Origin of the sequence: Exiguobacterium sp. SH5S13 (genome assembly GCF_004337085.1) — a bacterium.
Classification (GTDB): Bacteria; Bacillota; Bacilli; order Exiguobacteriales; family Exiguobacteriaceae; genus Exiguobacterium; species Exiguobacterium aurantiacum_A.
On sequence record NZ_SJUS01000005.1, the window covers coordinates 1 to 57,671 of the forward strand.

The 57,671-nt window shown below is 48.6% G+C and carries 52 protein-coding genes, 1 rRNA gene, 1 pseudogene, 1 CRISPR repeat array and 2 riboswitches (1 of these 57 running past the window's edge); of the genes and pseudogenes, 19 read left to right on the forward strand and 35 right to left on the reverse strand.

Features of this window, described 5'->3' with window-relative positions:
• Positions 1–111: ribosomal RNA gene (locus EVJ30_RS04335) — 16S ribosomal RNA — on the reverse strand; the annotation flags it as partial.
• Positions 112–445: 334 nt separating this feature from the next.
• On the opposite strand from EVJ30_RS04335, the pseudogene EVJ30_RS04340 reads away from it, so the two are divergent.
• A pseudogene (locus tag EVJ30_RS04340) lies at positions 446–1,279 on the forward strand (VanW family protein).
• A 19-nt stretch (positions 1,280–1,298) separates the two neighbouring features.
• Here the strand turns inward: EVJ30_RS04340 and EVJ30_RS04345 are convergent.
• The 6 genes from EVJ30_RS04345 to EVJ30_RS04370 all read right to left on the reverse strand — a co-directional run bounded on the left by EVJ30_RS04345 (position 1,299) and on the right by EVJ30_RS04370 (position 9,647).
• A complete protein-coding gene (locus EVJ30_RS04345) occupies positions 1,299–2,660 on the reverse strand; it encodes an NCS2 family permease (protein WP_131458890.1) in 1,362 nt (453 codons plus the stop codon).
• A gap of 88 nt (positions 2,661–2,748) precedes the next feature.
• A riboswitch (purine riboswitch) is annotated at positions 2,749–2,850 on the reverse strand.
• A 132-nt stretch (positions 2,851–2,982) separates the two neighbouring features.
• The gene (gene guaA / locus EVJ30_RS04350; protein WP_070329119.1) at positions 2,983–4,506 is read right to left on the reverse strand and encodes a glutamine-hydrolyzing GMP synthase; all 1,524 of its coding nucleotides are present in this window, start codon (positions 4,504–4,506) and stop codon (positions 2,983–2,985) included.
• Positions 4,507–4,617: 111 nt separating this feature from the next.
• Positions 4,618–4,718: riboswitch (purine riboswitch) on the reverse strand.
• A 41-nt stretch (positions 4,719–4,759) separates the two neighbouring features.
• The gene (locus EVJ30_RS04355) at positions 4,760–6,856 is read right to left on the reverse strand and encodes a transglutaminase domain-containing protein (protein WP_131468132.1); all 2,097 of its coding nucleotides are present in this window, start codon (positions 6,854–6,856) and stop codon (positions 4,760–4,762) included.
• Positions 6,853–7,920, reverse strand: a complete 1,068-nt coding sequence (locus EVJ30_RS04360; RefSeq protein ID WP_131458892.1) for a DUF58 domain-containing protein — start codon at positions 7,918–7,920, stop codon at positions 6,853–6,855. Before EVJ30_RS04360 ends, EVJ30_RS04355 begins: the two co-directional genes overlap by 4 nt.
• Complete coding sequence (locus EVJ30_RS04365) at positions 7,917–8,870, reverse strand: AAA family ATPase (RefSeq protein WP_070329107.1); 954 nt, start codon at positions 8,868–8,870, stop codon at positions 7,917–7,919. The genes EVJ30_RS04360 and EVJ30_RS04365 overlap by 4 nt, the downstream gene beginning before the upstream one ends.
• Positions 8,871–9,041: 171 nt before the next feature.
• Positions 9,042–9,647, reverse strand: a complete 606-nt coding sequence (locus tag EVJ30_RS04370) for a flavin reductase family protein (protein WP_131458893.1) — start codon at positions 9,645–9,647, stop codon at positions 9,042–9,044.
• 234 nt (positions 9,648–9,881) lie between these two features.
• Here EVJ30_RS04370 and EVJ30_RS04375 point away from each other — a divergent pair, with 234 nt between their 5' ends.
• Together EVJ30_RS04375 and EVJ30_RS04380 are read left to right on the forward strand one after the other, a co-directional pair.
• Positions 9,882–11,720 (forward strand): ATP-binding protein, encoded by a 1,839-nt coding sequence (locus EVJ30_RS04375; RefSeq protein WP_236634179.1) that lies wholly within the window; start codon positions 9,882–9,884, stop codon positions 11,718–11,720.
• 205 nt (positions 11,721–11,925) lie between these two features.
• On the forward strand, positions 11,926–12,246 hold the full coding sequence (locus EVJ30_RS04380; RefSeq protein ID WP_131458895.1) for a hypothetical protein: 321 nt from the start codon (positions 11,926–11,928) through the stop codon (positions 12,244–12,246).
• A 59-nt stretch (positions 12,247–12,305) separates the two neighbouring features.
• On the opposite strand, the gene EVJ30_RS04385 is transcribed toward EVJ30_RS04380, so the two are convergent.
• Positions 12,306–13,568 (reverse strand): helix-turn-helix domain-containing protein, encoded by a 1,263-nt coding sequence (locus EVJ30_RS04385; protein WP_131468136.1) that lies wholly within the window; start codon positions 13,566–13,568, stop codon positions 12,306–12,308.
• Between the two features lie 268 nt (positions 13,569–13,836).
• Here EVJ30_RS04385 and EVJ30_RS04390 point away from each other — a divergent pair, with 268 nt between their 5' ends.
• The 3 genes from EVJ30_RS04390 (at position 13,837) to EVJ30_RS04400 (ending at position 16,303) form a co-directional block, all read left to right on the forward strand.
• The gene (locus EVJ30_RS04390) at positions 13,837–14,514 is read left to right on the forward strand and encodes a hypothetical protein (RefSeq protein ID WP_131468138.1); all 678 of its coding nucleotides are present in this window, start codon (positions 13,837–13,839) and stop codon (positions 14,512–14,514) included.
• A 64-nt stretch (positions 14,515–14,578) separates the two neighbouring features.
• Complete coding sequence (locus EVJ30_RS04395) at positions 14,579–14,779, forward strand: hypothetical protein (protein WP_035386619.1); 201 nt, start codon at positions 14,579–14,581, stop codon at positions 14,777–14,779.
• A gap of 195 nt (positions 14,780–14,974) precedes the next feature.
• Positions 14,975–16,303 (forward strand): N-acetylmuramoyl-L-alanine amidase family protein, encoded by a 1,329-nt coding sequence (locus EVJ30_RS04400; RefSeq protein WP_236635982.1) that lies wholly within the window; start codon positions 14,975–14,977, stop codon positions 16,301–16,303.
• A 35-nt stretch (positions 16,304–16,338) separates the two neighbouring features.
• On the opposite strand, the gene EVJ30_RS04405 is transcribed toward EVJ30_RS04400, so the two are convergent.
• Together EVJ30_RS04405 and EVJ30_RS04410 are read right to left on the reverse strand one after the other, a co-directional pair.
• The gene (locus EVJ30_RS04405; protein ID WP_236634150.1) at positions 16,339–16,869 is read right to left on the reverse strand and encodes a GNAT family N-acetyltransferase; all 531 of its coding nucleotides are present in this window, start codon (positions 16,867–16,869) and stop codon (positions 16,339–16,341) included.
• Positions 16,870–16,885: 16 nt separating this feature from the next.
• Positions 16,886–17,737, reverse strand: coding sequence for a CPBP family intramembrane glutamic endopeptidase (locus EVJ30_RS04410; RefSeq protein ID WP_131458900.1), 852 nt, complete (start codon positions 17,735–17,737; stop codon positions 16,886–16,888).
• Positions 17,738–17,899: 162 nt separating this feature from the next.
• Here EVJ30_RS04410 and EVJ30_RS04415 point away from each other — a divergent pair, with 162 nt between their 5' ends.
• Positions 17,900–20,254 carry a bifunctional diguanylate cyclase/phosphodiesterase gene (locus EVJ30_RS04415; RefSeq protein ID WP_236635544.1) on the forward strand — a complete coding sequence of 785 codons (2,355 nt, stop codon included), beginning with the start codon at positions 17,900–17,902 and terminating at the stop codon, positions 20,252–20,254.
• Positions 20,255–20,407: 153 nt separating this feature from the next.
• Positions 20,408–20,743 carry a hypothetical protein gene (locus tag EVJ30_RS04420; RefSeq protein ID WP_131458901.1) on the forward strand — a complete coding sequence of 112 codons (336 nt, stop codon included), beginning with the start codon at positions 20,408–20,410 and terminating at the stop codon, positions 20,741–20,743.
• A 15-nt stretch (positions 20,744–20,758) separates the two neighbouring features.
• Here the strand turns inward: EVJ30_RS04420 and EVJ30_RS04425 are convergent, their stop codons facing one another.
• The 5 genes from EVJ30_RS04425 to EVJ30_RS04445 are packed head-to-tail and all read right to left on the reverse strand — an operon-like array spanning position 20,759 to position 23,038.
• The gene (locus EVJ30_RS04425) at positions 20,759–21,229 is read right to left on the reverse strand and encodes a hypothetical protein (protein ID WP_131458902.1); all 471 of its coding nucleotides are present in this window, start codon (positions 21,227–21,229) and stop codon (positions 20,759–20,761) included.
• Positions 21,222–21,731, reverse strand: coding sequence for a hypothetical protein (locus EVJ30_RS04430; protein ID WP_131458903.1), 510 nt, complete (start codon positions 21,729–21,731; stop codon positions 21,222–21,224). The genes EVJ30_RS04425 and EVJ30_RS04430 overlap by 8 nt, the downstream gene beginning before the upstream one ends.
• Positions 21,731–22,174 carry a hypothetical protein gene (locus EVJ30_RS04435; RefSeq protein WP_131458904.1) on the reverse strand — a complete coding sequence of 148 codons (444 nt, stop codon included), beginning with the start codon at positions 22,172–22,174 and terminating at the stop codon, positions 21,731–21,733. Before EVJ30_RS04435 ends, EVJ30_RS04430 begins: the two co-directional genes overlap by 1 nt.
• Before the next feature lie 4 nt (positions 22,175–22,178).
• Positions 22,179–22,607, reverse strand: coding sequence for a hypothetical protein (locus EVJ30_RS04440; RefSeq protein WP_131458905.1), 429 nt, complete (start codon positions 22,605–22,607; stop codon positions 22,179–22,181).
• Positions 22,607–23,038 (reverse strand): hypothetical protein, encoded by a 432-nt coding sequence (locus EVJ30_RS04445; RefSeq protein ID WP_131468142.1) that lies wholly within the window; start codon positions 23,036–23,038, stop codon positions 22,607–22,609. The genes EVJ30_RS04440 and EVJ30_RS04445 overlap by 1 nt, the downstream gene beginning before the upstream one ends.
• A 194-nt stretch (positions 23,039–23,232) precedes the next feature.
• Between EVJ30_RS04445 and EVJ30_RS04450 the strand changes: the two genes are divergently transcribed.
• From EVJ30_RS04450 to EVJ30_RS04475, 6 genes are all read left to right on the forward strand, one after another.
• Positions 23,233–23,943: a GntR family transcriptional regulator gene (locus EVJ30_RS04450; protein WP_131458907.1), complete on the forward strand. Its 711-nt coding sequence runs from the start codon at positions 23,233–23,235 to the stop codon at positions 23,941–23,943.
• A gap of 152 nt (positions 23,944–24,095) precedes the next feature.
• On the forward strand, positions 24,096–24,443 hold the full coding sequence (locus EVJ30_RS04455) for a PTS lactose/cellobiose transporter subunit IIA (RefSeq protein WP_070329089.1): 348 nt from the start codon (positions 24,096–24,098) through the stop codon (positions 24,441–24,443).
• Positions 24,440–24,748: a PTS sugar transporter subunit IIB gene (locus EVJ30_RS04460; protein WP_131458908.1), complete on the forward strand. Its 309-nt coding sequence runs from the start codon at positions 24,440–24,442 to the stop codon at positions 24,746–24,748. The genes EVJ30_RS04455 and EVJ30_RS04460 overlap by 4 nt, the downstream gene beginning before the upstream one ends.
• Positions 24,749–24,763: 15 nt before the next feature.
• A complete protein-coding gene (locus EVJ30_RS04465; RefSeq protein ID WP_131458909.1) occupies positions 24,764–26,170 on the forward strand; it encodes a glycoside hydrolase family 1 protein in 1,407 nt (468 codons plus the stop codon).
• 12 nt (positions 26,171–26,182) lie between these two features.
• The gene (locus EVJ30_RS04470) at positions 26,183–27,511 is read left to right on the forward strand and encodes a PTS sugar transporter subunit IIC (RefSeq protein ID WP_131458910.1); all 1,329 of its coding nucleotides are present in this window, start codon (positions 26,183–26,185) and stop codon (positions 27,509–27,511) included.
• Between the two features lie 76 nt (positions 27,512–27,587).
• The gene (locus EVJ30_RS04475; protein WP_131458933.1) at positions 27,588–27,770 is read left to right on the forward strand and encodes a hypothetical protein; all 183 of its coding nucleotides are present in this window, start codon (positions 27,588–27,590) and stop codon (positions 27,768–27,770) included.
• A 79-nt stretch (positions 27,771–27,849) separates the two neighbouring features.
• On the opposite strand, the gene EVJ30_RS04480 is transcribed toward EVJ30_RS04475, so the two are convergent.
• The 8 genes from EVJ30_RS04480 to EVJ30_RS04515 form a co-directional block, all read right to left on the reverse strand.
• Complete coding sequence (locus tag EVJ30_RS04480; RefSeq protein WP_131468144.1) at positions 27,850–28,305, reverse strand: WapI family immunity protein; 456 nt, start codon at positions 28,303–28,305, stop codon at positions 27,850–27,852.
• Entirely contained in the window at positions 28,305–28,808 is a 504-nt protein-coding gene (locus EVJ30_RS04485) for a hypothetical protein (protein ID WP_131468146.1), read from the reverse strand. Before EVJ30_RS04485 ends, EVJ30_RS04480 begins: the two co-directional genes overlap by 1 nt.
• Before the next feature lie 98 nt (positions 28,809–28,906).
• Positions 28,907–30,259: a GH1 family beta-glucosidase gene (locus EVJ30_RS04490; RefSeq protein ID WP_131468148.1), complete on the reverse strand. Its 1,353-nt coding sequence runs from the start codon at positions 30,257–30,259 to the stop codon at positions 28,907–28,909.
• Positions 30,260–30,283: 24 nt separating this feature from the next.
• Entirely contained in the window at positions 30,284–31,210 is a 927-nt protein-coding gene (locus tag EVJ30_RS04495; RefSeq protein WP_201739061.1) for a carbohydrate ABC transporter permease, read from the reverse strand.
• A gap of 3 nt (positions 31,211–31,213) precedes the next feature.
• Positions 31,214–32,113, reverse strand: coding sequence for a carbohydrate ABC transporter permease (locus tag EVJ30_RS04500; RefSeq protein WP_131458938.1), 900 nt, complete (start codon positions 32,111–32,113; stop codon positions 31,214–31,216).
• Positions 32,114–32,175: 62 nt separating this feature from the next.
• Positions 32,176–33,489 carry an ABC transporter substrate-binding protein gene (locus EVJ30_RS04505; protein WP_236634147.1) on the reverse strand — a complete coding sequence of 438 codons (1,314 nt, stop codon included), beginning with the start codon at positions 33,487–33,489 and terminating at the stop codon, positions 32,176–32,178.
• 197 nt (positions 33,490–33,686) lie between these two features.
• Positions 33,687–34,700, reverse strand: a complete 1,014-nt coding sequence (locus tag EVJ30_RS04510; RefSeq protein ID WP_131458942.1) for a LacI family DNA-binding transcriptional regulator — start codon at positions 34,698–34,700, stop codon at positions 33,687–33,689.
• A 146-nt stretch (positions 34,701–34,846) separates the two neighbouring features.
• Entirely contained in the window at positions 34,847–35,719 is an 873-nt protein-coding gene (locus EVJ30_RS04515; protein WP_070329078.1) for a TetR/AcrR family transcriptional regulator, read from the reverse strand.
• 154 nt (positions 35,720–35,873) lie between these two features.
• On the opposite strand from EVJ30_RS04515, the gene EVJ30_RS04520 reads away from it, so the two are divergent.
• On the forward strand, positions 35,874–37,373 hold the full coding sequence (locus tag EVJ30_RS04520; protein ID WP_131468150.1) for a DHA2 family efflux MFS transporter permease subunit: 1,500 nt from the start codon (positions 35,874–35,876) through the stop codon (positions 37,371–37,373).
• A 185-nt stretch (positions 37,374–37,558) separates the two neighbouring features.
• Positions 37,559–41,754: direct repeats of the CRISPR family, unit length 32 nt; unit sequence ATTTCAATCCACGCACTCACATGGAGTGCGAT.
• A gap of 180 nt (positions 41,755–41,934) precedes the next feature.
• On the opposite strand, the gene cas2 is transcribed toward EVJ30_RS04520, so the two are convergent.
• The 9 genes from cas2 to EVJ30_RS04565 all read right to left on the reverse strand — a co-directional run bounded on the left by cas2 (position 41,935) and on the right by EVJ30_RS04565 (position 50,953).
• Positions 41,935–42,225, reverse strand: coding sequence for a CRISPR-associated endonuclease Cas2 (cas2, locus tag EVJ30_RS04525; RefSeq protein WP_131468152.1), 291 nt, complete (start codon positions 42,223–42,225; stop codon positions 41,935–41,937).
• A gap of 9 nt (positions 42,226–42,234) precedes the next feature.
• Positions 42,235–43,266 carry a type I-C CRISPR-associated endonuclease Cas1c gene (gene cas1c / locus EVJ30_RS04530; protein ID WP_131468154.1) on the reverse strand — a complete coding sequence of 344 codons (1,032 nt, stop codon included), beginning with the start codon at positions 43,264–43,266 and terminating at the stop codon, positions 42,235–42,237.
• The gene (cas4, locus tag EVJ30_RS04535) at positions 43,263–43,922 is read right to left on the reverse strand and encodes a CRISPR-associated protein Cas4 (protein ID WP_071398949.1); all 660 of its coding nucleotides are present in this window, start codon (positions 43,920–43,922) and stop codon (positions 43,263–43,265) included. The genes cas1c and cas4 overlap by 4 nt, the downstream gene beginning before the upstream one ends.
• Positions 43,912–44,766, reverse strand: coding sequence for a type I-C CRISPR-associated protein Cas7/Csd2 (gene cas7c, locus EVJ30_RS04540; protein WP_071398950.1), 855 nt, complete (start codon positions 44,764–44,766; stop codon positions 43,912–43,914). Before cas7c ends, cas4 begins: the two co-directional genes overlap by 11 nt.
• The gene (cas8c, locus tag EVJ30_RS04545) at positions 44,763–46,637 is read right to left on the reverse strand and encodes a type I-C CRISPR-associated protein Cas8c/Csd1 (protein ID WP_131468156.1); all 1,875 of its coding nucleotides are present in this window, start codon (positions 46,635–46,637) and stop codon (positions 44,763–44,765) included. Before cas8c ends, cas7c begins: the two co-directional genes overlap by 4 nt.
• A gap of 12 nt (positions 46,638–46,649) precedes the next feature.
• Positions 46,650–47,348 carry a type I-C CRISPR-associated protein Cas5c gene (cas5c, locus tag EVJ30_RS04550; protein ID WP_070329072.1) on the reverse strand — a complete coding sequence of 233 codons (699 nt, stop codon included), beginning with the start codon at positions 47,346–47,348 and terminating at the stop codon, positions 46,650–46,652.
• Positions 47,349–47,363: 15 nt separating this feature from the next.
• Complete coding sequence (cas3, locus tag EVJ30_RS04555) at positions 47,364–49,706, reverse strand: CRISPR-associated helicase Cas3' (RefSeq protein ID WP_131468158.1); 2,343 nt, start codon at positions 49,704–49,706, stop codon at positions 47,364–47,366.
• A gap of 138 nt (positions 49,707–49,844) precedes the next feature.
• On the reverse strand, positions 49,845–50,489 hold the full coding sequence (locus EVJ30_RS04560) for a plasmid pRiA4b ORF-3 family protein (RefSeq protein WP_131458946.1): 645 nt from the start codon (positions 50,487–50,489) through the stop codon (positions 49,845–49,847).
• Between the two features lie 14 nt (positions 50,490–50,503).
• Positions 50,504–50,953 carry a hypothetical protein gene (locus tag EVJ30_RS04565; RefSeq protein WP_131468160.1) on the reverse strand — a complete coding sequence of 150 codons (450 nt, stop codon included), beginning with the start codon at positions 50,951–50,953 and terminating at the stop codon, positions 50,504–50,506.
• Between the two features lie 133 nt (positions 50,954–51,086).
• On the opposite strand from EVJ30_RS04565, the gene EVJ30_RS04570 reads away from it, so the two are divergent.
• Together EVJ30_RS04570 and EVJ30_RS04575 are read left to right on the forward strand one after the other, a co-directional pair.
• Positions 51,087–51,704 (forward strand): glucosaminidase domain-containing protein, encoded by a 618-nt coding sequence (locus EVJ30_RS04570; protein WP_131458949.1) that lies wholly within the window; start codon positions 51,087–51,089, stop codon positions 51,702–51,704.
• A gap of 213 nt (positions 51,705–51,917) precedes the next feature.
• A complete protein-coding gene (locus EVJ30_RS04575; protein ID WP_131468162.1) occupies positions 51,918–52,538 on the forward strand; it encodes an SAM-dependent methyltransferase in 621 nt (206 codons plus the stop codon).
• Between the two features lie 28 nt (positions 52,539–52,566).
• Here EVJ30_RS04575 and EVJ30_RS04580 read toward each other — a convergent pair whose 3' ends face one another.
• Both EVJ30_RS04580 and EVJ30_RS04585 read right to left on the reverse strand, forming a co-directional pair.
• A complete protein-coding gene (locus EVJ30_RS04580; protein WP_161566983.1) occupies positions 52,567–53,640 on the reverse strand; it encodes a HAMP domain-containing sensor histidine kinase in 1,074 nt (357 codons plus the stop codon).
• Positions 53,637–54,329 (reverse strand): response regulator transcription factor, encoded by a 693-nt coding sequence (locus tag EVJ30_RS04585; RefSeq protein ID WP_131468166.1) that lies wholly within the window; start codon positions 54,327–54,329, stop codon positions 53,637–53,639. The genes EVJ30_RS04580 and EVJ30_RS04585 overlap by 4 nt, the downstream gene beginning before the upstream one ends.
• Positions 54,330–54,597: 268 nt before the next feature.
• Here EVJ30_RS04585 and EVJ30_RS04590 point away from each other — a divergent pair, with 268 nt between their 5' ends.
• Entirely contained in the window at positions 54,598–55,077 is a 480-nt protein-coding gene (locus EVJ30_RS04590) for a DedA family protein (protein ID WP_131458954.1), read from the forward strand.
• A gap of 210 nt (positions 55,078–55,287) precedes the next feature.
• Entirely contained in the window at positions 55,288–56,787 is a 1,500-nt protein-coding gene (locus EVJ30_RS04595; protein ID WP_131468168.1) for a phytoene desaturase family protein, read from the forward strand.
• A gap of 37 nt (positions 56,788–56,824) precedes the next feature.
• Here the strand turns inward: EVJ30_RS04595 and EVJ30_RS04600 are convergent, their stop codons facing one another.
• A protein-coding gene (locus EVJ30_RS04600) for an ABC transporter permease (protein WP_131468170.1) crosses the window boundary here: on the reverse strand, positions 56,825–57,671 show its 3' portion. It continues 167 nt past the right edge of the window; the window shows 847 of its 1,014 coding nt (coding positions 168–1,014); its start codon lies beyond the right edge, outside the window; its stop codon occupies positions 56,825–56,827.

Sequence of the window (57,671 nt, forward strand, 5' to 3'; positions counted from 1 at the left end):
TCATTCCGTCGACTTCCCCCCGAAGGGTTCCGTCGATTTCCTGCGCTCGACTTGCATGTATTAGGCACGCCGCCAGCGTTCGTCCTGAGCCAGGATCAAACTCTCCAAAGAATTTGATATAGCTCTTGAAAATGACGAAGCTTGCGCTTCAATCAAAACTTGTAAAACTTTTTTTGCCTCATCGTTCAGTTTTCAAAGTTCGTCTGTCGCCGTTAGCGACTAAATGATAATAACATTTCTTTTTAAATCATGTCAACAACTTTTTTCTCATTTTCCGAAAGCGTTGTTGGCAACAGAGATAACTATATCATCCCCCAAACTGCCTGGCAAGCATTATTCTAAAAAAACTTCAGAAAAATTTCTCTTCTCTTTTTCATTAAAGAAGGAATCACTCTCCGCTACTCGAATACGTTCCCTATACTCATTCACAGAAGGTGGCCACAACATGCAGCAACTCCAACCAAAACACAGGTCGCCCCTACGTATCTAGGCTGGGACACAAGCATATACGCTCAAACGAAGTCTCGAATGGATGACGGACGAGAAGCACTATGCGTCCACTAAAAGTAAAGCGCCGTTACCTCATTTGATCCACACCCATCGCACACCTTTATACAGAAGACTCCGTGATGTCGATATGGAAATGCAACGAAACAAAGTGATCAACCTGAACATCGCAATCAAGCAACTTAACAACTTGATCGTCCACCCTGGTGAAGTATTATCTTACTGGAAATCAATCGGGCGGCCGACGAAACGGAAAGGATATGTCGACGGCATGATCCTTCACTACGGCAAAGTCACTACCGGTGTCGGGGGCGGCCTATGTCAACTTTCGAATTTGATTTACTGGATCACACTGCACAGCCCACTCACCGTCACCGAACGTTATCGGCACAGTTACGATGTATTCCCGGACTCTAGACGCGACCAACCGTTCGGCAGCGGGGCGACATGTTCATACAATTATCTCGATCTGCAAATTATGAATCAGACAACCCAAACGTATCAATTGCTTCTATATATAGAAGGAGATGAACTTGTCGGCGAATGGCGATCCGACATCCCGCCGGCCGTCAGTTATAAAATATACGAACAAAACCACCATTTCACAAAGGAGTGGTGGAGCGGGACAATCCGGCACAATCAAATTTTCCGAGAAGTCATTTCACAGGACGGCACACTGCTACGCAATGAGTTCATCACTGAAAACCACGCACTCACGATGTATGATCCGTTCCTGCCAGAAAACACTGCATACAAAAAGGCCGACTCCTAATCGAGTCGGCCTTAGCCATTTAAGCGTGTGGCAAGAACATGAAGTATGCGAGGAAGATGACGAGCATTCCGTACACAATCGGATGAACCTCTTTCGCCTTCCCTTTCGCCATCATCATGAGCGGATACAGGATGAACCCGAGCCCAATCCCGGTCGCAATCGATGAAGTGAGCGGCATCATGAGAATCGTCATGAACGCAGGGATCGCAATCTCAAGCTTTCTCCAATCGATATCGAGAAGTGCTGACGCCATCAATACACCGACGATGATGAGCGCCGGGGCTGTGACTGCCGACGTGACGACTGCGAGAAGTGGCGAGAAGAAGAGTGCTAGTCCGAAGAAGAGACCCGCAAATACTGCTGTCAATCCAGAACGGCCACCTGCAGCCACACCCGCTGACGATTCGACGTAAGATGTCGCTGTCGACGTACCGAAAATCGCACCAGCGACTGTAGCTGTCGAGTCAGCCATGAGTGCTTTACTCGCACGCGGTACTTTGTTGTCTTTCATGATGCCCGCTTGACGAGCGACCGCAACGAGCGTACCCGCTGTATCGAAGAAGTCGATGAAGAAGAACGTCAAGATGACGACGAGCATTTGTACCGTGAACACGTCCGCAAAGTTGATGAATGCTTGACCGAACGTTGAAGACATGCTCGGCGGCATCGAGACGATATCCGAGATCGCCGTCGGTGTCGGGACGAGGTTGAAGATCATTCCGACGATTGCTGTCGCGAGCATCCCGATGAAGATACCACCTTTAACGTTTCGGACCATGAGAAGCGCTGTGACGACAAGACCGAATACCGAGAGAAGCGTCGTCCCTGTACCGAGTGCACCGAGACCGACGAGCGTCGCTTCGTTGGCGACGACGATACCGGCGTTTTTCAATCCGATGAAGGCGATGAAGAATCCGATACCAGCGGCGACCGCCATTTTAAGCGGAGCCGGAATCGCATTGACGACCGTCTCACGAATACCTGAAAGTGTTAACACGATAAAGAACAATCCTGAGACGAGAACACCCGAGAGCGCCGTCTGCCACGGGATGCCCATCCCGATGACGACACTGTAGGCGAAGAAGGCGTTAAGCCCCATACCTGGCGCGATAGCGATCGGGTAGTTGGCGAATAGCCCCATCGTGACCGATCCAATAAGTGCGACGAGACCGGTTGCCACGAAGACGGCACCCATGTCCATCCCAGCAGCCCCGAGCACGTTCGGGTTGACGAACAAGATGTACGCCATCGCGAGGAATGTCGTGAATCCTGCGACGAGTTCGGTTTTCACGTTCGTTCCAAGTTCATTCAACTGGAAGTGACGTTCGATCCGGCTTTCTGACGGTTGATGTTTCGGTTCTTGCTTGAGCTGTGTGCTCATTGGTTTTCCTCCTTGGCTCGCCGTAAAACGAGAAAGGTCCCCGATCAATGACCGAGGACCCCACGCGAAACATACAGGGACAGACGTCCCCTTATATATGTCTCGCCGTAGTGAAATCATTTAAGGTGATTTCGTAGAGACTCTCGGGCCATATTCCCGATATTATACGGCAAAATTTAATTTGATTGTTCGGATATGAATAAGAACGTTTTTATCTTATCAGCGTTAAAATTGAATGTCAACAAAATGACGGATTTTATTAATATTTTTTCGTTAAATGTTCGGAATTAGACAAAAGCAGAGGGGTTTCCTCTGCTCAAGTTTATTCCCACTCGATTGTCGCTGGTGGCTTCGATGTGATGTCGTACAGGACACGGTTGACGTGACTGACTTCATTGACGATTCGAACTGAAATCTTTTCAAGCACGTCCCAAGGGATGCGCGCCCAATCCGATGTCATCCCGTCAATCGACGTCACGGCACGAACGCCGACCGCATAGTCGTACGTCCGCTCGTCACCCATGACCCCGACCGAACGGATCGGTGTGAGAACGGTGAAGTACTGCCAGATATCACGTTCGAGTCCAGCCTTCTTCACTTCTTCGCGAAGGATCGCATCAGACTCGCGGACGATTTCGAGCTTCTCTTCCGTGATTTCACCGAGGACGCGAATTCCAAGACCCGGTCCCGGGAACGGCTGACGCCAAACGATGTATTCAGGAAGACCGAGTTCTGTCCCAAGTTCCCGTACTTCATCTTTAAATAGCGTGTTGAGCGGCTCGATCAACGTGAAGTTCATATCTTCAGGCAGGCCACCGACGTTATGGTGCGACTTGATCGTCTGCGCCGTGTCGGTACCGCTCTCGATGATATCCGTGTAAAGCGTCCCTTGGGCAAGGAAGTCCATATCGACGAGTTGAGACGCTTCTTCGTCAAACACGTAAATGAACTCATTGCCGATAATTTTCCGCTTCTGTTCCGGATCAGAGACGCCGGCTAATTTCGCCATAAAGCGTTCTTGCGCGTCGATTTTGATGACTTTCATGTTGAATCCGTCAGCAAACGTCTTCATGACGCTATCCGCCTCGTTTTTCCGGAGCAAACCATGGTCGACGAACATACACGTCAACTGGTCTCCAATCGCGCGATGGACGAGTGCTGCGACGACAGATGAGTCGACACCGCCAGACAAGGCGCAGAGGACTTGTTTATCGCCGACGATCTCGCGGATCTTCTCGACTTCGATGTCGATAAAGTTCTCCATCGACCACTCGCCTTTGGCACCACACACTTCATAGATAAAGTTTTTCAAGATGTCGTTGCCGTACTCCGAGTGACGTACTTCCGGATGGTACTGGACACCATACATTTTGAGGTCGTCGTTTTTGATCGAGGCGACCGGGCAAGACGGGTTCGTCCCATCGACGATGAACCCTTCAGGTGCTTCCATGACGAGGTCACCGTGGCTCATCCAAACCGTGTGCTCAACTGGCAAGCCTGTGTAAAGGGCAGATGCTTCAGGTGTCGAGAACAGCGTCGCTTTCCCATACTCGCGGTGGGCCGCACGTTCGACGCGTCCACCAAAGTGATGCGTCATCAGCTGCATGCCGTAACAGATCCCAAAGATCGGGATACCGAGTTCAAAGATTTCTGGATCGCAGCGGTACGCACCTTCCGCGTAAACGCTGTTCGGTCCGCCCGAGAAAATAATACCGGCCGGGGCAAGTTCACGAATCTCGGCAGCGGTCATCTTATGGGAATGAAGCTCACTGTACACCCCAAGGTCACGCACTCGGCGTGTGATCAACTGATTGTATTGTCCTCCAAAGTCGAGCACCAAAATCATTTCTTGTTCTATCTTCACAAAACCTCCACCTTTCTGCCTTCATCTCAAAAAAAGAGCGAGCCTCTCCCACGGATTCACCAAACCGAAGAAGAAGCACGCCCTTTTTTCTGTATACGAAACGTGCTCCTTCATAGTCGGTCCATTTACGGTGGTCCGGTAGAGACTCTCGCGCCAATTCGCGAGTATATACGAAGGAATGCTTTGTTCAATTGTCTAACTAATGCGTCTATCTTACTGTATGCACCCGTTCACTTCAACTCATAATTCGGCGAATCATGATTTTCCAATATTCTTTATATTTTGAATTCGGAGTTTGATCGGCGTAAAGGCTCTGTTCGAACAAGCGCGTCAGGCGCGTCATTTCGTCCGATTCGTAGTACGCATCGACTTCGGCCGCGAGCTCGGACGGCGTCCGGCCCTCAACTTTAAATCCGGCGCCGCGAAGCCGTTTCACGAGATAACGATGCATCGCCACGAGCCGTGGTTCATTGAGCGGACGTCTCGTCCACCAGAGGACCATAATCAACCGTTCGAGTGACTTGCGGTTCCAGACGAGCAAGGCGACTGCGAACACGATGAGCACCCAAGCCCAAACCGGTATGTTCCACGACTCGGTCGCCGTCTCACCTGTCGCGACGTCGTCGAGCGCCAAGTCTTCTTGCGGACGGTTCGTCTGTTGATTGTTTTGGTTCGCCTGAGGGTCGTTCGCCACTGGATCATCTGCTCGGATGCCCGATTCCGTCTCGACTTGCAACAAGTTGGCGTCAGAGAAACTGATCGTCGCCTCGAGCGGCACCCAACCAGCCCCTTCCACGAAATACTCGACCCACGAGTGGGCGTGGCGGTTTCGGACCGTATATTCTTCCTCACCTTGGATGACTCCGCGTGTATCCCCCATCGTAAAGCCTTTCACCCATCGTGTCGGTACACCGTTCGCCCGCAAGAGCACGGCAGCTGACGTCGAGAAGTTATCACAATACCCGACGAGCGTATCGAACAAGAACTGGTCGACATAGTCGGTCTCACCTTCCGGGGTCGCCACATCTTCCGTATCATATTGGAACTCACCTGACCGAAAGAAGGCTTGGATCGCTTGAGCTTGTTCGTATGGGTTCTCACTGTCGGCCATAATCTCGACCGCTAAATCACGGACCCGGTCCGGTAGCGTTTCCGGCAACTGCAAATAGGCTTGTTGTTCCTCATCCGTCAACGTCATCACCGGTTCGTTCAGTTCGAGTTGTTGTTCTGTAAATGCAGGAACGCTGTATCGCAACTGAATCGTCTCCGGCGTCACTTGTCCGTCATTATCGAATACGATTTTTCCGGAAGGTCGAATGTGGATTGTCTCATTCGGGAACGACTCTTCGATGTCTCCGACGAGGAACTCCTTCCCACTCTCCGTCTCTGCCGCCTGCGGGTACTCCCCGCCATACGGAACGAACGACTGGCGGCGGTCAAATCGGAGCAACGCCTGCTCCGGGGTCGTATCGACCTCATCGTCGACGAGTTGCCCCCGGTTATAGTCAGAATCGAGGACAGGGGCTTCGACCCATCCTTTACCCGTGTAAATCTCTTTCGCCTCGATGCGCCAATAGCGGGCCGGCACACCACGGGCGATGAAGACGATGCCGTCATCTTGTTCGAACGGACCGCCGAGCTGTTCGTCGTTCACGCCGTAACCGACGCGGCCGCTCCCTGAACCGCCCTCGTTCAAAGCGTTTTGGAAACTCGTCGTCACCCGATCGGACCAGTCCCCTTCGATTGTCGGAGACACACTGCCGAGCACGATGACGACCGCCGCGAGCAGGCCGATGCTGACGTAACGGACGAGCGATTTGCTCGGACGCTTCGCCACATCGGTCACGAACAAGAGGAAGAGCGATGCCAAGATGGCGAATAGGATGTTACTTTCACCATCATAGAGCGTCCACGTGTCAAAATACGCCATCAACCCAAGTGTCGACACGATCATTCCGAGAACGAAGCCGTAGCTCGGATACGTCCGGCCGACCAAGATGGCAAACAAGACACCGATGAGCGCCATCGCCGAGAAGAAAATGGCTTCTTCAGGCAGCGCCCCGCTCAATACGCCCGTCAAGTCGTCGAGCCATAGCCCGAACCAGTCGAGCAAACTGCCGTGATAAATGTAGAGGACAGTAAAAAAGTTGAGGACGACGACAGCGATAAAGCCGTACCAAGGGAGCAGGCTCGCAAACATCGGCACGAGCAGCAAAAATAAAAATGGCCAGTTCACATCAAACGTCGTGCTTCCGACGATCGGTTCAACCCAAAATGACAACAAGTAAGCGGCCAGCGCCGTATAAACAATTCGCTTCACCCACTCGGTCATGTCGTCACCTCATTCGCCGTATAGAGATGATAGCTACCTTGGGTCTCATGCATGAGTTCGCGCACCCATTTCGTCTCAAACGGGCTGATCAAAATCAAGTTGCCCGTCTCTTGCGGCAAGTTGCGCTTGACCCGCTCGACGAGACGGCCTTCCGGTTCCGGCGTCGCCGTCAACAGATAATGCCCAAGCTCGGCACTTTGGTCCGGCAAGTGGAACAAGCGGACTTGCTCTTCGATGACGTACAGTTCAAACGGCAAGTTTTTGCGCTCGAGTTGCCGAATCGCCCCGACGAGCAGTGATAGCGAACGTTCGAACGCTTCCTCATGCCCGGCCGAAGCCGACGGCACGAATACGAGCGATAGTTTCTTTTCTTGCTCTTGGTCGAACGTCTTCGTCATCAAGTTGTCTCGACGGGCCGACGCTTTCCAATCGATCCGGCCGATACGGTCTCCGGCCGCATACTCACGGACACCGCTCGTCGTGTTGGCGACTTCGGTATATGTCCGGGTGCGCCGATATTGCTCGCCCCGTCCGCCGACGTGTTCATCGCGCGGCAAATCGAAAGGAAGTTCAGCCGGGGAGACTTCGACGACCGTCTCAATCCGAAGCGTCCGTTTACGGTCGAATAACCCAAAGACGTCACGCACGTGAAAAAGCGTCCGGTCAAACACATGAATGCCACGTTTAATGTGTTCCACTTCATAATGGACCGTCTCACTGCGTCGAAAGAAACGATCGACCGGGATCACGATTGGATCCGTCACCTCGGCCAAGCGCGGTGGCGGTGTCTCTTCGAGCGTGACGACACCGACGAGGAACGGGTACTTCCGTTCGATTCGAAGTGCCACGTCCATCGTCTGCCCGGAGACGAGGCGTTTTGTCGTGACGCGACGAGATACGTTCGCCGCCGTGACCGGATACACCATGAACAGCGTCCAGTACACGGTCAAGACGAAAAATGACCACCATAGCGTCGACGCGACGATACTCCCTTCGATGCGAGCGAACGCATAAAGTCCGAATGCCGCCGCCCAGACGAGGAACAGCTTCATCCAATTTTTCATACTTCCTTGACCTCGCGATCCATCGGGACAGGAAGTGTGTCGAGCCACCCTTTGACGAGTTGCTCTGACGTCTTCCCTTTATAGCGCGCTTCCGCCGTCAACAATACCCGGTGCCCGAGCACGCTTCCCGCGAGCGCCTTGACGTCATCCGGTAAGACGAAATCACGGTTATGGATGTATGCCCACGCCTGAGCCGTTTTCATTAGAGCGAGCGTCGCCCGCGGACTTCCGCCGAGGTATGTGAACGGGTCGTTCCGCGTCTCATGAATCAAGCGGACGATATACTGCTTGACCGCGCTCGAGACGTGGACGTCGCGTACTTCACGCTGCATCTGTTCCACTTCTTCTTTCGAGATGACACTTTGCAACGCTTCTAGCGGTTCTGCCTTCTCGAAACGGGTCAACAAGGCAATCTCCTCATTGAATGACGGATAGCCCATCTCGATTTTGAGAAGGAAACGGTCGAGTTGGGCTTCCGGTAACGGATACGTCCCTTCATGCTCGATCGGGTTTTGGGTCGCCATGACGAAGAACGGCGACGGAAGAATCTTCACTTCGCCGTCAACGGTCACACTGCGCTCCGCCATCGCCTCTAAGAGCGCCGACTGCGTCTTCGGTGACGTCCGGTTGATCTCGTCGGCTAGGACGATGTTTCCCATAAGCGGACCGGGACGATATTCAAACTCTTTCGTCTTTTGGTTATACATCGAGATGCCCGTCAAATCGGACGGGAGCATGTCTGGAGTGAATTGAACGCGTTTAAAGTTAAGGTCGATGGCACGGCTGAACGCACGGACGAGCATCGTCTTCCCGACACCCGGGACATCTTCTAACAGCACGTGACCTCCGGCAAGCAAAGCAGTCAAACTTTTCGCGATGACATCTTCTTTTCCGACGATCACCGTCTCAATGGCGGTGATGATCGATTGAATGGCTGGACGATAAGACATGGCCGACTCCCCTTTTTCTCTTGTTCCTGTCTCTTCCGAAATTCGAATGTTCTGATTTTATTGTGACATATTGAGCCGCTTGAATGAAAGAAATACCTCGTGCGAATCGGCTTTCCGTTCTTTACCCGAAAACAGGCGCCCTCTCTCCAAAACGAGCGGGCGCCTGCCAGATTATTTAGGTCGTTCAATCTCGAACTGTTCCCCGATTTTGGCATAAAAATCGCCGGCCAGACGGCTAATCGGTGCCAATTGCGCTAGGTCGACGCGCCCGGCTTGATACAATTCGGGATTGACATGAAAACGGACGACACGGGCGATTAAAACATCGGCCGTCACTTTTCCGTCATGTTCAATCGGAACGTGATGATGAAGTTTACACTCCATCCGGATCTTCGCTTCTTTGACACCCGGCGTTTCAATCACGTCACTCGGTTCGAGCGTGAACGTCGTCCGGTCGAGCTCACTTTCCTCCGGCCCTAGGTTCGCCGCCGTCTCATTTACGAGTGCGACGTTCGTCTCATCGACGATATGAATCACGAGTTCTTCCGTCGCAACTGCATTCCGAGCCGTATCTTTCATGACGCCGTCTTTCCGTTGGATGGACACCGAGACGAGCGGAGGGTTTGACGCGATGATATTAAAGTAACTGAACGGGGCAGCATTGATGACATCACCGTTGCGCGTCGTCACAAAAGCAATCGGCCGCGGGACGATGCTCCCGATTAAAAATTTATACGTGTCTCGTTCAGTCAATGCAGTCGGATCGATTGATAACATAGCCCACCTCTTCTTTCATCATATTGTTACTTTCAAGCTAGCTGTTTCGAATGGACGATGTCAAACGTAAGCGCATCGGAATGTGTAGGATCATTAAATTAGGGGTAAATCTGTCTAGATATATTAATTAGATAAAAAGAAAAATCAGACGATTTCTCTTTATGTATATTTCGATTATTTGATGAATGAATGAAGTGAAGTGGTTTTTAGATATGGAAGGAAGTAGAGAGAATTATGAGCAAGTGGGTTGAACAATTGGACAGTCGCCAAATACTCCGCATCTTATACGGAGTATGTATCGCCAGCCTCGTCTTGACCGGGATCGGAGCTTGGTTCGTTCGAGACGGGACTGTCTCGTCAAGCGAACTGATGTCGCTACGTTGGATCTGGGTAGTCGGGTTAGCCATGTTTATCGGAGCTATTTTATTAATCGGGCGACCGCTCATTAAACGGACGTCTGCTCAAAATGAAAACATGCACACGAAGCAACAAGAGATGCAAAAAGTGCTCGAGGAATCAAAACAAAACGAGATCAAACTACAATCCCGAAACGAATTAATTGAAGTGCTCGCCTCAAAGGAATCGCTGTTCGATTACTCGTCGGTCATCGAAAAAATCGTCTCGTTGACCCAAGCAGAATTCGGCGCGTTGCTGCTCGTCAAAGACGGAGAAATCCATTCGGTCGTCCCAAACGGAATGACCGAGGAACAACAAGAGAGCTTAATCGAAAAATCATATCTATTACAACGTACCATGACCTCACAAGCACTCGAGGCGACGTCGAAAAAAATTGCCGACGATGTTCACAACTATCCTTACTATATCCACGAGACGGCCATCCCGGTAAAGGATCCGTCTGACGGCACGATGATCGGGTGCCTCTATCTCGCTTGTTATGACGAACAGTTCGATGCGAGCGAAAAGTCGGAATTGAACGCGTTCGCGAATCAATTAGCGATTTCCTTGCTACGGACGCGCCTTTACAGTCAGATGCAACAAGACCGGAAAGAGACGGCCCAACTGATCAACTCGGTGCGCGAAGCGATCCTCTACTTGAACTATGAAGAACAGACCGTCGTCGGTAACCGGGCTTTCGTGCGCATGTTCGATGAGCTTCAGTTCGAATACAAAGGCTATGAGGAATTGGCCACCGTCTCGATCGATATCGAACAGTTGGCCGAACGCGTCGACCAACGTGAGTTGTTCATCGACTATATCGAACGCGTCTTCAACCAAGACCCTCCGGTAGACGGACTTTCGATCTCGCTTGACCAGGGGGATTGTCACCTCCAAGTGTATGCGGAGAGTATTTACCGGGACGAGACGCTTCACGGAACGATGCTCGTCTTACGTGATGTGACGGCCGAAACCGAAATCGACCGAATGAAGTCCGAGCTCGTCTCGACCGTGTCTCATGAATTACGGACGCCGCTGTCATCGATTTACGGGTTCACAGAATTGATGCTCGAACGTAATTTGAAAGACAGCCGCCGCGAATTGTATTTGAAGACGATTCATGACGAGGCGAAACGCCTCTCCTACTTGGTCAGCGACTTCCTCGACCTTCAAAAGATGGAGGCCGGAAAACAGACGTTCGAGTGGGAACATGTCGATTTGTATACACTAGCACGTGACAGCATCACATTCTATCAAGAGACGACCGACCTGCACCACATTCACCTCGACGCCGACTCGGCCCAAGATTTTCATATCGAGGCAGATCTCGGCGGGATGCAACAACTACTCGGCAACTTGCTCAGCAACGCCATCAAATACTCACCAGAAGGCGGCAACGTCCTCGTCTCGCTCGAACGGATCGACGATCAAGTCGTCATAAAAGTACGCGATAACGGGATCGGCATCCCTTCGTCCGCTCTGCCGAACTTATTCGGAAAATTTTATCGTGTCGACAATTCGGACCGTCGTAAAATCGGCGGGACCGGGCTTGGCCTTGCCATCTGTAAGGAAATCACTAAAGCACACGAAGGCCACCTACACGTCGAATCGATTTACGGTGAAGGCAGCACGTTCATCTGTGAATTACCAACTTTAAAAGAAGCGGTTCATCAATGAACACGATTGGCATTTAAGCCGATCGTGTTTTTCCACCGCCTTTTGCTTTTTAATAAAGGAATCTTTTGGCATAATATAGAAAAACAATAGCAACGGAACAGAATTCGTTCAGTCGGTTATACCCACACCAATATTTTTACACGTCTTTTATAGAAAAGAAGTTATACTAAGGAAGAAGAGAGACACACGATTGGAGGTCATGAAGTTGGATCACCAGGACCCACCCGCGTTTTCAGAGTTAGGCGACTTTAAACAATGGGGACGTTTTGATTTAAACGTTCCACTTCAAGGTGGACAAACCGAACTCCAGATTGCCGTATCAATCGTGAGAAACCACATCCCGCTTCGCTTAGGTGGTTTTTACATCATCGCGAACGAGGATCATATCCTCCACAGCGGTTCCCACGATTCAAACTTGCAAAAGCACATCATCCACTTGATCCAACAAGTACAGGCAGGGCATGCGGAACAAGAGTCACTTCTCCATGAATCGTTTTGGACGATTCACTATTTCACCACACCATGAGAGAGACGATTCGGGCGTCTCTTTTTTTGCGCGTGAAAAAACGCCTCCCGAGGGAAGCGTTAATCCCATCTCGACATGATCGCGATGGATTTTTCATAGTACTCGGTAGCTAGTTTGTACTTTCCGTTTTCACGAAGCTCACGCGCAAGCCAGAGTGCGTATTTGTTTGTATATAGATATTCGTCAAACGACTCAAAGTATTGAACCGCTTTCTTTAGGCTGTTCATCAAACTAAGTTTGTCTTGTTCTTGATAACAATTTTTATAAACTTCAAAATGATAAACGAATTCTTCCAATCCTTTATTATCACCTATAATTTCATACCCTTCTTTAAGCCAATTTACAACCCCGCTTGAATCCTCTTGATCAGAATAAACCTCAATCAGTGAAAGAACGCTGTATAATTTGCTTTTAGGGTCAACTTTATAGGATAAACTTTCAATAAAAAACTTTAAGGCCTTTTCTTGATCACCAAGTAAAGAATATATTTCGCCCATATTGTTGTAGATCATGCCATTATAGTATTTTAAATCAGTCGCGCTTGTTACTTTAGTAGCACGTTCATAATGCTCAAGAGATTCAGCGTACCGTTTACGCCGCTTATAGGAAAGACCAATAATTAAATAGCATTCAATGATGCGTTCCACATAGAAATTATCTTTAAAATAAACAAGTGCAGTTCGGACATTCTCAATTGATTGTAAATAATCTGTACACTTATAGTACAGCCCCCCCATAATGTAACGCATATCTGCAATTTCCCAATCAGGAATATTCGAAGTACTTAACTGTTCATTAAGTTTTTCCATCAACCTTAACGCTTCTTCCTTCTCATTTGCGTGGAAGCTAGCCAAGCTTTGCATTAGTAAATATCGTAATTTATTATCATGATCAAGCTGATCTTCAATCCAACCAATCTCCGATAAATATTGTCCTTTTTCACCAGGCATAAAATCAAATCGTGCTAAAGTGATGAGGAGTGTAATGTACAATTCTTTAGACTGGTTTACGACCGGATTAGAAATATATTTTTCGATTTGGGATCTTTTATCCTTATCTTTTCTGGTTAAAATTGCTTCTTTTAATATATCTGTCATCTCTTCTTTTATTTTTTCGACTTGTTTACTGAAGTCGAAATAAAGGGGAACTGTTATGTCTAGCTTGTTAAAAATTAATTCTAGTACTTCCTCACTCGGTGAAGTTTGATTATTCTCGATTTTACTCAAATAAGAAACTGAGCAGACTCCTCTTGCTAAGACAGATTGCTTCATATTTCTTCGCATTCGCTCTACTTTAATAAGGTTACCGTAGTTATATTCCATCTCAAGTAGTAGCTCCTTTGTCCTAAGAATACGTGAAAATTGTAATACTTTATTGCTAATTCGTATTTCTCAGGAAAATCACTGTTCATCCCCCTAGAAAATTCGATGTTTCAAAGGTTCGTTTTCCCAACCGATAGCTTACCTTTCGTACCAGTGTTAATGATAAAATTTAACTACAAAGAAAAATTAAGCACAGTAATTATGGGTAGAACGATTCATTTTTAAATTTTTAAACAGGAATTTGAATTCTCGGAGGTGAATATACGAAATGGGTAAATTAAACTTTCTACTTGCAGAAGATTACATTAAACCTAGAATTTACTTTCAGGCGAAGCAAACTTCTTCTTTCAAAGCTTCCTATTCCTATGCTGACACTAATCAGTTTGAGGGATTAGAGCATTTAACCCAATTGTTACGTTCATCTAAAGGCTTTATCCTCAACGCGTTTCAAATCGATTACTATCAAGCTTTACCAAAATTAATCGCTAGAACGCTTCAAGAAAATCGTTCTCATAAAAAGCTATACATTCTTGGCCCTGAACTGTCTCTCTCTATTCTAAAGCGCAGTTCAAAAACAGTCTATGAGAAACATTTTCAAGAGTTCGGCTATATCAACATTGAACAGGATCAACAAATTGTTATTAGCCAGTGTCTATCTTTATTGAAAGAAGGACACATCCTATATATTCTTCCAGAAGCATCAATCTGTTGGCAACCAGAACCACTCCAACAGTTCGAAAATTCATTTACTCCTCTTTGCAGCACACTGCTCAGTCAAGAAGCCCATGTTCCAATTTTGTCATCTGCTACGACAGAAGAGTCTGACAAAGTTAAGCTGTATGAGCCGAACATGCCACAACAATTCATTGGAGATTTTGAATCACGGATTGCTCAACAATCTGAAGCAATTTACACATTGCTAGAATCTCCACTCTCTGACTACTGAGCAACATCACACTAGGGATCATAGCTTATCCACATAAACCAACACACATCGGAGGAATTTAATCATGAAAAAAGTAACTGGTATCTTCTTTATCGCAGCAGCAATTTTTCTGTTAGGTAGTTCATTTAAACCGCTAGCTGATGATTTCCCGCGTCTGACTAAAATTGATGCAATTGTAAAACCGGCAGCTGATGACTTCCCACGCCTTACAAAAATTGAAGCTCCAATCCAAAAATTCGCTGATGATTTCCCACGCTTAACTTAATACTTAATCGAGACGCCTCTGTGCGTCTCTTTTTTTATTCCGGGTGCGACTATCGTTCTATTTTTTTAAAAAAAGATAAACAATTTACATATTAATCTCCATTTTTTTCTTGTTTGCTTATATAATAGCGAAGACATGAAGACGATTTCATTTCATCGTTATTTCAAAGATTCAAGAAAAAGGAGCGAATCACGATTGAACATAGAAAAAACACCTTGGCATTTAAAACTCTTACTTAGCACATCCCTCGTCTTCACTGGTGCAGCAGTCATCCCGCTCGAGCTTTCACAGACCGGATTTGAATCAACTCGTGTCGAAGCGGCCACTACATATAAAACAACTGCCAATTTAAATCTTCGCCTTAGTGCAGCGACTTGGAGCAAAGTCCTTCTGACAATCCCAGCAGGCGCGACGATCAAATATATAAGCAAGTACGGCTCGTGGTATAAAGTCTCTTACGGTGGCAAGACGGGGTACGTCGCTTCACAGTATGTGAAGCAGACAACCACTTCGACGATGACGACTAGTTCAACGAAAGCCTATACGACAACCGTCAACTTAAATTTACGGAAAAGCGCCTCGACGAGAGGTACGATTCTGTTGACGATTCCAACAGGGAAACGAGTGACTTATGTCAGCACATACGGTTCATGGTACAAAGTGACGTATGGCGGACAGACCGGTTACGTCTCCTCACAATATTTAAAAGCTTCAAGTCCATCGACAACGACAAGCTCGACGAAAGCTTATACAACGACTGTCAACTTGAACTTGCGGAAGAGTGCCTCGACGACCGGAACGGTATTGCTTACCATCCCATCTGGCCGCAATGTGACTTACCGAGGGACGTATGGCTCGTGGTATAAAGTCTCTTACGGTGGGAAAACCGGCTACGTCGCAGCGCGCTATTTGAAAGCGGGCACAACGACGACACCCACTACTTCAACCGGATCAGGACGCACCGTCGTCATCGATGCCGGTCATGGCGGGAACGATCCGGGTGCGGTTTACGGATCTGTCCAAGAGAAAGTCATTGCACTCGACATCGCTAAGCGCCTGGCGAACACTCTCTCGAGCACGTACAACTATAACGTCAAAATGACTCGTGCAAACGATGGCTATTTATCCTTAGCCCAGCGTGTCTCGTTGACAAAGTCTTATAAAGGGAGCGCTTTTGTAAGCGTCCATGCCAACTCGGCACCGAGTACAGCCTACCACGGTCATGAAGTCCTCGTCCCGACGACGGAAAGCTACACGACGAATCCTTATGCCTCCGCAAGTCGTAACTTAGGAGCGGCCATCAACCGTGAACTCGGCGTACGCATCCCGACCATCCGCAACCGTGGTGTGAAATATCAAAACGTTTACGTCGTCGGAAAGAATACCGTCCCGTCGACGCTCGTCGAATACGGATTTATTAGCAACGCGAACGATCGCGCTCATCTGACGAGTACGACATATCGTCAACGGATGGCTGATGCGACTGCTTCCGGCATTCATCAATTCATGCGTTCATCTAACTAATTCAAAGAGACCCGGCTGAATGTTCAGCTGGGTCTCTATTTGTATTGCGTCACATCGCACCGCCAGATTTTATGAGGCGCGCCGAGTCCCCAGTAATGGTCGATCGTGAGTACAGGTGGACCCATCCGTTTTTCCCAGTACGTTTGGGAAGTCGGAAACCCCGCATCGAGATAAAAAATCGGCTGTCCCCTGCTCAACAGCTCGTCCATCACGTTTTTAAGCAAGAAATGACCGACCCCTTGCCGCTGCTCACTCGGCGTCACATAGATGCATCCGACTTCCGGTACGTCCGGCTCGACATCGAGATGTGCCGTGATAATCTCGTTCGGAGGAAGGATGGCCGCTGTTCCAACGATGACGTCGTCTTTTAGCACGACAAACAATTGGACAGTCTCATCATCCAAACTATCTTGAACGGTCGTATTCAAGCGGGCTACTTCCTCGTCCAACAAATCAGCGTCTTCAAACTGTTCCCGGCGGATCAAATCGCTCAGACTCTCCATAAACAAACGCTGGAGCGGTTTGACATCATCTCGTTCAAGCGGACGAAAGTTCAATATTTCCACTTCCCTCTATCCATAATCATACGTTTCCTTCTTTACCCGCGTCTCTGCCTACCGTAACGTTCGGTTGATGCGACCCTTCCACCGCCTCGAGTTGTTCGAGATGGTCATACCCGAGATGCCCGTGCGTCTTCCAGACGAGCACGATTGCCGTCGTGAACAACAAGAGCGTCAAATAAAGAAACCCGATTGAGACCTGCCCCGGCTCGATCAAGGGGACGAGGGCAAACGAGACGTTAAACGTCGTATGCAGTAAAAAAGCCGCCCATAAGTTCATCGTCGTGACGTTATATAACCACGAGATGATCAACGTAAACGATAGAATGGCGACGGCGTAAGCCCAAAACGGGAGGGATGCCTGTCCGGTGCCCGTCATCAAGAAGAGCGGAATATGCCAAACCGCCCACACCACGCCGACGAACAGGCTCGCCTGGAGCGGCGTCTTGTTGAGTTGCAGCGCGTCGAGCAAATACCCGCGCCAACCATACTCTTGTTGAATCGTTCCCCCGAGAAATAACATGTAGAGGAAGTACGGGATGACGAGCCAAGGTTCGTTCAACAGTAACGCACCGCTCGCATCGGTCAGCCAGTACGCGAGGACAAATAAGAACGGGATGAGCAACAGGCCGAACGCATAGTACTTACCAGCCATCCGCCACTCGAAGCCTCGCTTCCACAGTGTCCGCACCCCACTCCATCCGTTTTCTCGAAACGCCATATAACCGCCGGCCACGCTCGGTCCGAACGAACCGATCAAGACGGTCGCTAGAATCGGCAGGCTTGTCCACGTATAGAGCCCCCACCAGCTTAACCATGAGAACGCGAACGCGATGATGATAAACGTTATGACTTCTTTTCGTGTCGGGATCATGCGCTCCGCCTCCTTTTATATGTAGTTTACCCACTCTAGAAGCGACTTGCCTACTTCACCGGCAAAATATTTTTACCATACGAAGCAAAATGATAGGTCGGCTACTATTTGCCGAGGTATAATCAGAATTACAACAAAATCACATTTACTAGCGAGGTACACATGGAACCAGTAGTCGAACACTCGATGAGTCACAATTACTTTCTCGTGATTCTTTCTTATATTATCGCCGCCGTTTCCGCTTATGCTGCCATCGAACTGGCACGCCGCGTGAATGCGACGAATCGCTCCACCCAAAATATGTGGATTTTGGCGGGCGGTGCCACCCTCGGACTCGGGATTTGGTCGATGCACTTCATCGCCATGCTCGCTCACGAGGCGTTGCGCCCCGTCACATATTCGATCCCTCTCGTTTTACTGTCCGTCATCATTGCGATGGCCGGCTGTATCTTTGGCTTCTTGATTGTCTCGCGCCGTAAGACTCATCCTGCTTTGATCGGTGCAGGACTGTTGATGGGAATCAGCATCGCCAGCATGCATTACGTCGGTATGGACGCGATTCAAGGCGTCGCGATTTCGTATGATCCATGGTTGGCCATGTTGTCGATCATCATCGCCATCGCCGCCTCACTTATCGCCTTATGGATCGGCTTCTACTCGAAGTACGCCAAACAAAAGATTGACCTCGAGTTAAAAGTGTTCTTTTCACTGCTCATGGGCATCGCGATTTTCGGGATGCATTTCGTCGGCATGGCCGCGTCATCGTTCGCGTTCATCGAAGCGAACGGTCCGTTCGCCAATGCCGTCGAACCGTCGCTCCTCGCCTGGCTCGTCACGGCGATCACGGTCATCTTGTTTGTCATCTTCTTCTTGTCGCTCACGCTCGATCATCATCTAAAAAAACGAGAACTCATCCAAGCGACGATTCTCGATTCGACGACGGATGCGGTCGTCACGACGACGAAAGATGGTGTGATCCAGTACGCCAACACCGCGTTTTATCGTTTGTTTGATCAGACGGACGATACTTTTTTCCAAGACTATCATTCGTCCTTGACGATCAATCAACCGTTCTATGACCCGAGACGGGTCGAGATCGACGATAAGACGATTGAAGTGACGAGCTATCCGCTCAAAGGTGAAACGATGGACCAAGTGCTCTGGTTTTTACGGGACGTCTCGGAGGCGATCGCCTCACAACGTCTCGTCGAACATATGGCGTATCACGATACGCTCACTGATCTGCCGAACCGCCACAAGCTCGAACGCATCCTTGCGGAACATATTCAAATCGAGGACCCAGTCGCTTGTCTTTACATCGACATCGACCGCTGGCGTTTCTTGAGCGATATGCTCGGACATCACGGCACGGACGAATTGACGATGCAAATCGCCGAACGTCTTCGCGTCACGATCCATCCAGATGACATTTTGACACGAGTCGGTGCTTCGGAATTCATTATCTTACTGTTCGATAAGCGCAGCACACTCGCCAAACAAAAAGCGGAGAAGTGTATTAAAGCGATCTCGCAGCCGTTCGATATCGACGGGACGACCGTCGAGCTCACGATGAGCGCCGGCGTCAGTCATTATCCGAAAGACACGACGTCCGCGGACGAGCTCGTCCAATACGCGCGACTCACCGTCCACGAATCAAAACGGATCGGGAAAAACCAAATTAAAGAGTTTGAAGACGAATCGAAACATCAAATTTTACGCACGGTCGAGATCGAGAAAGCGCTCATTCACGCACTCGATCGTCACGAGTTCACGCTCGTCTATCAACCGAAAGTATCGCTCACGAAAAATCGACTCGAAGGCGTCGAAGCGCTCTTGCGTTGGAATCATTTCGAACTCGGCGATGTCACACCGACCGAATTCATCCCGATCGCAGAAAACACCGGACTGATCCATCAGATCGGCAACTGGGTCATGCGCGAGTCGTGTCTCGCTTGGGTACGGTGGAACAAGTCCGGCGTCAAGCCGTTCACGCTCTCGGTCAACGTGTCACCGCTCCAGTTCGCGCGTGAAGACTTCGTCGAGACGCTCCAAACCATCTTACAAGAGACCGGCATGGACCCGATGTTCCTCGAGCTCGAAGTGACGGAATCATCGATGTTGTCGTACGAGGCGTCGACACGCGAGAAGCTCGCCCAACTTCATCAGTACGGGATTTTGATCTCGCTCGATGATTTCGGGACTGGTTACTCGTCGTTCCGCCAACTGCGCGAACTTCCGGTCCAAGTGCTCAAGATCGACCGCTCGTTCATCGTCAACTTGTTCACAGACCGCAACCAAGAAGCGATCGTCCGCTCGATGATCCAACTCGGCCATAACCTCGGCATGAAAGTGTTGATGGAAGGCGTCGAAACGTCTGACCAACTCGAATGGTTGCTCAATGAGCAGTGCGACTACGTCCAAGGCTTTTACTTCAGTCGTCCGCTTCGCGAGAAAGACGTCGTGAAGCACGTCAAATCGGTCACGACCTATATCGAGTTCGGGAAGACCCGGGCTTAACGAGACTGCAGTTCGCTGCAGTCTTTTCGTATGCAAAAAATCTCCTATGCCAGGGGGACATTCGTGCCCGAACCGCAAGCGTTTTTGAGACTTGTTCGTTTGCTGCGGTTCGTGCATGATAATAGTATATAGAGATGAAACGGAGGAACGGATATGAGCGGGCTCTTTCTCGTCATCGGCATCACCTTATCGATTCTCTCGAAATGGCTGCAGTTTAACGGACAGAACGCGCGCGGGGATATGCTCGTATTTCCGGCTGCGTTCTTTCTCGGCTTGGCGCTGTTGTTCAGCTTGCCGTTCTTTAAAGAGTGGTGGGAGGAACCATCAAAGCGACCGAAAGCGCTCCGCTTCGCCGGACTCGTCGCCGCTGGTCTGCTATCGTTCCAGTTGTTCGCCTGGATCGTTTTCGGCCAAGGCGAATGGCTCGGTGCACTGTTCTTAATCCCCTTCCTCGGCTGCCTTTACTTCATCATCCGTACGTTCAAATGAAAACGGGGAAAGCGCTCATGCGCTCCCCCATTTTCGTTCTTCTCGCAATTCGGCTTCGGTGACATAGTTGTTGTCGAGAGTGACCATGTGGCGTTCATACAAACGTTGTTCGACGATGGCAATCAAATACGCCACCAAACCAATCAACGCAAACGTTTGGAGCGAAATCAAATCCGTCAGCAGCGCATATACCCATACCAAAATGAGCGGTAGGAAGATGAGCCCGAACAATGAATTGAAGTGAATGAGCCGCCTCGCTTCCCGCGACTGTAAATACTGTTTCTTGATGTTCTCACGACGCCACATTTTCCGGAAGTCCGGCAGACTCGCTACCGCACCGAGAAACATAACCATCACCGGCGAGAGCCAGCCACATTCTAGCGAGAAAAACATGAGCCCAGCGAACACCGCTGAGATGAACGCGACCGTGGAATGCTTTGCCTCATCGAACGCCGTCAATTCACGCATCTGGCTCCGCTTATCCATATCGTTCTTCCTTTTCAATTTCCCGCGCTTCTTTAATTGCTTTGATATCTTGATCCGTCAAATAGTTCCCATCATGTTTTTGAATGATACGGTCGAGCCATTTCCCAAAGAACGTCGCGCCCCAGAAAAAGGCTTGTGATAAAAGAAATGCTTGGAACGATTGCGGCTGCGACGTTTGATTGAACACAACGATCCCGTAGTAGCCGAGAGCGACAAGTCCCAGTAAATAAGCGGTATGCCGCAGCATCAACAGCTTTCGCGCCTTCTCATTTTTCACGAAGCGGCGCCACATCCGAAAACGCATCACCTCTGTCGTGACGACGAGACTAAATATAGAGAACATGAATATCAGGAAAAATGAATCCGGCATCTCCCAATACGACGCGTAAATCAGCATGCCGATAATTGCTGACACACCGATTATGCCGACGCCCCAGCTTGTCCATTTATCCATTCGCAACACTGTATCGATCTGTTGTTTCGTTTGCGGTGATAGTTCCATTATGGTTTCATCCTTTCAATCACTTGGTCGTATGTCGGCATGTCAGGGTCAACCGCTTTCAGTTTGTTTCTAATCAATCGGTCTCGATAAGAATCGGTAAAACGCATCATAGCAAATAAAGCCCCAATCAAAAATCCGATTGAGTGATTGAGAACCAGCGCCGTCATTGAAGTCGAAAGCAATAGTGCATCCAACCAAGTCATTGCATATTGTATGCGAAGCAATTTGAGGGTTTGAAAAGTTTCTGCAAAATGACGCATGATGCGATATTCTTTATTCCCCATGATGATGAGAAAAATTGCGAGTAACCACATCAAGGGAATGAGCCAGATCTGTTCAAAGAAAAGCGCGAATAGAAAGGTGGCCATATAAACAATCCATATCGGGACACCATACCTTCGAATATTGACGACTCTCTTAACATCGTGTCGCACCTGGTCCATTTCCTCACCTCCCTATTTCTTTATATGTAGAACGCCATACATCTTCCTGCTTCATCCGCTTATCGATTCTCATCGTCATCCATCCGGCTAACACAATCACGAGTAAACCGACTGTATAGAAAACTTTCGCCCCCAACAATTCATTGCCGTTCAATGCGATAAAGAAGGCAACCGTATTCAACATGTCACTCCCCAACTGTTGGCGATAGCGATGCGTCAATTTCGGATTCAACCGTTGTCGCATCTGATAGCGACGTATATACATCACATTGACGGGAACGAGCACGAGTGCCATGTAGACGATGCCCCAAAACAGACTGTCCGTCCACCAAACGATTGGAAGAATGACGACTAGAAACATCCCTACAATCCCATACATGAGTTGTTGGAACGAACAAACCCACGTCCGTTCCTGTTCTAATCGATTTGACATCATGTCACTTCCTCCGCTTCAAGCGAGCGTAATATCGGATCATGTTGATTCAAACGGCGTGACACCGTTTCTGTCAACGTCCCCCAAATGAACACCCCGAACGCCCAATACAGGTCGTCTTGATTGAAGACCAACAGGCCACTCACTAAAATGAGTAAACCGATCGAGCTCACGATATCGTACACGAGATGTCGTCTTAACACCTTCCGCGTAGCGAAATCGACTAAACGCGCACGTCTCATCTGGTATTTCTGCACGTCTAACATGAGCATTCTGACCCCAACGACAGTGAGAGGAATGATGAGCCACAGTTGCTTCCCGAAGAAGGATAAGACGATGGCCAATACAACGACGCTTAAAAAGATGTATCCGACCCGTGTCTGTTGCTTCTTCCAAGCCGTCTCTTGTTCAATTCGTGTCGGTTGATCCATGACTTCCCCTCCCTACTATTCTCTTACTGTATACGGAAATGAAACGATGAGGTTTCAAGTTATCCAAATATTCCCTCCATAATCATTCGACGTTTTTCAACAATTGGCGAATGATTTACGACCGTTACCAATTATTTCTGCTATAATGATAGCGTATTCATTCCTACAAATTGATGTGAAAGGTGCAAACAGTCATGGCTCCAAAGTATAAGCAAGTGGCTGAACAGATTGAGACGGATATCGTCAATCACGTCTATCAGCATACGAACAAACTCCTCACGGAAGACGAATATGCGACGAAATACGCCGTCAGCCGCAACACGGTCCGGAAAGCGATCGAGATTCTCGTCAACAAAGGCTACGCATATCAAGTCCAAGGGAGCGGCGTCTTCGTCCGTGACCATTACGACAGCGATTATGTGAACCTCGAAAAACTCCAAGGTCTCACGAGCGACTTCAGTGGACGAAAAGTCGAGACACATGTCCTCGCTTTTGAGGAGACGACGGCAAACGAGAAAGTCGCGGAACGGATGAAGTGTCCGGTCGGGACGCCTGTCTATTACGTCAAGCGGCTGCGTCTCGTCGACGACCACCCGTTCTCGCTCGAAGATTCGTACTTCCGCAAAAACCTCGTTGTCTATCTCGATCGAAACATCACCGAGAAGTCGATCTATAACTACTTCCGTAACGACCAAAAGCTCGCCATCGGTTTTGCCGACCGCGTCATTTACGCCGATTTCTTGAATGCCGATGATGCCGCCTTACTCGGGTTGAACGAAAACGATCCAGCCCTTCTCGTCGACAACACCGTCTATTTAACGAACGGTCAAATCTTCGACGTATCGCGCTCGACACATCATTTCCGCCATGTTAAGATGCTGAAAGTCTCTAACATCAAGTCTTAAACGCACTCGAGAGGTTGATCTCGCGTGCGTTTTTTTCGTTCACATTTTATTCAAAAAGAAAGGGTTTACATGTAAGCGGTGTCGTGCTAGTATCAAACTATAGAATTTGTACCTATGAATCTTAGTTATCCATACAAAAAAGGAGAGATATTATGGTTTCTGAAACAATCGAAATTACACCCGAAGACATCTTCGGTTTAATCGCCCTCTCAGGTGACGCGAAAGCAAGTTACCACCACGCAATGCTCCTCATGCAAGAAGGCAAGCCAGAGGAAGCAGCTGAAGCGGTGACAGCCGGTGACGCGACGTTGAAAGAAGCACACGCTATCCAAACAAAATTCGTCACGCTCGAAGCACAAGGGAAAACGGCGACAGTCGGCGTCCTCATGGTGCACGCGCAAGACCATTTGATGAACACGATCCTCGTAAAAGAGATGCTCGGCTACATGATGAACATGCAAAACGAAATCAACCAATTGAAAGGAATGGATCAAAAATGATGAAAATCGGACTCTTCTGCGCAGCAGGTATGTCAACAAGTATGTTAGTAGAAAAAATGAAAGCGGTTGCCGCTGAACGTGGCCTCGAGGCAGAAATCGCAGCCTACCCAGAATCAGAAATGGAAACGTATGTGAACGACCTCGACGTCGCTCTTCTCGGACCACAAGTGAAGTACTTGCTTTCAAAAGGCAAACTGATCTGTGAGCCAAAAGGCGTTCCAATCGACGTCATCAACACAGTCGACTACGGCATGATGAACGGAACGAAAGTATTAGACCACGCACTTAAGCTTGTAAATAAATAAACTGAGGTGACTACTTTGAAAATGCCTAAAACTTTCTTGTTCGGCGCTGCTTCGGCTTCTTACCAAGTCGAAGGCGCATGGAACGAGGACGGGAAAGGCGTCTCGAACTGGGACGTCTTCTCGAAAATTCCTGGAAAGACATTTGAAAACACGAATGGCGACGTCGCTGTCGACCATTACCACCGTTATAAAGAAGACATCGCGCTTATGGCCGAAATGGGACTCGAATCATATCGCTTCTCAATCTCATGGCCACGTATCTTCCCGAACGGTTCTGGCGAAGTCAACGAGAAGGGCCTCGAGTTTTACAACAACTTGATCGACGAGTGCTTGAAGCACAACATCGTACCGTTCGTGACGCTCTACCACTGGGACCTTCCACAGGCACTTGAAGAAAAAGGCGGTTGGCGCAGCCAAGAGACAGTTGACGCATTCGTTCGTTTCGCCGATACTTGTTTCCAATCGTTCGGCGACCGTGTCCGTCACTGGATCACGTTCAATGAAGCGGTCATCTTCTGCTCGCTCGGCTACTTGTCAGGAGCACACCCACCAGGTATCGAAGGTGACGTCAAAGCGTACTTCCAAACGACACATAACGTCTTTGTCGCTCACGCCCGTTCAATCGAGCTCTTCAAAGAAGCCGGTTACGAAGGTGAGATCGGCATCACACACGTGTTCAGCCCATCGTTCAGCATCGACAACGACCCGGACAACAAGTTCGCCGAGATGCATGCGAACGAATATGCGACACACTGGTTCTATGACCCGATCTTGAAAGGGACTTACCCTGAGTACGTGGTCAAAGGACTTAAAGAGAAAGGCCTGCTCCCTGACTGGACGGAAGAAGAACTCGACCTGCTCAAACGCACGGCTCCGATGAACGACTTCATCGGTCTCAACTACTACTGCCCGCAACGCGTCATGAAAAATGACACAGCGCTCGTCATGGCCGGTGGCCGTGAGAACTCGACGGGCCGCCCAGGTAACCCATCGTTCGACGGCGTCTACAAGACAGTCGAGATGGAAGACAAGGTTTACACGAAGTGGGGCTGGGAAATCGCGCCAGACGCGTTCCTCGAAGGGCTCCGCATGCTCAAAGCTCGTTACGGCGACGTCAAGATCTACATTACAGAGAACGGTCTCGGTGATGTTGACCCAATCGTCGGCGAAGAAATTATGGATACACCGCGGATCGAGTACATCGAAAGCCACTTGCGTGCCGTGAAACATGCCGTTCAAGAAGGCATCAACGTTTCAGGTTACTACGCTTGGTCGGTCATCGACCTCCTCAGCTGGCTCAACGGATATAAGAAGCAATATGGCTTCATCTATGTTGACCACGCTAACGGTCTCGCCCGCAAGAAGAAACAGTCGTTCCATTGGTACAAAGAGATCATCGCCACGCGCGCTGAAGACCTATAAGGAGGTTTCCCCATGAGCCGCTTAGAAAGAGTATTTGAAAAGTTCACTCCAGGTTTCGTTCGTTTTGCGAACGCAAAGCCCGTCCTTGCAATTAAGGACGGGTTCATCCTGACAATGCCGATGACGATCATCGGTTCACTGTTCCTGCTTATCTTGGCACTACCGATTCCAGGTTGGGCCGAGTTCATGTCAGGATTATTCGGAGCCGATTGGACGCTCCCACTCACGCAAGTCGTCGGTGCGACGTTTGACATCCTCGCTTTAATCGGGGTATTCGGAATCGCCTACTCGTACGTCAAAAACGAAAAGATTGAAGGCGTACCAGCTGGTATCCTCGGAATCATCTCGTTCTTGATCATCACACAAGCTTCTGTCCTCTCTGAATCAGGAGAAGCAGTCAACGGAGTCATCCCGAAAGTATGGACAGGTGGACAAGGTGTCCTCGCTGCCATCGTCGTCGGTTTAGTCGTCGGATTCATTTATTCGCAATTCATCAAACGCGGGATCAGCATTAAAATGCCTGACGGTGTCCCACCTGGTGTTTCGAACTCATTCTCGGCACTCGTTCCTGGTCTTGCGATCATCGCACTTGCTGCTGTGACATTCGCTGTCTTCCAAGCAGTTGCAGAGCGTACGTTCACAGAAGTCGTCTATGACGTGCTTCAATCACCACTTCAAAACTTGACAGACACGCTCGCAGGAGCCGTCATCATCATGGTTCTCATGTCAGTCATGTGGTGGTGTGGAATTCACGGTGCCGCAATCATCATGGGTATCATGGGGCCACTCCTTACAGCAAACGCGCTTCAAAACCAAGCACTCATCGATGCGGGTGAAACACTCGTTGCCGGTGAGAACGCGAAAATCGTTACAATCCAGTTCCTCGACGTCTTCACGAAGCTCGGTGGTTCAGGAATCACGATCGGATTCATCATCGCCACACTTATCGTCGCCCGTTCGGCTCACTTGAAACAGCTCGGTAAGCTCTCGCTTGCACCAAGTTTGTTCAACATCAACGAGCCGGTCATCTTCGGGATGCCGATCGTGTTCAACCCGATCATGTTCGTACCGTTCGTTATCGTACCTGCAATCGCATCGTTCATGGTGTACTTCTCAATCCTTTGGGGCTGGGTCGATCCGTTCAACGCACTTCAAGTGCCATGGACGACACCACCGATCATCTCTGGTTTCTTAATCGGCGGATGGCGTGCAGCGCTCTTGCAGATCGTCACGATCGCAATGGCAGTAGCCGTCTACCTCCCGTTCGTCCGCATGCAAGACCGCGTCTCGTACGGTGAAGAGTTGAAAGCACAAGAAGAAGCAGAAAAAGCGTCAGCCTAAGTAAAAAACGACAGCCCTTCTCAGCGATGAGAAGGGCTGTTATATTTAGGGAAACAAATAAGGAAGTTGAGATAATATGAAAAACTACACACCCAGTTTTATGATATTGTCGAGCGCAGCCCTCGCCTTCGGACTTGGATTCAAGTCTATCTTCCCTTATGCGATGCTGATCGGCGCTGGCCTACATACGATTTTCCTACTGTGCGCTGCCTATTCGTTAGGCAAGTATCGGGCCAACACATCACAACTCGATTCGTAACGCCATGACACTTACTGTCACGGCGTTTTTTTATCACGTCACTGTTCTGTTGGCCGTGGCTTTCCTGACGTATAATTACTTATTCCGTCACCATGCGAACCGGGAACTGATCCGCGATGTCCCGTAAGCCTTTTAGAAAGCGCTCAACGTTCAACACGGACGTCTCAAACTCGAACCTCAACTCTTCCGTATCGTCCCCGAGCGGATGCTCCAGATGGCCTCGTACGCCCACCTCGTCTCCGTCGCCATCTCTTCTCGTCAACGTCAAACTGACGAACGGTTCCGTCGGCTCGAACTCGACTTCCTGCACGTCACCCGCTACGAACGACTCAAATACTGGTATGTAGTGCGCGACGAGCAAACTATCAAGCATGATGTCATCGAACGTGATGCGGTGGTCCGGTGCGTGAAACCCGATCCAATTGCGGTGCCACGCCGCGTCATGGACGTTGTCGGCGTCAGGATAAGCGTACGCGTAGCTCTCAATCGTCACATCAATCGTTTCGTCGCGCGACATCAGTTTTGTGATCGCCATTACTTTTCTTCCTTCCGCAACGAATAGCCGTCAATCTCTAAGAGGCGCATCCGCTTCTGGTCGATTGCCGCATGGACGATGACGATCACCCCAGGATTGAGTTCCATCATCTTTTTGATTTTCGTCAAATCGTCCCCTTTGATTTCGACCGGTAAGACGAACTCGCCTTCCTTCAAATGAATGAACTTGATTTTGCCTTTGTCGTCGTAGCCTGTCACTTCGTACGTCGCATATTCGCGTTTCATCAACATTTCCCCCTCTTTTGAGTCGAGCTCGATCCCCATCTCGCGAATCGCTCGTTCCCGCTTGATGCGGTCATCGCGCCGAAACACGCCTTTGATTCCGAAGACGAGCAAAAAACAAGATAAGAAGACAACGGCAACGTCCCGATACACCACACCGTACAACATCCCAAAGATGAACCCGTTGAGCGTCCACATGAAAAGCGCTGTCGTCCAACGGTCTTCGGCGCGTTCTTCGTCTGTTCGATAGTCCAACGCCATCGTCGCTCCTCCTCCCTACTTCATACGTTCCCCCCTTGAATAAGTTCCACACAAAAACAGCCAATCCCCGTAGCGGCAGGGACTGGCTGTTTTGTTGGTTACGCTTCGACGCTGTCGGCGTGACCTGCTTTATGCTGTTCGATGACACCGGCGTACCATTTCGCACTATCTTTCCAGACGCGCTCTTGCGTCTCGAAGTCGATGTAGAGAATGCCGAAACGCTTCTCGTAACCGAAACTCCATTCGAAGTTGTCCATGAGCGACCAGAGGTAATATCCGGCGATGTTCATGCCTTCGTCGTTCAAGTCAGATACGGCTGTGAGGTGCTTTTTGACGTAGTCGATGCGTTTATCGTCATGGACTTCGCCGTTCTCAAGCACGTCGTCATACGCTGCGCCGTTTTCTGTGATGATGATTGGAAGATCTGTGTACTCGTTACGTAAGCGACGGATCAGGTCTTTGAATTCGTTCGGGGCGATATCCCAGCCCATGCCCGTCTTGTCGTAATCGGAGTAAGCGGCGACTGTCATGAAGTCGTTCGCTGCGCTGAACTCGACGAGTCCGCGACTGTAGAAGTTGATGCCAAAGAAATCGCACTCTGTCGAGATTGTCTCCATGTCACCTGGTTTGATGAAGTCGTACGAGTGAACGTATTTCGAGAACAAGTTCATCATGTCGACCGGATACTGGCCTTTGAAGACCGGATCGAGGAACCAACGATTCGAGTACCCGTCCGAGTTGTTCTGAGCGAGTTTGTCGTTCGCCGAGTCCGTCTTCGCGTACACCGGTGATAAGTTGAGCGTGATGCCGATCGGTGTCGTCGACTTCATGTCGTTCTTGAGCAATTCAACTGCTTTACCGTGTGACAGCAACATGTGGTGCACGGCGCGGACCGCTTCGTTCATGTCACGATGTCCCGGTGCGTGAACACCGGCATGGTAGCCGAGGAAGCCGGCACACCATGGTTCGTTGTGCGTGATCCATGAGTCGACGATGCCGTCGAGCTCATCGAAACACACTTTCGCGTACTCGAGGAACCAGTCGACCGAGTCGCGGTTCACCCAGCCGCCTGCTTCATGGGCCCACATCGGGAGGTCCCAATGGTAGAGCGTGACAGCCGGCTTGATGCCTTCTTCACGGAGACGCGTCGCAAGCGTCTTGTAGAATTCCATACCGGCCGGGTTGAACTCACCTTTGGCCGGGAAGATGCGTGGCCAGGCGATCGAGAAGCGATATGTGTCAACGCCGAGCTTTTTGATGTGCTGAATGTCTTCTTCATAACGGTGGTAGTGGTCGCAAGCGACGTCACCGTTATGCTTTTCGAACACACGTCCGTCGATGTCACAGAACATGTCCCAGATCGACGGCGTACGCCCGTCTTCGTTGTGGGCGCCTTCGATTTGATAAGACGAAGTTGCCGTTCCGAAGACGAAGTCTTTGTTAAACTGCATAGTCAATTCCTCTTTTCTGTCTAGTTATTCTTTGACCGCACCAGCCGAGATACTGCTGACGATGTATTTCGACAAGAACAAGAAGGCGATCATGATCGGCACGACTGAAATCGCGATACCGAGGTAAAGGGCGCCGAGGTTTTCGGCGACTTGCGAACCTTTCAAGAAGCCCATGAGTACCGGCAACGTGTACTTCTCTGGTGAGAACAAGAGCACGAGCGGCATCAAGTAGTTGTTCCACGAGCCGATGAACGTGAAGATCGACATCGTCGCAACAGCTGGCATCATCATCGGAAGCGCGATCGTATGGAAGATGCGAAGCTCACTCGCTCCATCGATCCGCGCTGCTTCGATCATACTGACGTGCAGCGTCGCTTGCGTGTACTGGCGGATGAAGAAGACGACGAACGGACTCGCGATCGACGGGATGATGAGCGGGATGAACGAATCGAGAATCCCGAGCGTCTTGCTGATCTCGTAGAAACCGATGAGTCCGAGTTGTCCCGGGACCATCATCATGACGAGCATGAAGATGAAGAGTACGTTTTTCCCTTTGAAGTCGTAGAATGCAAATCCGAACGCAGTCATGGCTGAGAAGTAACCCGAGAGTAACGTCACGAGTACCGCAACAATCAAACTGTTTTTAAACCCGGTCCAAATGTTGATGTAGTCGCTCAAGATCGCATAGTTATCGAGTAGTGATGTCCCTGGGATGAGCGAGAAACCGGTCATGATTTCTCCGTTCGTCCGTGTCGCGTTGACGAGCATCATGAGGAACGGGATGAAACAGATAATCGTCAAGATGACCAAGCCTGTATAGATCAAGCCACGGCTAAACCGTTTCTTTTTGTCCTTGTTTTTTGGCGGCTCCACGCGGAGAGGTTTCTCCTCGCGCGGCGGCTGTACTTCGCTGTCGGCGAGCATACGCCGTGATTCTGCATTTTGTTCCATTGGTTATGCTCCCTTCTGCGCAGCGCGCTCTTTACGGAACATGCCTTTGAAGACGACCGCCGAGAAGACGAGCGTGATCAAGAACAAGCCGTAAGCAACCGCTGATGCATAGCCGTAGTTGTTATACTTGAATGCTTGGTTGTACAAGTAAAGCACCATCGTGTTCAGTGATCCATCTGGCGCACCGACTCCATCCGTCAACAAGAGCGGAAGGTCGAACAGTTGCAGGCCACCGATGAGCGATGTGATCATGATATACAAGAGAATCGGTTTAAGCAGTGGCACCGTGACGTTCGTGAACATCTGCCAACGGTTCGCGCCATCGATATGAGCAGCTTCGAAGAAATCTTGCGAGATCCCCGATACACCGGCCATGACGATGATGAACGAGTGACCGAACCACATCCATGTCAAAATGAGTGAGACGGACAGTTGTGCCGTCACCGGTTGCGATAACCAATTGATTGGGTCTGAGATGATGCCGAGTTTCAAGAGCATCATGTTGAGTGATCCGTGCTGCCAGTCAAGCAAGATTCCAAACAAGAGTGCGACCGAACTGATCGTGATCAAGTTAGGAAGATAGAAGAATGAACGGAAGAACGCGAGGCCCTTCAATTTCAAACGAAGATCTGAGAACAAGAGCGCGAGAGCCAGTGCGAGACCGATTTGCAAGGCAAAGTTTATTCCCCAAATCTTAATCGTATTGACGAACGCCTCGATGAAGTATGTGTCTGTCAACAAACGCGCGTAGTTCGCGAAACCGACGACCTCTTCACCCGGGCTGCCGGTATAGTTGGTGAAACTGTAGTACAGGGTCAAGAAGACCGGGTAGATACTGAATGTCAAAAAGACGACCCAAAATGGGGCAATAAAGGCATAGCCGTAACGGTCTAGTTTTTTCACGTCGTGTTACTCCTTCCATAGCAACCCTTAAGGGGGGAAATCCCCCCACGGGTTAGCTTGCTTCAGTCAACTGTAATGTCTGGGTAAGCGTTCTTCGCTTGTTTTTTGAACTCTGCGATTGCTTCGTCTTTCGACTTCTTGCCTTCAACGTATTGGAGGACAGACGCGCCGTAGAGTGTGTCGAGCTGCTGGTCGTATTTCGTTACGATCCCTGGTGTGATTTTATCAGCTTGGTCGAGGAAGAACTCATAGTTGTTCTGTCCGCCGAGGAACTCGTCGCTGAAATCGTCTTTGATCTTATCTGTGACCGGTTTGTAAGAAAGAACGTCACCAGTCTCTTCAGCCCAACCTGTCAAGAACTCTTCGTCTTGCGTCATGAGTTTAACGAAGTCGTATGCTGCTTCTTTGTTTTTCGATCCTTCGTAAACTCCGAGCCATGTGCCGCCCCAGAAGTACGGGCTTGGACCGTTCGTGACTGCCCAGTCACCAGCTGTATCTTTCGCGCTGTCTTTCAAGACGCTGTGGAGACCCCATGTTGGGAGGACGTACGAGAAGACTTGTGTTTCGACTTCTTTGCCGCCTTCTTTAACTTTGATCGGTTTAGACATACCTTCGAACCAAGATGGTGACCATTCTGGAGCGAGTGCCGTGTATTGTTTCTCACGAAGCTCTTTCGCGTAGTCCATGTAGTCGATCTTGTCTTGTGTCAAGACGAGTTCGTTCTTGTCGTTTACCCATGCTTCAGGGTTTGCGCCTTGTGAGAACCAACGGATTGCGCCTTCATCTGGGAACATACGATAGCCTTTTTGTTTCATCTTCTCAGCAACTTCGAAGACGCCGTCCATCGAGCTCATCATGTTTCCGATTTCAGTCGGATCATCCGTGCCGAGCACTTCTTTCGCTAGGCTACGTTTGTAGTAGACACCACCTGGAGTCGTTTGCCATGAAAGGGCGCGCACGTTGCCTTCTTGATCTTTCCCGAGGTCAAAGACGTATGGGATGTAGTCGTCCGCGATTTCATTGACGTTGTATGGCTCGTCTGAAAGGTTTTCCCAGTATCCTGCGTCAACCCATTGCTTAAGGAACGCGATTTCCCCAGTGAATACGTCCGGTGCCCCAACGCCGCTTTCAAGTGCTGGCTTGAGTTTTGTCGGATAGTCAGCGATTGGAACGATTGTCAATTCTACTTTGACGCCGTTGCGCTCTTCGTACGTTTTGATTGGTTCTTTGAGCTCATCTGTGAACGACCAAACTTTTAGAACGTCGTCTTTAGAAGCTGTTTCAGAACCTGAAGTTTCTTCGTCGTTTGAGCACGCGCCCAAGACGCCGACTGATAGTGCTCCGATTGAAAGTAAGCTGACTAATTTTTTACGCATGTGTGAACCCATCCTTTTAATGTTTTTTAGAAAGCGTTTGCAAGAAGAGGTAATAATTTGTCGAAAGCGCTTTCGGTAATGTCGAAATAAAATATCGAAAGCGATTTCGATTTTTTGAGAATGACTTTCGAAATCGCGCTCTTCCCTCTATCCGGTTAAAGGGGAGAGAGCGACTTCGAAATATCATCGGGACTACTCTACTTTTTGACCGGTGCGCATGACAAGCGTTCGATCAATTTGACCGGAATGACGCGACGTTCTGTGAGTCGTTCTTTAGCGGTCATCTGTTCAATCAACAACTCGGCCGCTGCTTCGCCGATCTCGTCCGTATCTTGACGAATCGTCGTCAGCTTCGGCGTGATGTACTTGATCATGTCGATGTCATCGTAACCGATGATCGAGATGTCTTCCGGTACCCGGAGACCGTGCTCATGGACGGCTTCAATCGCACCAATCGCCATCTGGTCACCCGCGACGAATACTGCGGTCGGAGGGGTTTCGAGCTGGAGAAGCTTCTCCATCGCTTGTTTACCTTCTTCGACTGAAAAGAATCCGGCGTTGATCAAATAACCTGGTTCAATTGGAAGATCGAGTGCCTGCATGGCGAGCTCGTACCCTTTGATTCGGGTCGCACCGGCGTCAATCGTTCTGTCACCGGCGATATGTGCGATCTTGCGATGACCGAGCTCGTACAAGTGGTTCACGGCTAGACGTGCACCCGCGATATTGTCCGAATAGACGACGCTACAATCCGCGCTGTCCATATCGACGACGACGATCGGGATGTCGCTTTGCATGAGTTCTTGAACTTGCTCATCCATCCGGTCCGAGCAGATGACGACGATGCCGTCAACGGCGCGGTGTTTGAAGTGTTCGAGATAACTCATGTCACGGTTGCGGAGGTTCCTTGAGGCAAACATCAAATCGTAGCCTTGTTCCTCTGTCGCGTGACGGAAACTCTCAATGATTCCGTTGAAGAACGGGTGTTTCATCCCGACTTCGTTCGCTTCCGAGAACATGACTCCGATCGCCCACGACTTCTTCGTCGATAACGACTGGGCGTGCGCGTTCGGCAGATAGTCCATCTCGGCGGCAGCTTTTAAAATTTTGGCTCTCGTCTTTTCGTTTACGTCCTTGTAGTTGTTCAACGCTTTAGAGACGGTCGTGATCGAAAAGCCGGTTTTCTTTGCTAAATCATAGATCGTACCCATGTCAGTCTCCTCTTCCCGAAAGCGCTTTCGGTAACTTGATTGTAGCGCATGAATTTGTAGGAATCAATTCTTTTTCGTGGAATATTTTGAGATTTATTTTTGTGACGTCTTTCTTCTATATAACAGCAACAAGAAAGTTTTTGTCGTCAATGTGTCCGTGTATACAACCAGACAAGATTCGTAAATTTTTGTACCTCGGTCTCGCCGGTCACACCTTTGAACAAACGTTGGAACGGCTTGAGCAATTGCTCGATGACAATTTTCCGAAGCCGCTCTTGATGCAGTTCATACGTGATCGCCTCAAATAAATCCCCTTGTTCTTCCGTCATCAGCACATGCTTTTGGATCCGCTCTGCCATTTTGAGCAACTCTTCTTTCGTGACCAAGTTTTTATCCGTCGTCCCCCGCATTTGATCGACCGTGACCGGGTTCAAAATATGTTCGCCCGTCTCGACCATCCGTGCCGCCATCAGCTCGACGTACGCATACAGGTTGCGAACGAGCTGTTGGATCGAGTAGGCCGTGTTGGTGATGCGAAGTGTGAATAGCACGTGTTGCAACATCCCGTTGAATAGAATCGTCAATTCGATCGAATACGGACGAATCGCTTCGCCGATAATTTCCGTCAGGCGCATGGCGAGCCACTCGATCTCATAGACGCGGTGCTGCAAGACGAGTTTTTTCAGTTCGGGTTCGTTTGCCGACATGATCGACTCGAACAAGGCGTACAGATTACGTTCCTCATTTAACTGAATGAGAATCGAGATCTGCTCAATGAATACGTCTTTATCGCGCTTGTCCCGTCCCATCTGCATCTCGATGCGACGCTGGCCGGCGTCATAGCGCAAGTTCTCAAGGATGTTGGCGACACAGTCCGTTTTCGAGGCGAAGTAGTTGTAGAAAGTCCCTTTCGAGATGTTGGCTCGCTCGATGATTTCTTGGACCGACGTCTGCTGTACCCCATTCTCGATGAACAACGTCATGGCGACGTCCGCGACTTTTCGTTTCTTATCTTTCATATACTGATTACTCCGTTCTGTTTGATTTGTATCCTAAGTATAGCATTTTAAACTCACGGTACAAAATTGTTGATTTATTTGTACAAAGGGTATAAAATCATGTCATTGAAACTTACTAGTATATAACTATTTATAAAATAAAGGAGCAGTCCAGATGAAACCAGAATTCCAAAAGAAACCGCCGTATCTCATGCTCGCGGTCTTGTTCGTCGGGGCATTCATCGCCTTCTTGAACAACTCATTACTTAACGTCGCGCTCCCATCGATCATGGTCGATTTGGACATCGCCGACTACTCGACCGTCCAATGGCTCGCGACCGGCTTCATGCTCGTGACAGGTGTCCTCGTCCCGGCATCGGCCTACTTGATCACCCGCTTTTCGAACCGGGCGCTCTTCATCACCTCGATGGCAATCTTCACTCTCGGGACGGCGATTGCCGCCTTCTCCCCAACGTTCGGCTGGTTGCTCTCAGGCCGGATGATCCAAGCGGTCGGGGCTTCGACGATGGGACCACTGCTCATGAACGTCATGCTCGTCAGCTTCCCGCGTGAGAAGCGCGGAACGGCGATGGGGATTTTCGGGCTCGTCATGATCACGGCACCAGCGATTGGTCCGACACTGTCGGGCTATATCGTCGAGTATTATAACTGGCGTGTCTTGTTTGAGATGATTCTTCCACTCGCCATCATAGGACTTGGACTCGCGATTTGGAAAGCCGAGAACGTCATGGTGCAAAACAAAGACCAATCGCTCGACTACTTGTCGCTCGTCTTATCGACGCTCGGCTTCGGCGGAATTTTATACGGCGTCAGTTCGGCCAGTTCGGACGGTTGGGATAACCCGATCGTCTTGACGACGATGATCGTCGGCCTCGTCGCACTTATCGCGTTCGTCGTCCGCCAGCTCAACATGGAAAAACCGCTCCTCGACTTACGGGCGTATAAATATCCGATGTTCGCCCTCGCGTCGGTCATCGCGATGGTTAACGCGGTCGCCATGTTCTCAGGCATGATCTTGACGCCGGCCTACGTTCAAAGCGTCCGCGGCATCTCACCGCTCGACTCAGGACTGATGCTGTTGCCAGGTGCCATCATCATGGGGATCATGTCACCAATCACGGGGAAACTGTTCGATAAATTTGGGCCGAAGCTCCTCTCGATCACCGGTCTCACGATCACGGCGATCTCGACGTATATGCTCGCCAACGTCCAGCTCGACTCGACGTATACGTATATCGTGACGACGTACACACTTCGTATGTTCGGGATGTCGATGGTGATGATGCCTATTTTAACAAACGGTCTCAACCAATTGCCGACGAGCCTTAACCCACACGGTACGGCCATCAACAACACGGCACAACAAGTGTCCGGTGCGATTGGAACGGCTATTTTGGTGACAATTATGAACTCAGTGACGCGGACTGAAGCCGAGTCACTCATGACCGGCGTCGACCCGTCGACACTCACTGAGAGCGGGATGGGCGCGTTAACGCAACAAGCGCTACTGTCAGGGATTCAAGTGTCGTTCTACGTCGCATTAGGGATGAACATCCTAGCGCTCATCTTGGCGTTCTTTGTGAAACGGGTTGATGTTCGAAACCTTGATTTCAAACAAGAAGATATAAACAAAGAATTGAAACGCGCAAACTAAACAAACATGAAATTAATTTACAGGCAAATGGACGAATCTCTGAGGAGGTTCGTCCATTTGCCTGTAAAAACGATGTAAGTCACTTAGAAATGTCAATGCTTATGATACTGATTATGCCTTTTCAATCCACGCACCTACACGAGGTGCGACCTTATCCTCGCGTTCTTCGTGAAACGGGTCGATGTATTTCAATCCACGCACTCACGTAGAGTGCGATCTCGGAATCAGGACGTGCCTTATAGACATAGCGATTTCAATCCACGCACTCACATGGAGTGCGATGCCGCTCGACCGACTGCCGAAGATGCTGACCGAGATTTCAATCCACGCACTCACATGGAGTGCGATCGGGACTTCATAAACAAGCGTTTCCCATTCCGCATTTCAATCCACGCACTCACATGGAGTGCGATCCTGCCTAATCTGTTATGAAAGGGAGATGCAATGAATTTCAATCCACGCACTCACATGGAGTGCGATGTGACGCTTCGTGATTGTTACGACGGTGTCTCGCTATAGATTTCAATCCACGCACTCACATGGAGTGCGATAGCAACAGCCGTATTGTAATAAAACGCAATGGCAATTTCAATCCACGCACTCACATGGAGTGCGATCGTGGGACGCAGGAGCTTGCCGAATACGGGCAGATTTCAATCCACGCACTCACATGGAGTGCGATTACAAAAACGCGAAGCAATACAACATCATAAAAATTTCAATCCACGCACTCACATGGAGTGCGATTACAAAAACGCGAAGCAATACAACATCATAAAAATTTCAATCCACGCACTCACATGGAGTGCGATTGACACTCATTGTTATTGCTCAGATGACTGTGTTATTTCAATCCACGCACTCACATGGAGTGCGATCGTAACTCGTTGCTACGGTTTGAACGTGATATGCGATTTCAATCCACGCACTCACATGGAGTGCGATCGTGAGTATAACTTAAAACGTATCGAAAATAAAATTTCAATCCACGCACTCACATGGAGTGCGATTTCTGATAGAGCCTTTAAAGGCTTTGAGTCATGATTTCAATCCACGCACTCACATGGAGTGCGATGCCTCTGTCTCGTGCGAGAACTCGCGGAGATGGAAATTTCAATCCACGCACTCACATGGAGTGCGTGGATTGTTTCGACGCGTTAGGAGGTGAGGGGGAGTATTTCAATCCACGCACTCACATGGAGTGCGATCAGGGAGAGGAGGTGATGACAATGACGAAAGACATTTCAATCCACGCACTCACATGGAGTGCGATATGGTTGTCCATCTCAGACTGTATTCCTGAGGTATTTCAATCCACGCACTCACATGGAGTGCGATCCACTATCAGCAAACAATTTCAACGCGTTCGATTTATTTCAATCCACGCACTCACATGGAGTGCGATGGCGTCATATGCCGCTCGGAGGTCAGCTTCCGTATTTCAATCCACGCACTCACATGGAGTGCGATAGATGGGCGCGAAGGTGCTCGAAGCAATCGACAAATTTCAATCCACGCACTCACATGGAGTGCGATATGTCGCCACATCGTCATAAGGTGCTTCGATCGGATTTCAATCCACGCACTCACATGGAGTGCGATCACATCACAGCAAGGGGGTCATCATTTGGCAGACATTTCAATCCACGCACTCACATGGAGTGCGATTGAAACCGCTCATTCGTCTTCGTGTTGCCGTCATAATTTCAATCCACGCACTCACATGGAGTGCGATCGAGGTAAGCGACTGCTTGCGGTGTGCGGATAACATTTCAATCCACGCACTCACATGGAGTGCGATTCAAACCTTCGCGCAGATTGCTATCAAGCACTTGTCATTTCAATCCACGCACTCACATGGAGTGCGATTCGACTGTGACTTCATCAATCGTCGCGCTGCCCATATTTCAATCCACGCACTCACATGGAGTGCGATCAAGCCGCTCGCGTTGCAAGGATGGCTCGTGCAAATTTCAATCCACGCACTCACATGGAGTGCGATATTTGAGCAACCATCGAATCACATTCGAATTACATTTCAATCCACGCACTCACATGGAGTGCGATCGCTCACCAAGCTCATTAATGATGTACGGGATATTTCAATCCACGCACTCACATGGAGTGCGATCGCGGTATCGAAACGGCGTTGCTCGCAGAAGCGGATTTCAATCCACGCACTCACATGGAGTGCGATGGTGTCTGGAATCCTTTGATTGCCACATCTGAGGCGCGGATTTCAATCCACGCACTCACATGGAGTGCGATGACGGGTTCATGGACTTGTTGGACGACGAGATGGAATTTCAATCCACGCACTCACATGGAGTGCGATTCCGCATCATAGTTGTAAGCGATCGGGATACCGGAATTTCAATCCACGCACTCACATGGAGTGCGATACCGTTGTTTTTAGCGTTCGGGTCGAACCCGAAATTTCAATCCACGCACTCACATGGAGTGCGATTGAGAAGATAGACGCAATGACGCAATCGCTTGAATTTCAATCCACGCACTCACATGGAGTGCGATCGGGTTACGCTCTCTCATGGCTTCCGCTTCCTCTATATTTCAATCCACGCACTCACATGGAGTGCGATCGTTGATGAGGTCGAGCTGTGAACCGAGATAGTCATTTCAATCCACGCACTCACATGGAGTGCGATGCGATAATCACCGGCCGATATAGCCGACACGTTATATTTCAATCCACGCACTCACATGGAGTGCGATCGAAACGCATCAATTACAACAATAACCCGATCACATTTCAATCCACGCACTCACATGGAGTGCGATATGTTTAATGTCGAACTAGTGTTAGGGATAACAGATTTCAATCCACGCACTCACATGGAGTGCGATGACCCGCTACTCCTCAAAATCCTCGTCATGATGATTTCAATCCACGCACTCACATGGAGTGCGATTTCGTTCATGCGAGCAACTCCTTCGTATCAATTTCATTTCAATCCACGCACTCACATGGAGTGCGATTGCTCACGCAAGGCGAGTTTATCGACGCGGCAGAATTTCAATCCACGCACTCACATGGAGTGCGATCGTCGAAAGAGTGCGTCGCGTTCGCTGCTAAAGATTTCAATCCACGCACTCACATGGAGTGCGATGATTGACCCGAACGCACCAGAGCGGGCCGAAGGATTTCAATCCACGCACTCACATGGAGTGCGATGAGGCGTAAGTTTGCGAGGCTATCGCGTGGCCGCTATTTCAATCCACGCACTCACATGGAGTGCGATGTACACGCAAGGTAATGTACAGACATGGCGAGACATTTCAATCCACGCACTCACATGGAGTGCGATATCCGCGACGCTGCAGATGTACACGGCGTTATCATTTCAATCCACGCACTCACATGGAGTGCGATATCAACACGGGCGACGAAGTAACACCCACATGGACATTTCAATCCACGCACTCACATGGAGTGCGATTCACGATCTGTCCAATCCCGTCGAGCGAGAATGTATTTCAATCCACGCACTCACATGGAGTGCGATCCCGAGTTCTGACAATGCCTCCTCGGCACGGGAATTTCAATCCACGCACTCACATGGAGTGCGATCTTCGCCTACCCCTTCGATCTGGCACGAGTCATGATTTCAATCCACGCACTCACATGGAGTGCGATCCTCGTCGATTTAGACTTTCGTCTGCTCCAAATCATTTCAATCCACGCACTCACATGGAGTGCGATGTTTGCCGGACTCCCAAGGCCGCCAGTGGTCCTGATTTCAATCCACGCACTCACATGGAGTGCGATTACTTGCCCATTGCACACCTCATTTCACACTTTTCATTTCAATCCACGCACTCACATGGAGTGCGATGCGCGACCGTGAAGAGACGGGCAACGCGTTCTTAATTTCAATCCACGCACTCACATGGAGTGCGATGATGGCTGTAAAAGATGACGGTGTCACAGAATTATTTCAATCCACGCACTCACATGGAGTGCGATACGTGGCGCTTTCTCACGTCGTGCGGGATGAGTTATTTCAATCCACGCACTCACATGGAGTGCGATCGGCGGATAGGTGATACGTCTCGCCCCAGTAGCTATTTCAATCCACGCACTCACATGGAGTGCGATCTCGGCTCTTCCCGAGGTTCGTCGGCTTGATCAAATTTCAATCCACGCACTCACATGGAGTGCGATGATACTGTAATAAGGTTTGTCTTTGTCATTTTAATTTCAATCCACGCACTCACATGGAGTGCGATAATCATGGAAGATGAAACGTTACCGCCCGAAACTATTTCAATCCACGCACTCACATGGAGTGCGATTGGTACGCATCACGGATGGAGGGTTGAACATGAATATTTCAATCCACGCACTCACATGGAGTGCGATAGCCGATTTAAGCTAAAAAAACCGACTAAAATAAATGTGATAAACAATATTACCTATTTTTGTATTCCGAAGACTAGATTCGTTGATCTTTCATTCAAAAACTTTATAAAAACCAGGTGCGAACCTCTCTAGAAAATGATGTGCACTTCAAGTTCGCACTCACTGAAAACACCTTCATCTTTAAAAAATGAGAGGGCCTTCCAAATCTAAAGATTCTTTCACTCCATAATGCTCTACTTTAGATACATGTTGGTTCCCAAGTCTATAAAAACGAAGACTATCACGGTCTACGTCTACAATCTCTTGTAACCGCAATTTCAAGGTCGTAAATTCTGTCTGATCAACGATACATTCAAACACACTATTCTGAACTCGCTGACCGTACTGCTGACAAACTTTTGCTACTTGTCTAAGCCGTTTCGTGCCTCCGGGTGAGATAGTATTCACATCATATGTCACTAAAACGAGCACATGCATCCCTCACTTATGCAAGAAAGTTGGATATTCCTCTAAATCTCCACGCAAATGTCTAGCCAATAGCAAGGCTTGCGCGTAAGGTACGAGTCCCCACATCATTTTTTCTTTTAAATAAGGATGCTGAATCATCTCCTGTTTTCTCTTCTGCCATGCTGAGAGGAAGACTTTGCGCCCTTCTTCAGTCATGAGTACAGCACCATTTTCTTTTTGAACGAAATGTTTCGCTTGAATTACTTTCATATTTATTAGTGAAAGTACGAACCGATCCGCATAAATCCCTCTCAACTCTTCCATCAAGTCAAGAGCCAGCGAAATCCGTCCTGGACGTTCCCGGTGCAAAAATCCGACGTACGCATCGAGACCAACTGCTTCGAGTGCAGCGCCAGTATCGCGTGCCAACAAGCTATAGGCGAATGACAACATCGCATTCACGCGATCAAGTGGTGGTCTTCTCGAACGTCCTTTGAACACGAACTCTTCTTTCTGCTGAAGAATCATGTCATCAAAAAGTTGATTATAATGAACCGCCACTTTCCCTTCAAGACCTCGTAATCTTTCCAGATCTCCGCACTCACGAATTTCTATTAGCTTTTTCGAGAAGTATTGCGATGTTTCCTTGAAGCGTGTAACGTCAACCCGCATCGGATAGTCGCGAGTCGTCCGTTCAAGCATCCATTTTTGATTGTATACTTTTCCGAGAATAAAATTCCGAGCGAGTTTTACCGATTGAAGTTCACAGTCAGATTGTCGATACTGCGTTTTGCGTAACACGACATTACCTTTACTTTCTCCGATGACACGTGCTAAAAATCGACCGTTCTTTGTCATAAACGTTAGAGGCACATCGTTCTCGGCGCAATACCCCATCAATGCAGGACTAGCCCCGGTATATCCGAACGTAACGATTCCTTCAAGGTTATGGAGAGGCACTCGCCCTAAAACTTCGTCGTCTTTCTTTACTACTACATTCCCGCCATCAAGAGCAAGGTATGCATCCGATTGGTTCACGAATAGCGTATTCAACATCTTTTTCAATCCCGAAGTCTCCTCTCCATATACTCACTGACACTCTCTCGAACCATCAATTCTGGCAAGCAGATATTTTGGAGAGAACAACTTTTACAATGCGGTCCCGTTTTTACTTTTGGAGTATGTCGCCGCCTATAGTAGTCGTTCATTTTCTCAACGATCTCCCTAACTTCATGTTTCAAACTTTCCGATAGCAGTACCGGATGACGATGCTTCGTTTCATTGTAGTAAAGATAACCTTCGGTGATTTCACATAAAAACATCTCTTCCAGACAGATGGCTTGTGCAGCCAACTGAAGTTCGTCTTCTTTTCCCACTTTCGGTTTCCCACGCTTATACTCAACGGGAATGGGTCGATACGTACCAGGGTTTCCATACAAAGAGACCCCTGCTGGATCTTGGACAAATTCAACGATATCGCACTGGCCGCTAACGTTTAACACTTCTGACTTAATTGCCATCCCTCGCACAATTAGTTTATCTTTCCGTTTTTCACGCGCGAACGGATCGTCCGCTTTTTTGTGCAAGTGTTGCCCTTCAATGGTTCGAGAATTCTCTTCCCATTGCTGTTCGATGTGGATGAGCGCCCACTGCCTCGGACAAAATTGAAAGTGTTGAATGCCCGACAACAACAAATAGGAATCGTCTTGTTTATAATCCATCCAACACTTCAGGTTCTAAGCCATCAAGTGGAGCAATATGAATTTCATAATCCGAAAAGTCTTTTGGCTCTTCTGTCGTCGGATTTACCGAAATGGAACGGTGCACTTTCGCAGACGAATATTGTCCTAATTTCGAACTATGTTCCCACCAATACACTTTATGAACCTCCATGCTTCCTTCAGGACGAGCGGAAGAAGCATCATTTTCAAACAGTGTAACAAGAACCTGTTTTAATTTTTCTGCATCTTCTTTCGTAAAATTCGTCTTTTCAGCAAGTTGAGTATTAATGCTTCCATTCAACACATATACTCCGTGATCGACGCGGTGTTTCATTCCCATTGTGTCAGAGCCACGTTCTTTTCCACTCTCAGAGTTCACACTTTTTGTAATCTGCATACTCGTAATATCAATCGGTGCAACGCTTGTTGCCGTATGAATAGAGACAGGTCCTCGCACACCGATCGACACCCCAGATTTTTCACCTTTGAACGCGAACACTTGGCCAAATGAACGCACGTCCATCCAAGTCGCACATGCTTCTTGAGCGAACTGGTCACCCATGCCTTTTCCTTTCATCAATTTCTTCAGCTCTTCATTTCCCTCGGCACGGTCGCGTAGACTCTCGTAACTATCCGAACGACGGTCATTCGATTGTACAAAAATCGTCTCTCCCATATCTTGTAGACGGTTGCGAATTTTACGTTTGATGGCAACATCTGAAATCTCGCCGTAGCCATCATAATTTTGACGTGGACGATTTCCATTGAGCGGGTCTCCGTTCGGATTCGCTTTCGAAACAGATAACACAACAGTAAAATCGATTTTATGGTCTAGTACGTTCATGCTTCAACACTCTCCTCTTTGGATGTTTGCGTTTCTTCACGCTTCTGATACAAATCATGTCGCTGACTGTAGAAACCTAATAAGTATTTGCCAGACAAAGGCTTATTCGTAAAATCACTCGGATCGATTTGTGCCCCAACCTCGTCAATTAAACGATTGATGTACGTTAATTTTGTTCCGAGCTTAGCCTGATACGGCTGAAGTGCACTTTGAATCGTCATCCACGTCCGAGCCGGATTTTGAGAAAATGCATTCATATAACGGATTGCATTTGTGGCACGTTTTTCATTCCCTAGCGCCCGACGTTCCAAATAATCAGCAAGTGCCAATAGCCGTCCAAACAAATAATCTCGATCTGTCATGTCTTGATTCAATGCCATGTTCATCCCTTCTTTCTTGTTAATCATTCCGCAGGCAATTTGTAGCGTTTTCTCCCATTCCCAGTTTTCCATACCAATCGGATTCGATGCTCGCTGAGTCAAACTACGTCGAATATCGTCCGGTACGCCACGTCCATCTACTACACAAGGAATCAACCGCTCGACAGTTGCTTTGATTAATTTTTCATTAGCACGCGGTCCATAGGCCATTGTTGCAATATCGTTCAAAGCAGGTGCACCAATGAATACTCGTCGTTTCTTCTCGCTATCAAAGTAGGTGTACTCCCATGGATGTTCCGTATGCCATGCTTCAAGTCGACTAAAGTAGTGCTCTTGGTCAAATGAACGGTAATAAAGGATCGCCAAACGACCTGTCGTTGCCGCATCTAGTATTAAAATATTCACGGTTTGTCGAGGTAACTTTCTTTTATAACCGATTAGTGCGTCAGAAAATGCTCGTGCACCGCCCTGGTTCGTATCGAATACTTCTTTCTCCTCCACATCGTCAAACAATGCAGCAAGTGAGAAAGTCGAATCAACTGCACTTGGCATCTCCGTCGCTTGACTCCCCCAAACCAGAAAGACACGTTGATCAATCATTCTTCCTTGTCTTTGAATGAGCCATTTCAAAGCGTTATGCGCTTTTTGTGATACCTCGTAACTAATCGAGGCAGCTTCAGAAGATTTATCGAATCGACCTCGAAAAGTGAATCCGCTACTATCATTTGCAGAAATGAGTTTAGCTTTGTCTCCAGCATTCCGAATCTTATTCGCGTGTTTCGTCGACCCAACTTTTTGTTGTCCAGTAACGAAACATAAGGTGGATTCACCTGCCTGCTCGGCATAATAATCAATAAAGGATTGGTAAAACTCAGGATCTCGCCATGGCTCTTGGTTCAATTGTTCAGACGAATGGACATGAAAACGGATAAATGCCCCTTCAAGCCCCCCTGTCACAACAGAGTAAATCAAAGGTTTCTCCTCTTTCTCTTTCCACGTCCATTTCAACGTCCCATCAGTCTCTGCAAAAAGCACCTTCTCGTCCACTAAATCTTCAATGAGTCGTCCCTTTTGCAAATACGAATAGATGCTCTTCAACCGATCAAATCCATAAGAGGATTCAGACCATTTTTTCAAGTTATCAATATAAACCAGATGCGCATTATCTTTTTTATACACCCCGCCAAATGCTTCATAGTCTCCAGCCACATAAGGCAATTTGTCATGTAACGGATACGGTGCGACGACACTCCCTGCTCGACTAGATGAATCTTCGGTACTTGGAATCAATGTGTTTCCGTTACCCTTCTCGATCACTTCAGCCGAGTGGAATTCGCCACTTGGCGTTATGTTGACAGTTATGTGCGCTGTTTGCGTCGTATGAGAAATCGGGAGTAACGTGAACGTCTTGCCTTCCCAACGACTTTCTGGCTTACCTACTTCATCAAGATGTTGATTATACGTCTCGTATAGTTGTTGCCACACGCTCATACATTCACCCTCCTATAGTTGTTCATACAACAACTCTGCTGACTCAATATCCTCTTCTATAAATGTTTTCGCCTGCATTTTTTTAATTGGTTGGACGAGTGAACAGTCTTCTGGTCTTGTGAATGTGATCACCCCGTCTTTCATCACTGGTTGCCACAAGCGAACGGCAAGTTCATCGACACCCGTCTCATCTGGATAATTGAAGCCATGCACCATTGTCCCAAAGTGAAGATCAACTCCGTCATAGAAGCCTTCTCCTTCATCAAACTCGATGGGCTCCACGTAGGCTTGACACTCTCTCGCCCCGAGGAAGATGTCTCTACGACCCCCGGCTTCAAGCGAGCGTTTTAAAATGGCATAGTGTTTTCCTTCATTTCGATCAAACGCCAAGTCCGGGCGATGTGAATTAAACTCAAAATGAGCTCGAACGTGATAGCACACATCGCGCAAGTACGTGTAGTGTGCTAAAGAGTTCCCACCGCCGTACTCAATTGGACGCATCCCTTTCGATTCCATCTTGATCGGATTCATGATTCGAATCGCATCGACGACCATGACAATTGTCGGTTTCCAATAAATCGATTCGACAATTCCTTTGATAGCTTGATACGTCGGAATTTGATACGACATTTTCTCTCCGCCCAGTTTAGTCAGTGGATCCGTAAACAAGGCATAATTTCCGTAAACTTTAAACTCAATCGAATTTCGCATAATACTCTCCTTTCATCACATAAATAGACCTTGCATCTCAGAATCTTGCGAAAGATTTAAACCGTACTGTTCATCGTATGCCGATGGTTGGAGCACGAGCAATCTTCCTTCAAGTAGAGAAACAAGTCCTCCACTCCGTTCAAGTATTTGTCTTTCATGGTTATAAATGCTGATTGTGTATTGTTGAGACTCTTTTAACCACTTCCGCGCATCATCCCAGTTGACGTCACCATTCAACAGTGCAATCAACTCTTTTCCTTTGTCTCCATAAGGTACGAGTACGTCATCTGTCAGTTGCTCAATCACGTGAAAGTTGTCAGCCACGGTTCGATGACGAGCGACCAATAGTAGTGGCGTGTCACTCACTTGATGTTGATTCGCATTTCCTTTGAATAGCATAGGCGCAAGCGTTTCAGCCGAACCTTTTACTGGGTAATCTAAATCAACTTCACGGAGCTGATAAAATTCTTGAAAATATCGCTTCATCGCAAGCGGGGATAGTAACTCTCCACCATAAGCGTTTGGATCTCGCTCTAGATCGACAACAAGCCGCTTTACAATTTCCTGTCCTTTTGCGATATCCGTTAATTTAGAGACATTTTCCTCAATGTGATTGATCAAGTAGACCGTTTGCCTTTCTACTTCACCATGTCGATTACAACGTCCGGCCGCCTGCGCGATTGAATCAAGTCCTGCGAACGAACGAATGACACACTGAAAACTAACGTCAACTCCTGCTTCAATCAGCTGGGTGCTAATACAAATCACTCGCTTGCCCTGATCGAGTCGGCCATTGATTTCTTTCAAAATGCACTTTCGGTGAGCGGCACACATCGATGTGCTCAAGTGATACACTTCGTCTTCAGAAAACGATTGTTTCAATGATTCATAAAGCTTACGGACAACCGTTTTTGTATTTAAAATGATGAGAACGCTTTGATTGATGGCGGCCTTGTCTTGCACGAATGAACCGAGTCGCTCCGTATCAAAGTCGTCTGAAACAACTTCAATCTCTGTTCGTTTGAACGCTTCAATCACGGCCGGCAACTCGTGAATCATTTCTCCGTCACTCGTTAACCGATGTTTCACAAAATCCAGTGCCGGTTGCGTTGCCGTACATAAAATCACACTCGAACTTAGTCCGTTTTTTAAGAAGTTCAGTGATTCATTAAATAACGATACGCATTTGGTCGGAACTTTTTGAACTTCATCAAAAATCACAATTGCTTCACTTAAGTGATGAAGACGACGCGTGTTACGATTTCCTTTGGCGTAAAACGTGTTCAAGTATTGGACCATTGTCGTAAAGATAATCGGGGCATCCCAGTTGTCTTTTGCTAAATTCAATTTCGCCTGTAGATTCATCTCATCTTCCGAAGCGTCATCTAACTGAACGACGTTCGAGTGGTGCTCGACGATTTCTTCAGTTTTTAAAATCGATCGCGCGACCTGAGCGTTCTGTTCGATAATTGTCGTGAACGGGACGACGTAAATAACTCGTCGTTTATGATAGTGAACAGCATGGTGAAGGGCATATCGAAGACTCGCTAGCGTTTTCCCTCCCCCTGTCGGAATCGAGAGCGTATAAATCCCACTTGGTTGCTTAGCATGTTGCATTGCTTGCTCTGACATTTTCTGTCGTAACGCGTTAATCGGAGAAACTTTTGACGAGGTACTCAATCCTGTTATATGTTGCTCTAAGCGCTCTTTGTAGAGAAACAGATTATCTATGAGGCCCGAATCGATTTTATTTTCCTCGAACTGTCTTGTATTCGTTCGATCGGCGTCAATCAAAATACTAAAGACTAATTTTGTAAGAAATGAGGAATTTGGTACTGTAGCACCGATCCGTTTCAAATAGTTCCATAATTGTTGATTGGCAACTTCAACGTAGTCATTGAAGTCAGTTTCTGAGATAACTTCGTCAAAGAATCGATGTTTACAAACCTCATACTCTTCGAGTGTTTTCACTTCTACTCGTTGAAGAAAAGGCGAGTCCTCACCCTGGACGTAATCATGAAGATTTCCGTGATGAGAGATGATCGCATTGCTTACAATCTCACCTAATAGTTGATTTGGTGATTTCCCTTTTAACTTGTCGAATAATAAGCGACCACCGGCCGTAGCATGGTCTACTTCTCCACGCCTCACCTTCTCACCCGACACAGCTCGGCGTATGTAATCTTGAAATGTGTCGCTGTATTTCCCCATATCATGAAGTAACGCCGCAAGACCACACACTTTCGAGAGTCCAAGCGGATCTCCCCATTGCTCAGCTAAACATTTTGCATCGAGCAAATGCTGACGAACTGACTGAATCTCTCCATCTTCTATACGAACATGAGCAATAAACTCCATAACCTCATCCTTTCTTCAGCACTAAAAACATTCCATAAAGCTGGTATACGCACCTTCATTTTATTACATTATTTTACTTTAGGTGGTTACTTTTTCTTTTAAGGTACAAACAAAAAAAGCGACTTTCGCCGCTTTAAATCATTTCACTCGCTTCACCGTCACATACTCTTTCAACAAAAAGTTGATGCGATCGACTTCATACGGCTCAACTTCTTTTCCTAACTCAATCATTTCTTCATGTTGCGGATGGTTCGGATCATTTAAAATCTCTTGCAGGTGTATGTTTCCAGCCATGCCACCGATGTCCTCGAACGGCGTCTCGCCCTCCCACTCCGTCACCAACGGATGCGGGTGCGGATAATCGGCGATGACTTTCTCCAGAGTCAGTTCATGTTGCCAATCGTCCCCATAGTCGTACGTGTAGTAGAGTGTTTGATGGGACTCGATGATACTCGGGAGCTTCACGTTTTTCATGTCCCGGACCGTTACTTGCTTGAACCGTTCCAATAGGTTCGTTTCAAATTCGCTCAGCTTTGACTGAGCCTTTAAATACGCGAGACGATCTTTGTGTTCATACACTTCTTCAGGATTTAACACGAAGCGGAACGTCGGGTTACGTAAATCGTCCTCGAATTTTGCCAAATGTGAATCTTCCCACCACATGACGAGTTGAATCGCGTCATGAAGCCGTTTGAAATTCGTCTCGGCCGGGATGATGAACCGGCGCCATACAGGGGTCGGACTCCCCAGCAATTTAATCTGGAATTGATATGCTGTAAACATGTGGTACCGCCTCTCTAAATCGATTGTTCTCGAACATCTGCCCGTCTAGGTTGCTCCGGGTCAAGCAACCGAATTTGTTGCTCATAATACCACTGCACCACATACTGACCTGCGACTGCAACTATAAAAAATAAGCCGAGGAGTGGGCGACCTAATAGAACCATGACAAATAAAATCAAGCTGGGTAACACCATGAACAAAAATGTCCACATATACTGACGACTAATCAATCGCTTGACGTTCGCCTCAGGCGCCATACTCCGCGCAAACTGACTCTCCTTATAATGGAGCCATCCCGTCACAACGATAGACAAGATAACCCCAATTCCGAGCCCGATATAAAACTGTCCGATTTGATATGCGAGTATAAACGTCAAAACGAGTAATAGAGCGAGACTAATTTGAGAACGATTTCGTTTCTGTTGATGCCGTTTTAGCGCTATGGCACGTGCTTGTTTATCCATTCCCCTCACCTCAATTCTAATCTACGACACAAATTTGGATTATGTTCCCTTTTTAGCTAAAATTAATGATTGCGACTCTGAATAATATGGTATTATCTGTATAGTTTATTCAATCGAATCGGAGGATGTCTTGATGAAAAAAGTGCTCGCGTTTGGCTTAGCTATGATCTTGATTTTAACTTCATGCTTCACCTTCGAAACAGCGGTCGAGGCCGCGCCAAAGAAAGAGAATCGTGCTATTATGGGAGCATCGACTTTAACTCCTCAACAGATGGCAGACTACGTGAAAGCGAAAAATCCTAGAACCGTCCGCCTTCATGGCGTGACAGTCGAAGAGCTCGCCAAACTGTTCGTCATCATCGGCGCAAAAGAAGGCGTCCGCGGGGACGTCGCCTTTGCCCAAGCATTGAAAGAGACAGGTTACTTCCGCTACGGCGGGGACGTCCTCCCGAAGCAGCACAATTACTCAGGGATCGGCACAGTCGGTAACGGGGTCAAAGGGCATTTCTTCCGCTCACCGCACCAAGGCGTAACAGCACAGATTCAACATTTGAAAGCATATGCTTCTAAAGAAGCGTTAAACTCGACCCGCGTCGACCCGCGCTTCCATTATGTGAAACGAGGCTCTGCGACGACTTGGCCGGCCTTGCATCGTAAATGGGCGATGCAACCGTCGGGCAATTATGGGACGGACATCCTCTCGATCTATCGGGAGATGGGACGGACCCAAATCCGGGTCGCCAAAAAATGAACGAATGATCATGACTTATAGGGGTGAACGATAGTGACTTGCAATCAAGTACGGTTATTCAGCGGACTCACGCTTCTCGTAACGGGCGTCGTCTTGCTACTTAAACGCTAACAAGCATTCAGAGCATCTGCTCGGATGCTTTTTTTGTTCATCGAGTAAAATGAAGAGACGAGATCGCATGCCGGCTCGACCGTCGATAAGGAGGAACATCACATGTCAACTTGGGATCAACGTTTTGATACGGATGAGTATGTCTATGGAGAAGAACCAAATGAGTTCGTGAAGCAACAAGCGCACTTGTTCAAAAAAGGAATGACCGTTCTCGCAATCGCCGAGGGAGAAGGCAGAAATGCCGTTTGGCTCGCGGAGCAAGGACTCCACGTCGAAATGTGGGACTATTCGCAAGTCGGGTTAGACAAAGCCACACGTTTGGCCGAACGTCGCGGCGTGACGCTGCAAACCCGTCTCGTCGATTTGGCTGAAGCGAACTGGCCTGAACAGGCTTACGATGTCGTTTTATGTATATACGGTCATTTCCCGAAAGAAGTGAAAGCGGCTGTCTTTACCGGGATTGAACGCGCATTGAAGCCAGGAGGCTACTTCGTGACAGAAGTGTATAGTGAAGAGCAACTCGCTTATGGGACGGGCGGACCAAAAGAAAAGGCGCTCTTATACACAACGCATGATTTCTCCAGTTTCACCGACTCACTCAACACGTGCCACTTGTTTGAAGGTGTTGTGGAACGACACGAGGGAAAACTTCATCAAGGTACATCCGCGATCATTCAATACATCGGTCAAAAACGCACAAACGCCGAATCTAGCGAAAGCTGATTCGGTGTTTGTGTCTATCGACAACTGTTTACATACGAAGCGTAAAGCGCGCCCGAAAACAAATACGCCCTGCTTCCGGTGAACACACCGTAAGCGTCCCCTCATGAAGCAACATGATTTGACGTGCGATCGATAACCCGAGCCCGTCGCCTGGTGTCTCACCTCGTGATGCATCGACACGGTACGTCCGGTCGAACAATTGATCCATCGCATCGATTGTCTGTTGTGCCGTCCCGTTACAGAGTTGCCATTCAACCACTGTTTCCTGTTGCACGAGTGTCAGTTCAATCGGGTTTTCATCCGTCGCATATTTTAACGCATTCGACATCAAATTCTGAAAGACACGGATAAGTTGCTCTTGGTCAGCTTCCACATAAACATCCGGTTGAACGTTCACAGTTAAACGGTGTCCCTTTTCAGCAAACAACGGTTGTAGTTCGTGAACCAATTGGCTTGTCAACAAGCTGATATTCAAGCGATGTTTCGATAACGTCACTTGTGAGGAATACAATCGATTCACATCCATCAGTTGATCGAGAAGGTGTTCGAGCTGTGCCGTTTTTTCATGTAATACGTTGAAGTGACTTTGCTCTTGATCTGTCCATTCCCGTTCAGTGTGTAGCAGCTGGACATAACCGCGAACGCTTGTCAGCGGGGTGCGCAAATCATGGGACAAGTTGGAGAACAGTTGGTTCCGTTCTTCCTCATGCGCCCGCTCTTTCTCGAACAATTGATGCAACTGCCTCGACATTTGGTTGACGCTCTCTGCAAGCGTAGCGAGTTCATCTCGTCCCGTCACTTCAACGGTTCGTCCAAGATCTCCGTTTGCGATTTGTTCAATCTCATTTGATAAATCCGTGATTTTTTGCAGCGTCTTTCGCATCATTAATGAAAAGCCAATCACAAAAATGATAATTGTAATAAATGTCACGCTTAAGAAAGCAAGATTATAAATCAACGGATCAGGCGTGGTCTCGTTCTGAATATAATACAAGCTAATCGAGTAGCCCATGATTAAAAATACGATTGTGGCGATAAGTGCGTTGATTAATATAATTCCGATTAATTTAACGAGTAACCGGTCCCATTGTCGTTTTTTCATAGGCGGTATCCCACGCCCCATACCGTTTTAATGTACGAAGGTTTCCGCGGCGTCTCTTCAATCTTCTCACGAATTTTCGTGATATGGACCATGACCGTATTGTCGACCTCGAACGCATCTTCGCCCCAAACCGCCTCATAAATCTGTTCGACCGTCAGCACTTGATTCGGATGACGCATGAAGTAGGCGAGGATATCAAATTCTTTCGGTGTCAGCCGAATCGAAGTGTCCCCTTTCGTGCATTGTCTTGTTTGAATATCGAGTGTGACGTCATCAAAGATGAGTACACCGGACTGGGCCGACTGGTCAGCACCGTAGTCCCGGTAGCGTCGAAGTAGCGACTTCGCGCGAAGTGTCACCTCGAGCGGATTGAACGGCTTCTTCATATAATCGTCTGCGCCAATCGAGATGCCTTGCATCAAATCCAAATCACTTGTCTTTGCTGTCAGCATGAGGATTGGCATGAACTGCGTCTTGCGAATTTCAATACAGGCCTCGATGCCGTCCATGACGGGCATCATCCAATCAAGGATGAGTAAATCGATGGCTTCGTGTGCGACGACGTCGAGCACTTCTTGACCCGTCTTTGCAAATCGCAAGGCGTATCCTTCGTTTTTTAAATAAATGGCGAGCAACTCGCGGATTGCCTCATCGTCATCGGCAATCAGAATTGTCGGTTGTGGACGCATTCTCTTCCCCCTCACATCGTGCAATACGTGTTGACAGACGAACTTGGAATTCATCTTTTTAAACTAGCGTAGCATCTTTTACATTTCGCATACACTTTCGCCTGTGAAACGGCAAAAACATGCAGACTCACGTTTTAGTTATTACCTATATGAAGTGTATCGAGCGCATCACAACGCATTCTGTCGAACTTCTTAACATTTCTTAAGACTCCGCTAAACACTTCTTACGCTTATCGCTCCATACTAGACGTTAGAAGGAGTGACTCGATTGGAAACAATACTTACACAATACGTGGTGCTCGCAATCGGCATCATGTTTACCCCGTTGTCCGATGACGTCTTGATGGTCACCCATTTGACGATTACAGCCGTGATGACAGTTCCCGAATGGATCGTGTTCATATCCACTTGGATGGTCTTCACGTTTGCCTTTAGTTGGTTTTATTTGATTGGCCGCGGATTGAATCGATTCATCCCAACTTCAAAACGTGATTCACGTTATTTAAAACGAGCCGAGGCGCTGTATGCACGATACGGAGCACGCGTCATTCTTGTCTCCTATTTTATTCCCGGTTTGCGCCACCCGATTCACTATGTCGCCGGATTCACCTCGTTGTCGTTTCGAACGTATACGTTTTATAACGTCTTATCTGCGCTTGGCTATACCGGTGCGTGGTTCACCGTGATTAAGTTAGCTGAACGCGTCCCAATTTTTCATCAAGCGAAAGATTGGGTCATGTCCCTTTAACGGCCGCCACTCACTTCATACATTCAGATTCCAAACGTATCCAAACGGGTATGTATACGGAGAAGAATTGAATGCCAACGGTTTATATGTTGAATGTGCAAAATTGCATCTTCCCCTCCTCGTCAAGGCAGGGAATCTGTCCACCGACGGCAAAGTACTTAAGAGCTGAATGTATGCAAAATAGATGTTGGAAGGAAGGCGACACGGTATATGAACAACGTGAACAAGTCTGTAATTGTGATCGGGGGAGGACTTGGCGGCTTGTCAGCGGCCATTTCTCTCGCCCAACAAGGGTATGAGGTTTCCTTATATGAAAAGAATGGCCATATCGGTGGGAAAGTGAATCGGCTCGAGCAAAACGGGTTCGGCTTCGACCTCGGTCCGTCGATTTTAACGATGCCGTACATCTTCGAAAAATTGTTCACGGCCAGCGGCAAGCGGATGGCGGACTACGTGCCGATCAAACGCCTCGACCTCGAGTGGCGCTCGTTCTTCCCGGATGGCACGGTATTAGATTTATATCGCGACCTCGACGTGATGGAGCGCGCCAATCCGACGCTGTCACATAAAGACATGGAAGAGTATCGGGCACTATTGGACTATGCCGAGCGCATCTACCATACGACCGAGAAGAGTTACTTGAAGGAAGGGTTTGAATCGCCGCTAGAAGCTGTTGCGAAAACCGGCCTGTTTTCGACGTTGTTCGGATTTGACTTAACGTCGACGATGTACGACGGGATCTCGAAACGGATCAGCAACCCGCATTTACGGACGATGCTCTCCTACTACGTCAAATACGTCGGTTCGTCTCCTTACAGCGCCCCGGCCGTGCTCAACATGATGATTTATATGCAGTACGCGCAAGGCTGCTGGTACGTCGAAGGCGGTACGCACAAATTGGCCGAAGGATTGACGAAACTCGCCGAGGAGACCGGCGTCCAAATCCATACGGGGCAAGGTGTCGTCCGTGCCCATACGATCAACGAGAAGATCACCGCCATCGAACTCGAGGACGGCCGACTCCGGTCAGCCGATTACTTCGTCTCCAACATGGAAGTCATTCCGTTCTATCAAAAGATGGTCGATGCGGATGAAGACTATGTCGACAAGCTCGTGAAAAAGTATGAACCGGCGAGTTCTGGCTTCGTGATTCATCTTGGCGTCAAAAAAGAGTATCCGGCCTTAGGCCACCACAACTTCTTCTTCTCCGAGAACTTGCACGAACAGATGGATAAGATCTTCGAGAAACACGAGCTACCGGACGACCCGACCATCTATTTGGTGAACGTCAATAAGACCGACCCGACACAAGCGCCGGCAGGACACGAGAACATTAAAATCCTGCCGCACATCCCGTACATCCAAGACGAACCGTTCACACCAGAAGAGTATGCGGCGTTTGAGGAACGTGTCCTCGATAAGCTCGAACGCATGGGCTTGGACGGGTTACGAGACAATACGGTGACGCGCGACGTCTGGACGCCTCATGACATCGAACGCACGTATGGATCGGACCGGGGCGCGATTTACGGCACCGTCGCAGATAAAAAACGGAACGGCGGCTTCAAGCATAAGAAGCAAAGCGAGCTGTACAATAACCTGTATTTCGTCGGCGGCACCGTGAACCCTGGCGGTGGCATGCCGATGGTGACACTGAGCGGTCAGCAAGTGAGCGACAAGATCGCGAAGCGTGACGGCGTTAAAAACTGATCATAAAAAGGATTCGAGCCCACGCCCGAATCCTTTTTTAGTGCCCACGATACTTCCCGAGCGCCCGCATATTCAATAAATAAAGCACACCTGCGTAAACGATCAAACCGAGCACATAACCCCAGATTCCGGCGAAACCGCTCCCGTACACCATCACTTCCTTGATTGCCGTCGCCCCATAGAAGATCGGCATGGCGTAGCTCAAATTGCCGAGCCCGTACGGAATCAAGTCGAGCGGGATCAATCCTGAGAAGAACACTTGCGGGATGATCGTGAACGGGATCATTTGGACGACTTGGAGCTCCGAACGGGCGAACACCGAAATCGTCGCCCCGAACAAAACGGCCGTCCCGGCCATTAAAATCATCACAAGAAATACCCAACCGATGTTCCCGAGCGACGTCAGCCCGAGTACGTAAATCGTATAGAGCACGATGAAGACAGACTGCACGACCGCGAAGACGCCATAGCCGAGCGTATACCCTAAAATGACTTGTCCGCGTTTGATCGGGGTCATGAGCAAGCGCTCGAGCGTGCCCCCGCTCCGCTCTTTGACGAGCGCCATCGCCGACAGGATGAAGACGAAGAAGAACGAGAACAGCGACAAGAACACGTAGCCGAACGAATCAAACGTCGACTGTCCTTCTTCTCCGTATACGTAATTCATCTCGATATCGGCCGCCGGATTGAGCGCCGACAACGCCGCTTGGATCTCACGCACCGCTTTCGACGATTTCGTCGACGGTTCGCGCAACGTGATCATGGTACCCGCCTGTCCCGCTTCGAAGACGGCATCGACGTCTTTATTGTCTTCCAAATAAGCAACCGGCTCCTCGACCGTATCGAGTCGCACGTCGAGCGTCTCGGCTTCGAACGCGTCGACA

What these genes read in the sequence shown, in the direction of transcription:
- EVJ30_RS04345 (WP_131458890.1), bottom strand. Translation starts at nt 2,660, where the DNA reads ATGAGCACACAGCTCAAGCAAGAACCGAAACATCAACCGTCAGAAAGC.
- guaA (WP_070329119.1), bottom strand. Translation starts at nt 4,506, where the DNA reads ATGATTTTGGTGCTCGACTTTGGAGGACAATACAATCAGTTGATCACA.
- EVJ30_RS04355 (WP_131468132.1), bottom strand. Translation starts at nt 6,856, where the DNA reads ATGACCGAGTGGGTGAAGCGAATTGTTTATACGGCGCTGGCCGCTTAC.
- EVJ30_RS04360 (WP_131458892.1), bottom strand. Translation starts at nt 7,920, where the DNA reads ATGAAAAATTGGATGAAGCTGTTCCTCGTCTGGGCGGCGGCATTCGGA.
- EVJ30_RS04365 (WP_070329107.1), bottom strand. Translation starts at nt 8,870, where the DNA reads ATGTCTTATCGTCCAGCCATTCAATCGATCATCACCGCCATTGAGACG.
- EVJ30_RS04370 (WP_131458893.1), bottom strand. Translation starts at nt 9,647, where the DNA reads ATGTTATCAATCGATCCGACTGCATTGACTGAACGAGACACGTATAAA.
- EVJ30_RS04375 (WP_236634179.1), top strand. Translation starts at nt 9,882, where the DNA reads ATGAGCAAGTGGGTTGAACAATTGGACAGTCGCCAAATACTCCGCATC.
- EVJ30_RS04385 (WP_131468136.1), bottom strand. Translation starts at nt 13,568, where the DNA reads ATGGAATATAACTACGGTAACCTTATTAAAGTAGAGCGAATGCGAAGA.
- EVJ30_RS04390 (WP_131468138.1), top strand. Translation starts at nt 13,837, where the DNA reads ATGGGTAAATTAAACTTTCTACTTGCAGAAGATTACATTAAACCTAGA.
- EVJ30_RS04395 (WP_035386619.1), top strand. Translation starts at nt 14,579, where the DNA reads ATGAAAAAAGTAACTGGTATCTTCTTTATCGCAGCAGCAATTTTTCTG.
- EVJ30_RS04410 (WP_131458900.1), bottom strand. Translation starts at nt 17,737, where the DNA reads ATGATCCCGACACGAAAAGAAGTCATAACGTTTATCATCATCGCGTTC.
- EVJ30_RS04415 (WP_236635544.1), top strand. Translation starts at nt 17,900, where the DNA reads ATGGAACCAGTAGTCGAACACTCGATGAGTCACAATTACTTTCTCGTG.
- EVJ30_RS04420 (WP_131458901.1), top strand. Translation starts at nt 20,408, where the DNA reads ATGAGCGGGCTCTTTCTCGTCATCGGCATCACCTTATCGATTCTCTCG.
- EVJ30_RS04425 (WP_131458902.1), bottom strand. Translation starts at nt 21,229, where the DNA reads ATGGATAAGCGGAGCCAGATGCGTGAATTGACGGCGTTCGATGAGGCA.
- EVJ30_RS04430 (WP_131458903.1), bottom strand. Translation starts at nt 21,731, where the DNA reads ATGGAACTATCACCGCAAACGAAACAACAGATCGATACAGTGTTGCGA.
- EVJ30_RS04435 (WP_131458904.1), bottom strand. Translation starts at nt 22,174, where the DNA reads ATGGACCAGGTGCGACACGATGTTAAGAGAGTCGTCAATATTCGAAGG.
- EVJ30_RS04440 (WP_131458905.1), bottom strand. Translation starts at nt 22,607, where the DNA reads ATGTCAAATCGATTAGAACAGGAACGGACGTGGGTTTGTTCGTTCCAA.
- EVJ30_RS04445 (WP_131468142.1), bottom strand. Translation starts at nt 23,038, where the DNA reads ATGGATCAACCGACACGAATTGAACAAGAGACGGCTTGGAAGAAGCAA.
- EVJ30_RS04450 (WP_131458907.1), top strand. Translation starts at nt 23,233, where the DNA reads ATGGCTCCAAAGTATAAGCAAGTGGCTGAACAGATTGAGACGGATATC.
- EVJ30_RS04455 (WP_070329089.1), top strand. Translation starts at nt 24,096, where the DNA reads ATGGTTTCTGAAACAATCGAAATTACACCCGAAGACATCTTCGGTTTA.
- EVJ30_RS04460 (WP_131458908.1), top strand. Translation starts at nt 24,440, where the DNA reads ATGATGAAAATCGGACTCTTCTGCGCAGCAGGTATGTCAACAAGTATG.
- EVJ30_RS04470 (WP_131458910.1), top strand. Translation starts at nt 26,183, where the DNA reads ATGAGCCGCTTAGAAAGAGTATTTGAAAAGTTCACTCCAGGTTTCGTT.
- EVJ30_RS04475 (WP_131458933.1), top strand. Translation starts at nt 27,588, where the DNA reads ATGAAAAACTACACACCCAGTTTTATGATATTGTCGAGCGCAGCCCTC.
- EVJ30_RS04480 (WP_131468144.1), bottom strand. Translation starts at nt 28,305, where the DNA reads ATGGCGATCACAAAACTGATGTCGCGCGACGAAACGATTGATGTGACG.
- EVJ30_RS04485 (WP_131468146.1), bottom strand. Translation starts at nt 28,808, where the DNA reads ATGGCGTTGGACTATCGAACAGACGAAGAACGCGCCGAAGACCGTTGG.
- EVJ30_RS04490 (WP_131468148.1), bottom strand. Translation starts at nt 30,259, where the DNA reads ATGCAGTTTAACAAAGACTTCGTCTTCGGAACGGCAACTTCGTCTTAT.
- EVJ30_RS04495 (WP_201739061.1), bottom strand. Translation starts at nt 31,210, where the DNA reads ATGGAACAAAATGCAGAATCACGGCGTATGCTCGCCGACAGCGAAGTA.
- EVJ30_RS04505 (WP_236634147.1), bottom strand. Translation starts at nt 33,489, where the DNA reads ATGCGTAAAAAATTAGTCAGCTTACTTTCAATCGGAGCACTATCAGTC.
- EVJ30_RS04510 (WP_131458942.1), bottom strand. Translation starts at nt 34,700, where the DNA reads ATGGGTACGATCTATGATTTAGCAAAGAAAACCGGCTTTTCGATCACG.
- EVJ30_RS04515 (WP_070329078.1), bottom strand. Translation starts at nt 35,719, where the DNA reads ATGAAAGATAAGAAACGAAAAGTCGCGGACGTCGCCATGACGTTGTTC.
- EVJ30_RS04520 (WP_131468150.1), top strand. Translation starts at nt 35,874, where the DNA reads ATGAAACCAGAATTCCAAAAGAAACCGCCGTATCTCATGCTCGCGGTC.
- cas4 (WP_071398949.1), bottom strand. Translation starts at nt 43,922, where the DNA reads ATGGATTATAAACAAGACGATTCCTATTTGTTGTTGTCGGGCATTCAA.
- cas7c (WP_071398950.1), bottom strand. Translation starts at nt 44,766, where the DNA reads ATGAACGTACTAGACCATAAAATCGATTTTACTGTTGTGTTATCTGTT.
- cas8c (WP_131468156.1), bottom strand. Translation starts at nt 46,637, where the DNA reads ATGAGCGTGTGGCAACAACTATACGAGACGTATAATCAACATCTTGAT.
- cas5c (WP_070329072.1), bottom strand. Translation starts at nt 47,348, where the DNA reads ATGCGAAATTCGATTGAGTTTAAAGTTTACGGAAATTATGCCTTGTTT.
- cas3 (WP_131468158.1), bottom strand. Translation starts at nt 49,706, where the DNA reads ATGGAGTTTATTGCTCATGTTCGTATAGAAGATGGAGAGATTCAGTCA.
- EVJ30_RS04560 (WP_131458946.1), bottom strand. Translation starts at nt 50,489, where the DNA reads ATGTTTACAGCATATCAATTCCAGATTAAATTGCTGGGGAGTCCGACC.
- EVJ30_RS04565 (WP_131468160.1), bottom strand. Translation starts at nt 50,953, where the DNA reads ATGGATAAACAAGCACGTGCCATAGCGCTAAAACGGCATCAACAGAAA.
- EVJ30_RS04570 (WP_131458949.1), top strand. Translation starts at nt 51,087, where the DNA reads ATGAAAAAAGTGCTCGCGTTTGGCTTAGCTATGATCTTGATTTTAACT.
- EVJ30_RS04575 (WP_131468162.1), top strand. Translation starts at nt 51,918, where the DNA reads ATGTCAACTTGGGATCAACGTTTTGATACGGATGAGTATGTCTATGGA.
- EVJ30_RS04580 (WP_161566983.1), bottom strand. Translation starts at nt 53,640, where the DNA reads ATGAAAAAACGACAATGGGACCGGTTACTCGTTAAATTAATCGGAATT.
- EVJ30_RS04585 (WP_131468166.1), bottom strand. Translation starts at nt 54,329, where the DNA reads ATGCGTCCACAACCGACAATTCTGATTGCCGATGACGATGAGGCAATC.
- EVJ30_RS04595 (WP_131468168.1), top strand. Translation starts at nt 55,288, where the DNA reads ATGAACAACGTGAACAAGTCTGTAATTGTGATCGGGGGAGGACTTGGC.